This window comes from Pseudomonas sp. NBRC 111138 (genome assembly GCF_001320835.1).
GTDB classification, from domain to species: Bacteria; Pseudomonadota; Gammaproteobacteria; order Pseudomonadales; family Pseudomonadaceae; genus Aquipseudomonas; species Aquipseudomonas paracarnis.
In genome coordinates, this window is record NZ_BCBO01000013.1 from 109,402 (window position 1) to 166,027 (window position 56,626).

At 60.8% G+C, this 56,626-nt stretch carries 56 protein-coding genes (2 of these 56 running past the window's edge); 35 read left to right on the forward strand and 21 right to left on the reverse strand.

What is annotated here, in order from left to right:
- From kdsB to APH41_RS02475, 6 genes are all read right to left on the reverse strand, one after another.
- On the reverse strand, nt 1-375 hold the 5' portion of the coding sequence (gene kdsB, locus APH41_RS02450) for a 3-deoxy-manno-octulosonate cytidylyltransferase (RefSeq protein WP_054898278.1). The gene continues 390 nt to the left of window position 1, outside the view; only the first 375 of its 765 coding nucleotides appear in the window; it begins with the start codon at nt 373-375; its stop codon lies beyond the left edge, outside the window.
- Nucleotides 372-557, reverse strand: a complete 186-nt coding sequence (locus APH41_RS02455; RefSeq protein WP_003174668.1) for a Trm112 family protein — start codon at nt 555-557, stop codon at nt 372-374. The genes kdsB and APH41_RS02455 overlap by 4 nt, the downstream gene beginning before the upstream one ends.
- Before the next feature lie 24 nt (nt 558-581).
- Complete coding sequence (lpxK, locus tag APH41_RS02460; RefSeq protein WP_054917238.1) at nt 582-1,592, reverse strand: tetraacyldisaccharide 4'-kinase; 1,011 nt, start codon at nt 1,590-1,592, stop codon at nt 582-584.
- Entirely contained in the window at nt 1,592-2,020 is a 429-nt protein-coding gene (locus APH41_RS02465; RefSeq protein ID WP_014718877.1) for a biopolymer transporter ExbD, read from the reverse strand. The genes lpxK and APH41_RS02465 overlap by 1 nt, the downstream gene beginning before the upstream one ends.
- The gene (locus tag APH41_RS02470) at nt 2,017-2,652 is read right to left on the reverse strand and encodes a MotA/TolQ/ExbB proton channel family protein (protein WP_034128146.1); all 636 of its coding nucleotides are present in this window, start codon (nt 2,650-2,652) and stop codon (nt 2,017-2,019) included. The genes APH41_RS02465 and APH41_RS02470 overlap by 4 nt, the downstream gene beginning before the upstream one ends.
- A gap of 108 nt (nt 2,653-2,760) precedes the next feature.
- Entirely contained in the window at nt 2,761-4,986 is a 2,226-nt protein-coding gene (locus APH41_RS02475) for a DNA internalization-related competence protein ComEC/Rec2 (RefSeq protein WP_256220089.1), read from the reverse strand.
- Nucleotides 4,987-5,121: 135 nt separating this feature from the next.
- On the opposite strand from APH41_RS02475, the gene APH41_RS02480 reads away from it, so the two are divergent.
- Nucleotides 5,122-5,637, forward strand: coding sequence for a DUF2062 domain-containing protein (locus APH41_RS02480; protein WP_003192045.1), 516 nt, complete (start codon nt 5,122-5,124; stop codon nt 5,635-5,637).
- Between the two features lie 3 nt (nt 5,638-5,640).
- Here APH41_RS02480 and APH41_RS02485 read toward each other — a convergent pair whose 3' ends face one another.
- Together APH41_RS02485 and APH41_RS02490 are read right to left on the reverse strand one after the other, a co-directional pair.
- A complete protein-coding gene (locus APH41_RS02485; protein WP_054898282.1) occupies nt 5,641-6,999 on the reverse strand; it encodes a sensor histidine kinase in 1,359 nt (452 codons plus the stop codon).
- Nucleotides 6,986-7,714 carry a response regulator transcription factor gene (locus APH41_RS02490; protein WP_054917242.1) on the reverse strand — a complete coding sequence of 243 codons (729 nt, stop codon included), beginning with the start codon at nt 7,712-7,714 and terminating at the stop codon, nt 6,986-6,988. Before APH41_RS02490 ends, APH41_RS02485 begins: the two co-directional genes overlap by 14 nt.
- Before the next feature lie 205 nt (nt 7,715-7,919).
- Between APH41_RS02490 and APH41_RS02495 the strand changes: the two genes are divergently transcribed.
- The 4 genes from APH41_RS02495 to APH41_RS02510 all read left to right on the forward strand — a co-directional run bounded on the left by APH41_RS02495 (nt 7,920) and on the right by APH41_RS02510 (nt 12,631).
- Nucleotides 7,920-10,673, forward strand: a complete 2,754-nt coding sequence (locus APH41_RS02495) for a response regulator (protein WP_054917244.1) — start codon at nt 7,920-7,922, stop codon at nt 10,671-10,673.
- A 55-nt stretch (nt 10,674-10,728) separates the two neighbouring features.
- Nucleotides 10,729-11,718 (forward strand): 2-hydroxyacid dehydrogenase, encoded by a 990-nt coding sequence (locus APH41_RS02500; RefSeq protein ID WP_054917246.1) that lies wholly within the window; start codon nt 10,729-10,731, stop codon nt 11,716-11,718.
- A gap of 71 nt (nt 11,719-11,789) precedes the next feature.
- Nucleotides 11,790-12,230, forward strand: coding sequence for a hypothetical protein (locus APH41_RS02505; protein ID WP_003192054.1), 441 nt, complete (start codon nt 11,790-11,792; stop codon nt 12,228-12,230).
- Nucleotides 12,227-12,631, forward strand: a complete 405-nt coding sequence (locus APH41_RS02510) for an META domain-containing protein (protein ID WP_034127863.1) — start codon at nt 12,227-12,229, stop codon at nt 12,629-12,631. Before APH41_RS02505 ends, APH41_RS02510 begins: the two co-directional genes overlap by 4 nt.
- A gap of 132 nt (nt 12,632-12,763) precedes the next feature.
- On the opposite strand, the gene APH41_RS02515 is transcribed toward APH41_RS02510, so the two are convergent.
- Nucleotides 12,764-13,225 carry a TlpA disulfide reductase family protein gene (locus tag APH41_RS02515; protein WP_003192057.1) on the reverse strand — a complete coding sequence of 154 codons (462 nt, stop codon included), beginning with the start codon at nt 13,223-13,225 and terminating at the stop codon, nt 12,764-12,766.
- A gap of 115 nt (nt 13,226-13,340) precedes the next feature.
- Here APH41_RS02515 and arsC point away from each other — a divergent pair, with 115 nt between their 5' ends.
- The 3 genes from arsC to APH41_RS02530 are packed head-to-tail and all read left to right on the forward strand — an operon-like array spanning nt 13,341 to nt 14,693.
- Complete coding sequence (arsC, locus tag APH41_RS02520) at nt 13,341-13,694, forward strand: arsenate reductase (glutaredoxin) (RefSeq protein WP_034127864.1); 354 nt, start codon at nt 13,341-13,343, stop codon at nt 13,692-13,694.
- Nucleotides 13,691-14,305, forward strand: a complete 615-nt coding sequence (gene wrbA, locus APH41_RS02525) for an NAD(P)H:quinone oxidoreductase (RefSeq protein ID WP_054917248.1) — start codon at nt 13,691-13,693, stop codon at nt 14,303-14,305. The genes arsC and wrbA overlap by 4 nt, the downstream gene beginning before the upstream one ends.
- Nucleotides 14,289-14,693 carry a DUF2069 domain-containing protein gene (locus APH41_RS02530; RefSeq protein WP_054898288.1) on the forward strand — a complete coding sequence of 135 codons (405 nt, stop codon included), beginning with the start codon at nt 14,289-14,291 and terminating at the stop codon, nt 14,691-14,693. The genes wrbA and APH41_RS02530 overlap by 17 nt, the downstream gene beginning before the upstream one ends.
- Nucleotides 14,694-14,823: 130 nt before the next feature.
- Here APH41_RS02530 and APH41_RS02535 read toward each other — a convergent pair whose 3' ends face one another.
- Complete coding sequence (locus tag APH41_RS02535; RefSeq protein ID WP_034127867.1) at nt 14,824-15,495, reverse strand: DNA-3-methyladenine glycosylase I; 672 nt, start codon at nt 15,493-15,495, stop codon at nt 14,824-14,826.
- A gap of 67 nt (nt 15,496-15,562) precedes the next feature.
- Entirely contained in the window at nt 15,563-16,387 is an 825-nt protein-coding gene (gene ttcA, locus APH41_RS02540) for a tRNA 2-thiocytidine(32) synthetase TtcA (RefSeq protein ID WP_054917314.1), read from the reverse strand.
- Nucleotides 16,388-16,749: 362 nt separating this feature from the next.
- Here ttcA and APH41_RS02545 point away from each other — a divergent pair, with 362 nt between their 5' ends.
- Complete coding sequence (locus APH41_RS02545; RefSeq protein WP_014718889.1) at nt 16,750-17,352, forward strand: Yip1 family protein; 603 nt, start codon at nt 16,750-16,752, stop codon at nt 17,350-17,352.
- Between the two features lie 128 nt (nt 17,353-17,480).
- A complete protein-coding gene (locus APH41_RS02550) occupies nt 17,481-17,975 on the forward strand; it encodes a SprT family zinc-dependent metalloprotease (protein WP_003192067.1) in 495 nt (164 codons plus the stop codon).
- Nucleotides 17,976-18,068: 93 nt separating this feature from the next.
- On the opposite strand, the gene APH41_RS02555 is transcribed toward APH41_RS02550, so the two are convergent.
- Complete coding sequence (locus APH41_RS02555) at nt 18,069-19,244, reverse strand: CaiB/BaiF CoA-transferase family protein (RefSeq protein ID WP_054917249.1); 1,176 nt, start codon at nt 19,242-19,244, stop codon at nt 18,069-18,071.
- Nucleotides 19,245-19,401: 157 nt separating this feature from the next.
- Here APH41_RS02555 and tusD point away from each other — a divergent pair, with 157 nt between their 5' ends.
- From tusD to APH41_RS02585, 6 genes are all read left to right on the forward strand, one after another.
- Nucleotides 19,402-19,794, forward strand: coding sequence for a sulfurtransferase complex subunit TusD (gene tusD, locus APH41_RS02560; RefSeq protein WP_054898291.1), 393 nt, complete (start codon nt 19,402-19,404; stop codon nt 19,792-19,794).
- 1 nt (nt 19,795) lies between these two features.
- Entirely contained in the window at nt 19,796-20,146 is a 351-nt protein-coding gene (gene tusC, locus APH41_RS02565; RefSeq protein WP_054917251.1) for a sulfurtransferase complex subunit TusC, read from the forward strand.
- Nucleotides 20,146-20,424 carry a sulfurtransferase complex subunit TusB gene (tusB, locus tag APH41_RS02570; protein ID WP_054898293.1) on the forward strand — a complete coding sequence of 93 codons (279 nt, stop codon included), beginning with the start codon at nt 20,146-20,148 and terminating at the stop codon, nt 20,422-20,424. Before tusC ends, tusB begins: the two co-directional genes overlap by 1 nt.
- On the forward strand, nt 20,421-20,756 hold the full coding sequence (locus APH41_RS02575) for a TusE/DsrC/DsvC family sulfur relay protein (RefSeq protein WP_034127872.1): 336 nt from the start codon (nt 20,421-20,423) through the stop codon (nt 20,754-20,756). The genes tusB and APH41_RS02575 overlap by 4 nt, the downstream gene beginning before the upstream one ends.
- Complete coding sequence (locus tag APH41_RS02580; RefSeq protein WP_054917253.1) at nt 20,753-21,754, forward strand: glycosyl transferase family protein; 1,002 nt, start codon at nt 20,753-20,755, stop codon at nt 21,752-21,754. Before APH41_RS02575 ends, APH41_RS02580 begins: the two co-directional genes overlap by 4 nt.
- 88 nt (nt 21,755-21,842) lie before the next feature.
- Nucleotides 21,843-22,838: a glutathione S-transferase family protein gene (locus APH41_RS02585; RefSeq protein WP_054917255.1), complete on the forward strand. Its 996-nt coding sequence runs from the start codon at nt 21,843-21,845 to the stop codon at nt 22,836-22,838.
- 110 nt (nt 22,839-22,948) lie between these two features.
- Here APH41_RS02585 and cysG read toward each other — a convergent pair whose 3' ends face one another.
- From cysG to ftsK, 6 genes are read right to left on the reverse strand one after another with little or no spacing between them, the layout of a single operon-like run.
- Entirely contained in the window at nt 22,949-24,343 is a 1,395-nt protein-coding gene (gene cysG / locus APH41_RS02590; RefSeq protein ID WP_054917257.1) for a siroheme synthase CysG, read from the reverse strand.
- Nucleotides 24,344-25,624 carry a serine--tRNA ligase gene (serS, locus tag APH41_RS02595; RefSeq protein WP_034127876.1) on the reverse strand — a complete coding sequence of 427 codons (1,281 nt, stop codon included), beginning with the start codon at nt 25,622-25,624 and terminating at the stop codon, nt 24,344-24,346.
- 15 nt (nt 25,625-25,639) lie between these two features.
- Complete coding sequence (gene crcB / locus APH41_RS02600) at nt 25,640-26,014, reverse strand: fluoride efflux transporter CrcB (RefSeq protein ID WP_054898297.1); 375 nt, start codon at nt 26,012-26,014, stop codon at nt 25,640-25,642.
- Entirely contained in the window at nt 26,011-27,336 is a 1,326-nt protein-coding gene (locus APH41_RS02605; protein ID WP_034127878.1) for a replication-associated recombination protein A, read from the reverse strand. The genes crcB and APH41_RS02605 overlap by 4 nt, the downstream gene beginning before the upstream one ends.
- Nucleotides 27,337-27,363: 27 nt before the next feature.
- The gene (lolA, locus tag APH41_RS02610; protein ID WP_003174700.1) at nt 27,364-27,987 is read right to left on the reverse strand and encodes an outer membrane lipoprotein chaperone LolA; all 624 of its coding nucleotides are present in this window, start codon (nt 27,985-27,987) and stop codon (nt 27,364-27,366) included.
- Nucleotides 27,988-28,041: 54 nt separating this feature from the next.
- On the reverse strand, nt 28,042-30,450 hold the full coding sequence (gene ftsK, locus APH41_RS02615; RefSeq protein ID WP_032896677.1) for a DNA translocase FtsK: 2,409 nt from the start codon (nt 30,448-30,450) through the stop codon (nt 28,042-28,044).
- A gap of 476 nt (nt 30,451-30,926) precedes the next feature.
- Between ftsK and aat the strand changes: the two genes are divergently transcribed.
- The 3 genes from aat to infA all read left to right on the forward strand — a co-directional run bounded on the left by aat (nt 30,927) and on the right by infA (nt 32,690).
- On the forward strand, nt 30,927-31,607 hold the full coding sequence (gene aat, locus APH41_RS02620) for a leucyl/phenylalanyl-tRNA--protein transferase (protein WP_054917260.1): 681 nt from the start codon (nt 30,927-30,929) through the stop codon (nt 31,605-31,607).
- 56 nt (nt 31,608-31,663) lie between these two features.
- A complete protein-coding gene (locus APH41_RS02625) occupies nt 31,664-32,371 on the forward strand; it encodes an arginyltransferase (protein WP_003192088.1) in 708 nt (235 codons plus the stop codon).
- Nucleotides 32,372-32,471: 100 nt separating this feature from the next.
- On the forward strand, nt 32,472-32,690 hold the full coding sequence (gene infA / locus APH41_RS02630; RefSeq protein ID WP_002553999.1) for a translation initiation factor IF-1: 219 nt from the start codon (nt 32,472-32,474) through the stop codon (nt 32,688-32,690).
- A 244-nt stretch (nt 32,691-32,934) separates the two neighbouring features.
- On the opposite strand, the gene clpA is transcribed toward infA, so the two are convergent.
- On the reverse strand, nt 32,935-35,205 hold the full coding sequence (gene clpA / locus APH41_RS02635) for an ATP-dependent Clp protease ATP-binding subunit ClpA (RefSeq protein ID WP_003192090.1): 2,271 nt from the start codon (nt 35,203-35,205) through the stop codon (nt 32,935-32,937).
- A gap of 29 nt (nt 35,206-35,234) precedes the next feature.
- Nucleotides 35,235-35,603 (reverse strand): ATP-dependent Clp protease adapter ClpS, encoded by a 369-nt coding sequence (clpS, locus tag APH41_RS02640; protein WP_005789091.1) that lies wholly within the window; start codon nt 35,601-35,603, stop codon nt 35,235-35,237.
- A 225-nt stretch (nt 35,604-35,828) separates the two neighbouring features.
- Between clpS and cspD the strand changes: the two genes are divergently transcribed.
- Nucleotides 35,829-36,113 (forward strand): cold shock domain-containing protein CspD, encoded by a 285-nt coding sequence (cspD, locus tag APH41_RS02645; RefSeq protein WP_054899045.1) that lies wholly within the window; start codon nt 35,829-35,831, stop codon nt 36,111-36,113.
- Between the two features lie 63 nt (nt 36,114-36,176).
- Here the strand turns inward: cspD and icd are convergent, their stop codons facing one another.
- Nucleotides 36,177-37,433: an NADP-dependent isocitrate dehydrogenase gene (gene icd, locus APH41_RS02650; RefSeq protein ID WP_005789095.1), complete on the reverse strand. Its 1,257-nt coding sequence runs from the start codon at nt 37,431-37,433 to the stop codon at nt 36,177-36,179.
- A gap of 483 nt (nt 37,434-37,916) precedes the next feature.
- Between icd and APH41_RS02655 the strand changes: the two genes are divergently transcribed.
- The 15 genes from APH41_RS02655 to nuoG form a co-directional block, all read left to right on the forward strand.
- A complete protein-coding gene (locus tag APH41_RS02655) occupies nt 37,917-40,142 on the forward strand; it encodes an NADP-dependent isocitrate dehydrogenase (RefSeq protein ID WP_054917262.1) in 2,226 nt (741 codons plus the stop codon).
- Nucleotides 40,143-40,346: 204 nt separating this feature from the next.
- Nucleotides 40,347-40,793: an NUDIX hydrolase gene (locus tag APH41_RS02660; protein ID WP_054917264.1), complete on the forward strand. Its 447-nt coding sequence runs from the start codon at nt 40,347-40,349 to the stop codon at nt 40,791-40,793.
- A 59-nt stretch (nt 40,794-40,852) separates the two neighbouring features.
- Nucleotides 40,853-41,977 (forward strand): tRNA 2-thiouridine(34) synthase MnmA, encoded by a 1,125-nt coding sequence (gene mnmA / locus APH41_RS02665; protein WP_054917266.1) that lies wholly within the window; start codon nt 40,853-40,855, stop codon nt 41,975-41,977.
- A complete protein-coding gene (gene hflD / locus APH41_RS02670) occupies nt 41,974-42,597 on the forward strand; it encodes a high frequency lysogenization protein HflD (RefSeq protein ID WP_003192101.1) in 624 nt (207 codons plus the stop codon). Before mnmA ends, hflD begins: the two co-directional genes overlap by 4 nt.
- A 125-nt stretch (nt 42,598-42,722) precedes the next feature.
- Nucleotides 42,723-44,093, forward strand: coding sequence for an adenylosuccinate lyase (purB, locus tag APH41_RS02675; protein WP_014718906.1), 1,371 nt, complete (start codon nt 42,723-42,725; stop codon nt 44,091-44,093).
- An 84-nt stretch (nt 44,094-44,177) separates the two neighbouring features.
- On the forward strand, nt 44,178-45,344 hold the full coding sequence (locus APH41_RS02680; protein WP_014718907.1) for a cupin domain-containing protein: 1,167 nt from the start codon (nt 44,178-44,180) through the stop codon (nt 45,342-45,344).
- Entirely contained in the window at nt 45,337-45,759 is a 423-nt protein-coding gene (locus APH41_RS02685; protein WP_003192105.1) for a GNAT family N-acetyltransferase, read from the forward strand. The genes APH41_RS02680 and APH41_RS02685 overlap by 8 nt, the downstream gene beginning before the upstream one ends.
- A gap of 227 nt (nt 45,760-45,986) precedes the next feature.
- On the forward strand, nt 45,987-46,724 hold the full coding sequence (locus APH41_RS02690) for a secretin N-terminal domain-containing protein (RefSeq protein WP_014718909.1): 738 nt from the start codon (nt 45,987-45,989) through the stop codon (nt 46,722-46,724).
- A gap of 493 nt (nt 46,725-47,217) precedes the next feature.
- Complete coding sequence (gene aceA / locus APH41_RS02695) at nt 47,218-48,543, forward strand: isocitrate lyase (RefSeq protein ID WP_003174717.1); 1,326 nt, start codon at nt 47,218-47,220, stop codon at nt 48,541-48,543.
- A gap of 643 nt (nt 48,544-49,186) precedes the next feature.
- Entirely contained in the window at nt 49,187-49,600 is a 414-nt protein-coding gene (locus APH41_RS02700) for an NADH-quinone oxidoreductase subunit A (RefSeq protein WP_003192109.1), read from the forward strand.
- Between the two features lie 10 nt (nt 49,601-49,610).
- Nucleotides 49,611-50,285 carry an NADH-quinone oxidoreductase subunit B family protein gene (locus APH41_RS02705; RefSeq protein WP_003174719.1) on the forward strand — a complete coding sequence of 225 codons (675 nt, stop codon included), beginning with the start codon at nt 49,611-49,613 and terminating at the stop codon, nt 50,283-50,285.
- Between the two features lie 72 nt (nt 50,286-50,357).
- On the forward strand, nt 50,358-52,142 hold the full coding sequence (gene nuoC / locus APH41_RS02710; RefSeq protein WP_003192111.1) for an NADH-quinone oxidoreductase subunit C/D: 1,785 nt from the start codon (nt 50,358-50,360) through the stop codon (nt 52,140-52,142).
- Nucleotides 52,143-52,144: 2 nt separating this feature from the next.
- Nucleotides 52,145-52,642, forward strand: coding sequence for an NADH-quinone oxidoreductase subunit NuoE (gene nuoE, locus APH41_RS02715; protein ID WP_003174721.1), 498 nt, complete (start codon nt 52,145-52,147; stop codon nt 52,640-52,642).
- Nucleotides 52,639-53,994 (forward strand): NADH-quinone oxidoreductase subunit NuoF, encoded by a 1,356-nt coding sequence (gene nuoF / locus APH41_RS02720; protein ID WP_032896666.1) that lies wholly within the window; start codon nt 52,639-52,641, stop codon nt 53,992-53,994. The genes nuoE and nuoF overlap by 4 nt, the downstream gene beginning before the upstream one ends.
- A gap of 135 nt (nt 53,995-54,129) precedes the next feature.
- Nucleotides 54,130-56,626, forward strand: partial view of an NADH-quinone oxidoreductase subunit NuoG gene (gene nuoG / locus APH41_RS02725; protein WP_054917271.1) — the 5' portion only. Its footprint extends 218 nt past the window's final position; only the first 2,497 of its 2,715 coding nucleotides appear in the window; its start codon is at nt 54,130-54,132; its stop codon lies off the right edge, out of view.

The window sequence follows — 56,626 nt, forward strand, 5'->3', positions numbered from 1 at the left end:
ACGCGCCTCGCCATGGGCCGCGAGGTTGGCAGCGACCTGATCGATGACACCCGGCGGTATCAATGGCTCGTCACCCTGCACGTTCACTACGATCGCGTCGGGTGCCAGACCCAGCTGAGTGGCGACTTCGGCCAGGCGATCAGTGCCGGAGTTATGGTCTTCGCGGGTCAGGACCGCTTCGGCTCCAAAACCTTTGCACGCCTCGATGATACGCGGGTCATCGGTGGCCACCACCACGCGCTCGGCGCTGCTCTTGCACGCTTGTTCCCATACCAGCTGGATCATCGGCTTGGTGCCAATCATTTGCAGCGGTTTGCCCGGCAGGCGTGTCGAGGCATAGCGCGAGGGGATGACGACGGTAAAGGCGGTGGTCATTTATCCAGGCGCTCATCGGTGGTCAGGGTGCGGGCTTCGCTTTCGAGCATGACCGGGATGCCGTCACGGATAGGGTAAGCCAGGCCGGCACCTTTGCTGATCAGCTCGGTTTTATCGGCGCTGAGCTTGAGCGGGCCTTTGCAGATCGGGCAAGCAAGGATATCGAGCAGTTTGGTGTCCATGAATGTTTCCTGGAAAAAAGCGTTTTAAGGCAAAAGACGGTTGGGCAACAGACGCATCAGCTGCGTGTCGAACCAGGCGACGAACGCCGGCGACGGTACCGCATCCACCGCAAGGTACCACCAGTCGGGCTGGGCAAAGGCGCGGCACTTCACCGCGTCCTTTTCGGTCATGACCAGCGGCAATGACGGGGTAAAATTCAAGACCTCGGCGCTGTAGGGCGCGTGATCGGCAAAAGCATGGGGTATCGCCTGCCAGTGTAGCGTTTCAAGGGTATTGAAGAAACGTTGCGGATTGCCTATTCCGGCCACCGCATGCACCTGCTGGCCCTGCGGAAAATAGGTGACCGGCTGGCGTTCGCCGCTGTGCAGGTTGACCAGCGCTGTGGGCTGCAGGCGGAAGGCAAAGCCATCTTCACGGTCTGAAAGGGCACCGTTATAAAGCACCCCGTCCACACTCTGCAGGCGCTCCACCGGTTCGCGCAACGGCCCGGCAGGCAGGCACCGGCGGTTACCGAGGCCACGGGCCGCATCGATCAGCACCAGTTCAAGATCGCGGGCCAGACGATAATGCTGCAGGCCGTCATCGGAGAGGATCAGGTCCAGGGGCTCGCAGGCCAGCAGGGCCTTTACCGCACGACTGCGATCAGGATCGATCATCAGCGGTACACCGCTGCGCTGCACGATCAGCAAGGGTTCATCACCGGCCACCTCGGCACTGTGGCCGGCCTCGACCCGCCACGGCAACTGCGGCGGCTTGGCACCGTAGCCTCGACTGACCACTCCTACGCGCAAGCCGCTGCGTCGGCAGTGCTCGATCAACCACAGGATCAAAGGCGTCTTGCCGGTGCCTCCCACTGTAATATTGCCCACCACGATCACTGGCACAGACGACTGATAAATATCGCCCTCGCCCGCCACGAAGCGCGCACGCTTACGTTGAACCACGCAGCGATACAGCGATTCCAACGGTCGCAGCAACATTAGTGCTGGATGACCTTCGTACCATGCCTTGAGTAAATGGTCGGAGATGGCCATCAGGGCGGGCTCGCCGCCTCGACGGTGGTCATGCGCAAATGGCTGAAACCGAGCTTGCCGGCAGCGTCCATGGCGGTGATCACGGCCTGGTGCGGGGTTTTGCCATCGGCGCTGATGGACAGCGGCAACTGGGTGTCGCCACCAGACTCCTTCTGCAACGCCTCCATCAGGCTGGCAAGGTCATTTTTCTCCAGCAACTGGTTATTCACCGAAAACACCCCTTCGGCGCTGATAGCGATGTCCAGTTGCTTGACTTGCTGGTCTTCGGCAGGCGAGCCACTCACCGCTTCAGGCAGGTCGACACGCAACTGGGTTTCGCGGGTGAAGGTAGTGGTCACGACAAAAAACAGCAGCAGGATGAACACCACATCGATCAACGACGCGAGGTTGATATCAACATTTTCCCGTTGCTTGCGGCGAAATTTCACGCTTTGCCCTCGACCAGGTCTACATCACGGTCGCCCTGCACCACCTCCACCAGCTTGATGGCTTCCTGCTCCATGCCGACCACCAGTTCATCAATGCGACGCAGCAGGAAACGGTGGAAGAAGACCGAAGGGATACCCACCATCAGGCCGGCTGCAGTGGTGATCAACGCCTTGGAGATCCCCCCGGCCAGGACCGCTGCGTTGGTGGTCATGCCCGAGCCTGTGAACGAGCTGAAGATATCGATCATGCCGAGTACTGTGCCGAGCAAACCGAGCAACGGCGCCATGGCGGCGATGGTGCCAAGGGCGTTGATGTAGCGTTCCAGTTCATGGATGACCCGGGCGGCCGCCTCTTCAATGCACTCCTTCATGATCTCGCGACCATGCTTGGAATTGGCCAGACCGGCGGCGAGGATTTCACCCAGCGGCGAATTGGCGCGCAGCTCCTTGAGTTTTTGCTTGTCGAGCTGCTTGTTCTTGATCCAGCCCCAGACCTGCCCCAGCAGATGCTCGGGGGTGACGCGACTGGCGCGCAGGGTCCACAGGCGTTCGGCAACGATGCCGAGTGCAGCGATGGAACTCAGAATGATCGGCAACATCATCCAGCCGCCGGATTTGACCAATTCCCACACAGTGAATGCCCCCTCGAAAAAGTGCGCCACTTTATCATATAGGTTCGACAGCGGGGTTCGTCGGCTACACACCCGCCTGTTGCGGCTCGGGTCTTTGGTAACACGCGATTACGGTAACGGTTCGCGCCAAAAACGGCGTTGACTGCGCGCAACCATCGGTGGCAGAAACGCCCCCAGGCGCAAGCGTACGGCACCCTGCTCGGCGCTGTCGTAAACCCGGCTGCCCAGCACGTGGTAGCGCTCCAGGACCTGCGGATGGGGATGACCGAACGTATTGCTGCGCCCGCGGGAAATCAACACCGATGTGGGCGCCAACCGTTGCAGGAACGGCCAGGATGAAGAACTGCGGCTGCCATGGTGCGGGGCTTGCAGCCAGTCGGTCTGGACCGCCAGCGAAGAGGCCAGAAAAGCCTGTTCGGCGGCGCGATCAATGTCACCGGTGAGCAGCAGGCGTTCTCCATTGGCCTCAACCTGCAACACACAAGACCTCGGATTGCCATCAAGCCCATCAGCCCACTGCCACAATTGAAATGACACACCCTCCCATTCCCATCGTTCGCCGCTGGTACAGGGTTGGGTGGCAAGAAAGTCTGGCAAACCTTCGGTTTCACCGCCCACTACACGCTTGACGGGCACCCCCCGAGCCACCGCCGCCGCACCCCCCGCGTGATCGGCATCGGCATGGCTGAGCAGCATCATGTCCAACTGGGCTACCCCGAGCTTTTTCAACGACGGCAACACGACGCGCGCGCCCAGGTCGACAGGCCCCGAGCGCGGCCCGGCATCGTAGAGCAACGTATGATGACGGGTGCGCAGGATCAGTGCCTGCCCCTGGCCGACGTCCAGTTGCACTACATCTACCTGCCCGTGGGGCACCCACTCCCTGGGCGCAAATACAGCCATCAACAGCATGGGCCAGCCCAGCACCCGGAACGGCAACCCCTTGGGCAGCAACAAAATCACCGCGCCAGCCAGGCTAACCAACCAATACCCCAAAGGTACCTCGGCGGGTACCCAGGCCGGCAATTGCGCGGCCAGCAACCCCAGGCCTTTAAACAATCCGTCCAGCGCACCGCCGGCCAGCCACAGCAACCCCTCCCCAGCCAGCGGCACCCACAGCAGCGCCGTGCCCAGCAGCGCCAAAGGCAGCACTACCAGGCTGATCCAAGGCACGGCAAGGAGATTGGCCACAGGTGCGCTGAGGCTGATGGGCAAACCCAGCACCAACAACACTGGAAACAAACCAATGGCAATCAGCCACTGGGGCCGGGTCCACACCTGCCAGGCGCTCCAGGGCCCCAGGCGCCCGCCGAACGCCAACAGCAACACCGCGACCGCCGCAAACGACAACCAGAACCCTACCTGCAGGCTGGCCAAGGGCTCCAGTACCAGCACGCCGTTCAGTGCCAGCAGCAACGGCCACCACACGCCCAAATGGCGGAAACGCAGACGCCACAGCAGCACCAGGCCAACCATCATGCAGGCCCGTTGCACCGGCACGCCGAACCCGGCCAGCAGCCCATAACCCAACGCCGCGCCAAATGCCAGACCGCACGCCCACGGCAGCCACGGCCAGGTTCGGGGCCAGCAACCATAACGCGCCAGCATCGCGACCAAGCCGTAGATCAACCCCGCCAGCAAGCCGATGTGCTGCCCGGAAATCACCAGCAGATGCACCGTGCCCGTGTCCTGCAACACCTGCCAATCCTCAGGCGCCAGGCCGGAACCGTCGCCCAATACCAGCGCCGCCAAGCCCGCCTCGCGGCCTTGGGCATCCACCGCCATCAGGCGCTGGCGCACAGCATCGCGCCAGGCATTGCGGGCCGGTGCGAGACGCTCACCGTCTTTTACCGTTGCAGTAGCACCGATACGCTGGGCCAGCAGCCAGGCTTCATGGTCGACCCCATGGAAATTGAGCAGGCCCGCAGGCCGCTTGAGTGTCAACGCCAGACGCCAGCGTTCACCGCTGTTCACCACTGGCCCGCCGTGCCAGGACACGCGGATACGTTTGGGCAGCCGAATCTTGCGCGACCGGCCGTCGGCCAGTTCAAAGCGCACGCCCGTACCCGTCTGCTGAGGCAAGCCCACCACACGCCCCTCCACCCAGCGAGTCTGCCCGTCCAGGGCCGGCTGCAGCCGATCATCCAGCGCCCGCTGCGCGCTGAGACAGGCCCAACTCAAGCCCACCAGAAAGAACGCCACGGGACAGGACCGAAAAGGCAACAGCATCAAGGCCAGCACCAGCATGGCCAACAACCCGGCGCCAGGCGGCAACACCGGTAACCAACGCAACGCCAGCAACCCCAGCGCCAACGCCAACATCCCTGTCTTCATGGATCATCCTTTCCCAGTGATCCACTCAGTCTTAGCCGGCTGAACGACAGCGCCTATGATGTTTTGTCACAAAGTCTGAATTTTCTGTTTATAGAATCCGGGCATACTTGCCCCTCGAATTGACCTGGACCCCTTATGCCCCGGCGCTTATTCAAACGGTACATGCCCGATCCCAGCAGTATCAGGGAACACAAGTCATTACAGTTTCTTGGCACGCTGCTGCATGACCCCAACCTCTGGCACCTGAACCGGCACTCAGTGGCTCGCGCCATGGCGGTGGGTTTATTTGCGGCGTTTATCCCGATTCCATTGCAGATGTTGCTTGCCGCGGTCCTGGCGATTTCGGTGCGCGGCAATATGCCTATCGCCATCAGCCTGGTGTGGTTGACCAACCCCATCACCATGCCGGTGGTGTTCATCTGCACCTATATGACCGGCGCCTGGCTGATGAACGTGCCGCCACGCAGCTTGCCCGATAACCTTACGTGGGAATGGATCAGCGGCCAGTTGAGCACTCTTTGGCAGCCATTCCTGCTGGGTTCGGTGGTATTGGGGGTGGTATTGGGCGCCTTGGCTTATTGCCTGACCATGGCGTACTGGCGCTGGTGGGTGGCGCACCAGTGGAAAAAACGCAAACTGCGCCGGCGCTGAGCGCTAACGGGCCAGCAAACGCAAATGCACCCGCAGACCCCGCCCGGTATTTTCCGCCCATAAGCGGCCGCCCTGGCGCTGCACGGCGTTGCGGGCAATGCTCAGGCCCAGGCCGAAACCGCCATCGCCGGGCCGCGAGCCGTCCAGGCGGGTAAAGGGCGCGAAGATGCGCTCCAGATCATCCTCAGCAATCCCGGCCCCCTGATCCTGCAGCCAGATATGCCAATAGCCCCCCTCCCGACATCCGTCGAGTTGCACGCAGCCGTCGTGGGGCGAGTGGCGTATGGCGTTGCGCAGGATATTTTCCAAGGCCTGGGCCAGTGCATTGAGGTTGCCACGCACCCAACTGTCCGCGGGTAACAGGCACGGCAAGCGCGATGCGGACCAACCGCTTTCAAAACAAGCATTCTCGCGCAATATGTCCCACAAGGCCTGGAGCTGAATATCTTCCTGGGGCAACGGTGTAGTTTCGCTGTCGAGCCAGGCCAGTTGCAGGCTGTCTTCCACCAGGCGCTGCATGGCGTCGATTTCCCGACCCAGGCGCTCGCGCAGCTTGGCCAGGTCTTGCTCGCTGTCGCAGGCTACCCGCAGGCGGCTCAAGGGTGTGCGCAGTTCATGGGACATATCGCGCAGCAACTGCTGCTGCAAACGCACCGTGCCCTGCAAGCGTTCGGACATATGGTCAAAGGCGCGGCCCAGCTCGCCCAGTTCGTCCTGGCGGCTGGTGGCATCCAGGGACATCCGCGTATTGAGTTGGTCCGCACGCCAGGCATTGGCCTGCTCGCGCAATTGATTGAGGGGCATGATCAACAGCCGGTAAAGGCCGATGCATAGCAAGAGGGTAAACAGACCTGGGATCACACCATTGGTGACCACCCGCCAGAACAGTTGATAGCGCCCAGGCATAAAGCGCTGCGGCAGCTCGATCACCAGCGACCCCGCGCCAGGGTCGACCGGAAACGGTACTTTCATCCAGGGCAAACCAATGACATGCCGGCTGACCGGCCAGTCCAATCCACGCAAAAACGTCAGGCGCTGGCTTTCCTTGTCACTCAAGGGCGTGCTGCCCAGGGACTGCAGGTCGTTACCGATCACCCCTACCCAAGTGCTTTCGCGCTCGGCCATCCGCTGCAGCCAGGCATCTACGCCCGCGCTGCCTTGCGTGCTCCACGCCAGTTCGGCACCCGCGGCATAGCCATTGAGAATCTCCCGCGACTTGTCGGACAGATACGCGCTCTGCTGTTCCATATAGCGGCCCCACGACCAACTGAGCCAAATCATCAGCAAACAGAAGGCGATCAACAGGCAGGCCAGCTTCCAGAACAACGAGTGCTTGCCGGGCAGTCGCTCAAAGCCCTTCATCGTGACCGCTCAGCACGTAGCCCTTGCCCCATACGGTGCGTACTTCACGCTCGATGTAACCGATGGCCTTGAGCTTGCGGCGGATCTGGCTGACATGCATGTCGAGGCTGCGGTCATGGGGCGCATAACCGCGCTGCAACACCTGCTGATACAGGAAGGCTTTGCTGAGGACTTCTTCGGCGTTGCGGTGCAGGGTTTCCAGCAGGCGGTATTCGCTGCGCGTGAGCGCGGCCCACTGGTCCTGGCAGGACACATCGCAGCGTTCATCATCAAAGTGCAGCACCCGGGCATCTTCAAGTGCCGGGGGCCGCGTCGGCTCGGGCCGGCGATCCAGGGCAACGCGGCGCAGGATCGCTTCAATACGCACGCACAGTTCAACCATGCTGAACGGCTTGGGCAAATAGTCGTCCGCACCCAGGCGAAAACCGCTGATACGGTCGGCTTCAGCGCCCAGGGCTGACATCAGGATCACGGGCATGGCGTGGCTCTGGCGCAAATGAGTGAGGATCGACAAACCGTCCAGCCCCGGCAGCAGAATATCCATCAGCACCAGGTCGAACGCCTGGGCGCGGGCCAGTTGCAGGCCCTGCTGGCCGTTCTGGCACCAGGTCACCTGGAAACCACTGCGGCCCAGTTGATCGTGCACGTAGGCGCCCAACACAGGGTCATCTTCGATGGTCAGGATACTGGGTAGGCCAACTGCTGCGGGAGTCATTAGCGTCTGCAAGTCATTCTCAATCACTGATTATTCAAGATTAAACGTTCACAGGCAATCGCCACCCGGCGCCGAATGGCCCGAAGATTGCCGCATGTCATTAATTTGCAAGATTCCAGGCCGCGCAAATGGCTACACTGCGCAGGTGGCGCTGGCCGGATGCCGGCGTGGATGATTGATAACAACGTGGTAGCAGGAGAGTGGCGTGCTTAGAAAAATGGGGATAAAAGGCCGCGTACTGTTGCTGACCTTATTACCGACCAGCCTGATGGCGCTGTTGTTGGGCGGCTATTTCACCTGGATGCAACTCTCGGAATTGCAGACCCAGCTACTGCAACGCGGCGAAATGATCGCCGAGCAATTGGCACCGCTGGTGGCCCCAGCCATGGGCCACAAGGACACCAACCTGCTGGAGCGTATCGCCACCCAGTCCCTGGAACAACCGGATGTGCGCGCCGTGTCGTTCCTGGCGCCAGACCGCGCGTCCCTGGCCCACGCCGGCCCGACCATGCTCAACCAGCCACCCACCGGCAACAGCTCGCAACTGTTACAGCGTTCCGGCAACGACGCCACCCGCTATCTACTGCCGGTGTTTGGCCGCCATCGCAACCTGGCGGGCGAGTTGATTCCCGATGAGGCCGACCGGCTGCTGGGTTGGGTGGAAGTCGAGCTGTCCCACAATGGCATGCTGTTGCGCGGCTATCGCAGCCTGTTCGCCAGCCTGCTGCTGATCGCCATCGGCCTGATGTGCACCGCCGCCCTCGCCCTGCGTATCAGCCGTACCATCAATTCGCCGATTGGCCAGATCAAGCAAGCGGTGGCGCAGCTCAAGGACGGCAACTTGGAAACACGCTTGCCACCCCTGGGCAGCCAGGAATTGGACCAGCTCGCGTCTGGCATCAACCGCATGGCCGAAACCCTGCAAAATGCCCAGGAAGAGCTGCAACACAGCATCGACCAGGCCACCGAAGACGTGCGCCAGAACCTGGAAACCATTGAGATCCAGAACATCGAGCTGGACCTGGCACGCAAGGAAGCCCTGGAAGCCAGCCGTATCAAGTCGGAGTTCCTGGCCAACATGAGCCATGAGATCCGCACACCGCTCAACGGCATCCTCGGTTTTACTCACTTGCTGCAAAAAAGCGAATTGTCGCCGCGCCAGCTCGATTACCTGGGCACTATCGAAAAATCTGCGGATAACCTGCTGGGCATCATCAACGAAATCCTCGATTTCTCGAAGATTGAAGCTGGCAAACTGGTGCTCGACAGCGTGCCTTTCAACCTGCGCGACTTGCTGCAAGACACCTTGACCATCCTCGCCCCCGCCGCGCATGCCAAGCAGCTCGAACTGGTAAGCCTGGTGTACCGCGACACGCCCCTGGCGTTGGTGGGCGACCCGCTACGGCTCAAGCAGATCCTGACCAACCTGATCAGCAATGCGATCAAGTTCACCCGCGAAGGCACCATTGTGGCCCGGGCAATGATCGAGGACGAGCAGGAAGACAGCGTGCAATTGCGCATCAGTGTGCAAGACACCGGCATTGGCCTGTCGAACCAGGATGTGCGCGCCCTGTTCCAGGCATTCAGCCAGGCCGACAACTCGCTGTCGCGCCAGCCCGGCGGCACCGGTTTGGGCCTGGTGATTTCCAAGCGGTTGATCGAGCAGATGGGCGGCGAAATCGGCGTCGACAGCACGCCGGGTGAAGGTTCGGAATTCTGGATCAGCCTGAACCTGCCCAAGACCCGTGACGACGTCGAAGACCTGCCCGCCGCGCCGCTATTGGGGCGTCGTGTGGCCGTGCTGGAAAACCACGAACTGGCGCGCCAGGCCCTGCAACATCAGTTGGAAGACTGCGGCCTGGAAGTCACGCCGTTCAATACCCTGGAAAGCCTGACCAACGGCATCACCAGTGCCCACCAGACCGAACAGGCCATCAGCCTGGCGGTGCTCGGCGTCACGGCCAACGACATTCCGCCCGAGCGCCTCAACCAACACCTGTGGGACCTTGAACACCTGGGCTGCAAGGTGCTGGTGCTGTGCCCGACCACAGAGCAGATGCTGTTCAACCAATCGGTGCCCAACCCCAACAGCCAACTGCAGGCCAAGCCCGCCTGTACGCGCAAGTTGCGCCGCTCCCTGGCCGACCTGATCAGCCCGCGCCCTTCGCGCAGCGAACCCGGTGAGCCGTTGTCCAGCCGTGCGCCACGGGTGCTGTGCGTGGACGACAACCCGGCCAACCTGTTGCTGGTGCAAACCCTGTTGGAAGACATGGGCGCCAAGGTGCAGGCGGTGGAAAGCGGTTACGCGGCGGTCGACGCCGTGAAGCAGGAAACGTTCGATTTGGTGCTGATGGACGTGCAAATGCCCGGCATGGATGGCCGCCAGAGCACCGAGGCGATCCGCCAGTGGGAAAGCGAACGCCACGGCACACCGCTGCCGGTGGTAGCCCTCACGGCTCACGCCATGGCCAACGAAAAACGCGCCCTGCTGCAAAGCGGTATGGACGACTACCTGACCAAACCCATCAGCGAGCGGCAATTGGCCCAGGTGGTATTGAAATGGACCGGCCTGGCGCTGCGTAACCAAGGCCCGGAGCGCACCCATGAAGGTGCGGCCCAGGGCGTGCAGCTCTTGGTACTCGACCACGAAGAAGGCCTGCGCCTGGCCGCCAACAAGGCCGACCTGGCCGCTGATATGCTCGCCATGCTACTGGCCTCCCTGGAGGCTGATCGCCTGGCAATTACCCACGCCCGCGAAGCCAATGACAACCACGCCTTGATCGAGCGCGTGCACCGTTTGCACGGCGCCACCCGCTACTGTGGTGTTCCGCAATTACGAGCAGCCTGCCAACGCGCCGAAACCCTGCTCAAGCAGGATGACGCCAAGGCCACGGCCGCGCTGGACGAACTGGACATGGCGATTGCACGGCTGGCCAGTGAAGCCAGAGTGAGTGCCTGACCCTGTTTTCATGGGCAACGAATCAACAATGTGTAAATTGCAGGGAGCCCTCTCAATGCGCGTCATTCTCTTCAGCAGCCAAACCTACGACCGCGAGAGTTTCCTCGGCGAACCGCTGCCGGCTGGCCTGGAACTGCAATTCCAACCCGCCCGCCTCAACCTCGAGACCGTGGCCCTGGCCGAACACCACGAGGTGGTCTGCGCCTTTATCAACGACGACCTCAGCGCCCCCGTGCTGGAGCAACTGGCCAAGGGCGGCACACGCCTGATTGCCCTGCGCTCGGCGGGCTACAACCATGTCGACTTACCCGCCGCCCAGCGCCTGGGCCTGACCATCGTGCGCGTACCCGCCTATTCGCCCCACGCGGTGGCCGAGCACGCCGTCGCCCTGATCCTGGCCCTCAACCGTCGCCTGCACCGTGCCTACAACCGTACCCGCGACGGTGATTTCAGCCTGCACGGGCTGACCGGCTTTGATCTGGTCGGCAAAACGGTCGGCGTGGTCGGCACCGGTCAGATCGGCGCGACCTTCGCCAAGATCATGACCGGCTTCGGCTGCCAGTTGCTGGCCTACGATCCCTTCCCCAACCCACAGGTGCAGGACCTCGGGGCCCGCTACGTGAGCCTGCCTGAACTGTTGGCCGAGGCACAAATCATCAGCCTGCACTGCCCGCTGACCGCCGACAGCAAACACCTGATCAATGCCCGCTCGCTCGCGCAGATGCAAACCGGTGCGATGCTGATCAACACCGGGCGTGGTGGCCTGGTCGATACGCCGGCACTGATCGAAGCGCTCAAGCTGGGACAGTTGGGCTATCTGGGGTTGGACGTCTACGAAGAAGAAGCCCAATTGTTTTTCGAGGACCGCTCGGACCTGCCCCTGCAGGATGACGTGCTCGCCCGCCTGCTGACCTTCCCCAACGTGATCATCACCGCGCACCAGGCCTTCCTCACCCGTGAGGCCCTGGCGGCGATTGCCGGCACCACGCTGGCCAACATTGCCGCGTGGGCCGATGGCCGCGCCCAGAACCTGGTCGAGGGATGATCAGCGGTCACATACCAGGCTCATGATAGGCCGGCACCCGTGATAGGATGCCGCGCCTATTTGGAGGATCCATGGCCGAACACGATTTCCGCTTCAGCTTGCTGAGCCCGCAACACACCCTGATCGAATGCCGTGCCCTGGTGCCGGGCCGTTACCAGGTCACCGGCAACGGTGGTTCGATCAAACATGGCGACGTCCTGATCGTCAGCCTGCGCGGCAGTAAAACCCTGTCGATGCGACTCACCGTCGAAGGTGACGCACGCTACTCCATCCGCCCGGCGGGCCAGTGGGTCGCCATGGCCCAAGGGCCGAAGTTCGGCGAACTCGAGATCCACACCTGGAAGGTCAATTGCGACAGCTGCGACGCCGTGCTGGAGTTTGAATTCGCGGTAGAAACCAAGCTGACCAAGGCACCGCTGCAACCGGCCGCCAACGCGCGTATCAAAGAACTGGGCTGGGCCAGCGAAGGCGACAAGCACCGTTGCCCGAAATGCCAGCAGGCCGCGCAATGAAAGGTCGGCTGCTGCTCGCCGCCATCGGCATGGGCCTGGCAGGCTGCGCTGCCGATGGCGCCAAGCTCGAGCGCGACCACAGCTACGTCGTGGAATGGATCGGTGAGCGGCCGCTGATGGACTATGCGCACCTTACCGTCACCCTGGGCGCCGATGGCCGCGCCTATGGCAATGGTGGCTGTAACCACTGGTTTGCGCCGTACACGGTCGAAGGCGACAAGCTCAGCTTCGGCCCGGTCGGCAGCACCCGAAAAATGTGCGCCGAGGCCCTGATGGAGCAAGAGCATCGCTTCTTCCAGGCCCTGCAAGGCGTGCAGCGCTGGGACATCTCGCCGCTCGAGCAGACGCGGTTCTGGCCGGCCGAAGGCAAGCCGATCCGTTTGTGGCTCGAAGAAGGCTGACCTAGGCGCACTCTCCTGTACTAACGCGGTGTCCTCTGGCTCTGTGGGAGTTGGATTGCCTGCGATGCGGACGACGCGGTGTATCAGGTACACCGCAGCGATGCCATCGCAGGCAAGCCAGCTCCCATAGTTCTAGCCTTTCAGGGCCTTGAGCTTGGCCAACACCCCTTCCGCTGTCTGCTCACCCATCAACTGCTCACGCACCTTGCCCTTGTCGTCGATGATGTAGGTCACCGGCAAGGCCTCGCTGCGCGGAATCTCGAAGATCCCGTCCGGGTTCTGGGCCAGCACCGTGAACTTGATCCCCAGCTTGTCGCTGGCGGCCTTCAGTTCCTCACCCTGCACATTGTCGAAGTTGACGCCGAACACCCCGACATTCTGGCCTTTCAACTGTTCTGCCAGGGCATTGAGCTCGGGGATTTCCGTGCGGCACGGGCCACACCATTCGGCCCAGTAGTTGACCACCAGCCACTGTTTGTCCAGGCGTTCGGCCGCCACTTTCTGGCCGTATTGGTCAACGCCGTAATCGTTACCGCAGCCGCTGAGCAGCAGGGTTGTGATGATCGCCAATGCACCGATCAGTCGCCTTGTCATGGGGTATTCCTTCGCAAAAATGAACGTTGGCTGCGGCCTATCGCCTCTTACGGTTTAAGGACAGGCGCCAGCGCAGGTAGAATACCCGCCACCTTAAGCAAGATGCGACCCGCACATGACCGATCTGACGCTTTATCACAACCCGCGCTGCTCGAAATCCCGCGGTGCGCTGGAACTACTGGAAGCCCGCGGCCTCACCCCGACCGTCGTGCGCTACCTGGAAACCCCGCTGGATGCCGCGCAAATCGAGGCCCTGCTGAAAAAACTGGGGATCAGCGCACGCCAACTGCTGCGCACCGGCGAAGACGAATACAAAACCCTGAACCTGGCCGACGCCAGCCTCAGCGACACCCAACTGATCGCCGCCATCGCAGCCCATCCCAAGCTGATGGAACGCCCGATCCTGGAAACCGCCGACAAAGCCATCATTGGCCGCCCGCCCGAGAACGTGCTGGAGATCCTGCCGTGACCACGCCCTATGTGCTGGTGTTGTATTACAGCCGCAACGGCTCGGTGAGCGAGATGGCCCGACAGATTGCCCGCGGTATCGAGCAAGGCGGCATGGAAGCGCGGTTGCGCACCGTGCCGGCGATTTCCACCGAGTGCGAAGCGGTGGCGCCGAGCATTCCCGACGAGGGCGCGCTGTATGCCAGCCTGGACGACCTGAAGCAATGCTCGGGCCTGGCCCTGGGAAGCCCCACCCGGTTCGGCAACATGGCCGCGCCGCTCAAGTACTTCCTCGATGGCACCAGCAACCTGTGGCTCACCGGCGCTCTGGTCGGCAAGCCGGCCGGCGTGTTCACCTCCACCGCCAGCCTGCATGGCGGCCAGGAAACCACGCTGATGTCGATGCTGCTGCCGCTGCTGCACCACGGCATGCTGATCACCGGCCTGCCCTACAGCGAGCAGGCGCTGCTCGACACCCAGGGCGGCGGCACGCCGTATGGCGCCAGCCACCATTCCGGGCCAGACGGCAAGCGTATGCTCGATCAACATGAAATCACCTTGTGCCGGGCCTTGGGCCTGCGCCTGGCCAAGACCGCCACGCTGTTGGAGAACGGCCGTGGCCAGGAAGCCTAAGGTCCTGCCGCCACGGGAGTGGCTGGAGCCACGGGTCAAGGTGGCACGCGCGCTAAGCCTGCTGGCGTTCTTGGGCCTGGTGGGCTTGTTGTGCGTGTACTACCTGTTGGTCGCCGACCTGCATGGGGCGCGCCCGTGGGTCATCCTGCTGATCGAGCTGGTGCCGCTGCTGATACTTGCGCCAGGCATGCTGATGGGCAGCGCACGCGGGCATTCGTGGATGTGCTTTGCGGTGAACCTGTATTTCATCAAGGGCGCACTGGCGGCGTATGACCCGAACCGCCAGTGGTTTGGTGCGCTGGAGATGCTGGCGAGCCTGGCGGTGTTTTGCACGGCGTTGCTGTATGTGCGTTGGCGGCATCAATTGAACCGGCGGCTGGCCGATTGACTGATCGCTGATCGTTCCCACGCTCCGCGTGGGAATGCATCCTGTGACGCTCCGCGTCACCCTTGCACTAGGCCCTGGACGCAGAGCGTCCTGGGCAGCATTCCCACGCGGAGCGTGGGAACGATCAGTATCAATGGTTGACGGTATAGGCCAACATCATCGACAGCTGACACATCGGCCGCCCACTCTCGGCATGCCACTGGTTGAAGGCACCCTGTACTGTCGCCAAATCGCGCAGGCTGGTCGGCGCCTTGTCGACGATCTTCTGCGCATTCAACGCTGCCACCACGTCATCGCTCGGTACAAAGGTGTCCTTGCCGACCATGCGCAGGAAGCGAGGCGCCGACAGGCCGCCCAACTGGTGGCCGTGCTTGCTCAGGTACTTCCAGAGCCCGACGATATCGGTCACCGGCCAATCAGCGATAAACGCGCCGAAGCTGCCTTTCTCCTGCTCGATATCCAGGATCATCTGCGCGTTGCGCGGCACACTCTTGAGCTTGCCCAGGTGGCGGATGATGCGGGTGTCCTGCATCAGCCGTTCCAGGTGTTCGGCCCCCATCAGCACGACTTTTTCCGGGTCGAAACCGAAGAACACCTGCTCGAACGCCGGCCATTTGGCATCGACCACGCTGTGCTTCAAACCGGCGCGGAACACCCGCAGCGCCAAGGTCGACAGGTAACGGTCATCCGTTATCTTGCGCAATTGCGCCGGGGTCTTGGGCACCGGCAGATGGGCTTCCAACTTGGCCGCCGAACCGAAGCGGTTCAGACAATATTCGTGCAGCCACTTGTAATCGCGCATGCCCTCTCCTGTCAGTCGAATTGAAAACGGCGCCCGCAAGCGCCGTGTACTAGAGCCTCGGGAAGACTCAGAGGTTCACTACATTGACGAAACGCGATGCGGCGGTCTCATCGATTTTCAAGCTGGTGAAGTCGAACAGGTTGCGGTCGGCCAATTGCGACGGGATCACGTTTTGCAGGCTGCGGAAGATACTTTCGGTACGCCCAGGGGTCTTGCGCTCCCAGTCCACCAGCATCTCCTTGACCACCTGGCGCTGCAGGTTTTCCTGGGAGCCGCACAGGTTGCACGGGATGATCGGGAATTGCTTGAAATCGGAGTAAGCCTGGATGTCCTTCTCGTTGCAATACGCCAGCGGGCGGATCACTACGTTGCGCCCATCATCGGCGCGCAGCTTGGGCGGCATGGCCTTGAGCGAGCCGTTGAAGAACATATTGAGGAAGAAGGTTTCGACAATGTCATCGCGGTGATGACCCAGGGCCATCTTGGTCGCGCCGATCTCATCGGCAAAGGTATAGAGCGTGCCACGGCGCAGGCGCGAGCACAGCGAGCAGGTGGTCTTGCCTTCCGGGATCAATTCCTTGACCACCGAGTAGGTGTCTTTCTCGACGATGTGATACTCGACGCCCAGTTCTTTCAGATAGGCCGGCAGCACATGCTCAGGGAAACCGGGTTGCTTCTGGTCCATGTTGACCGCCACGATCTCGAACTTGATTGGCGCGACCTTCTGCAGGTGCAGCAACACGTCGAGCATGGTGTAGCTGTCTTTGCCGCCGGAGAGGCAGACCATGACCTTGTCGCCTTCCTCGATCATGTTGAAATCGGCGACCGCTTCACCGGCCAGGCGACGCAGGCGTTTTTGCAGTTTGTTCTGGTTGACTGTAAGAGTGCCCATGGCGCTTGGATCCGCAAAGGTGTGTGACGAAAAGCGCAGCATTTTACCGGTAAGACTGGCGCAGATCCAATGTGGAAGCTGGCTTGCCTGCGATAGCGGTGTGCCAGTCAACATCTCTGTTCCTGACAGGCCGCCATCGCAGGCAAGCCAGCTCCCACACTGGATCCCATGACCTCAGACAGACCACACCGCGATTAGCCCCCCTGTTTACAGCGCAATTTGCTCTAAAGGCCCTACGGTTATTCCGGTCATCCCTTTCTATACTGCGACTTGAGGTCGCACATCTATCCAGACCTTTCAGGCCATATGGCCCGTGGGCGCTCCGATGGGGGGCGATGGTAATAACGACAGGAGTGACTGGCATGATCCATCACGTCGTGGGGCTGTTTACCCATCCCGACCAGGAATGGCGGGAAATCCGTGGCGATAAAGAAGAAAGCATCAGCCACATGTACCTCACTCATACCCTGATTCTCGCGGCGATCCCCGCCATTTCCGCCTTTATTGGCACCACTCAGGTCGGCTGGGTCATCGGCAACCGCGCCCCGGTGATGCTGACCCAGGAAAGCGCGCTGTGGATGACCCTCATGTCCTACGCGGCCATGCTGTGCGGCGTGGCGGTGATGGGCGCGTTCATTCACTGGATGGCCCGCACCTACGACGCCAGCCCAAGCATGGCCCGCTGCGTGGCATTTGCCACTTACACCGCCACACCCTTGTTTATCGGCGGGCTGGCGGCGCTCTACCCGCATATGTGGCTGGGCATGGTCGTGGGCACGGCGGCGATCTGCTACACGGTGTACCTGCTGTATGTGGGGCTGCCGACCTTCATGAGTATCGACCCGGATGAAGGCTTCCTGTTTTCCAGCTCGGTATTGGCCGTCGGCCTGGTGGTGCTGGTAGCGATCATGGCCTTTACCGTGATCGTCTGGGGCCTGGGCGTCGGGCCGATCTACACCAGTTGAACGAAAAACCCCGCAGGCAAGGCCACCGCAAGGTGGCTTTGTGCGTTATGCATGACCATTCGGCGCCTGACAGATTCGGAAACACCCAGCTTTGCGGCATACTGGGCGTCTCTGGAGATATGTACAGCATGCCCGAGCAACTCAATACCCGCGTCGAAGATTGTTTCCTGCAAGCCGAATCCTTTTTCAAACGAAGCTTCAAACGCCCCCAGGTCAGCCTCAAGCTGCGGGGCCAGAAAGCCGGTGTCGCGCATTTGCACGAGAACCTGCTGCGCTTCAATCCTCAGTTGTACCGTGAAAACAGCCAACACTTTCTCAAGCAAACCGTGGCCCACGAAGTGGCGCACCTGATTGCCCACCAGTTGTTTGGCGAGCGTATCCAGCCCCATGGCGAGGAATGGCAGTTGATCATGCGCGGGGTTTACGAACTGCCGCCCGACCGTTGCCATACCTACGAGGTCAAGCGCCGACAGGTGACTCGCTATATTTACCGCTGCCCGTGTGCGGACAGTGATTTTCCGTTCTCCCCGCAGCGCCATGGGCTGGTGAACCAGGGGCGGCGGTATTTGTGTCGGCGGTGTCGGCAGACGTTGGTGTTCACCGGGGAAACTCGGGTGGAATGAGGGCCTCTTCGCAGGCAAGCCAGCTCCCACATTTGGATCTGTGAACACAATCAAAATGTGGGAACTGGCTTGCCTGCGAAAGCGTCGGCTCAGTCAACCTGCAACCTTGGCCTGCCGCAATTGCTCTATCCGCTCAATACCGAACCCCAACTCCGCCAGCACCTCATCACTGTGCGCCCCCACCGCCACTCCAATATGCCTGGGCGCCGGCAACCCCTCGGAGAATTTCAGCGGGCAGGCCAATTGCGCTTGTGTCGAGCCATCACCCCGGGGCACTTGGCTGACCAGCTCCCGCGCCTTCAACTGGGGATGCTCCAGCGCTTCGCTCAAACTCAACACTGGCTCGACACAGGCATCCACCCCGGCAAACAACTCACACAACTGGTCAAAACTGCGCTTCTCGAACTCCACCTGCAACGCCTGCTTGAGCACGCCCTGCCGTTCGGGCGTCACACTGTATGCCGCCAGCTCCGGGCGTCCCAAGGCCGCGCACAGCTGCTGCATAAACCCCGGTTCCAAACTGCCCACCGACATCCAGCGCCCATCGCGCGTGCGGTAATAGTCATAGAAACTCCCGCCATTGAGCACATGGTTCTCCCACCCAGGCTCGACCCCGCAAGCCAGATAACCGGCCCCAGCCATGGCGTTCAGGCTGAACGAGCAATCGGTCATGCTCACATCCAGGTATTGCCCCACCCCGCTCTGCTGCCTGGCAATCACCGCCGCCAGCAAGCCCACCACGGCATGCAGTGAACCGCCCGCCACATCCGCCAGCTGTACGCCCAGGGGCAACGGGCCGGTGTCCTGGCGCCCGGTATGGCTGGCGACGCCGGCCAACGCCAGGTAGTTGATATCGTGCCCGGCGCGGTCCTTATAGGGGCCGGTCTGGCCGTAGCCGGTGATCGACACATAGATCAGCCGCGGGTTGATCGCCTTCAGCGCCTCATAGCCCAGGCCCAGGCGCGCCATGACACCGGGGCGGAACTGCTCGAGCAGGATGTCATGGCCCTTGACCAACTCACGCACAATCTCCAGCGCCTCGGCCTGCTTGAGGTCCAGGGCCAGGCTACGCTTGTTGCGATTGAGGTAGGCGTGGCTGGCCGAGGTGCCACGATCATGGGGCGGCAACACACGCAACAGGTCCATCCGCGTGGGCGATTCGATACGCAGCACCTCGGCGCCCATGTCCGCCAGCATCAGGGAGGCAAACGGGCCGGGCAGCAAGGTGGAAAAATCCAGCACTTTAAGGGACGCCAAGGGACCTGACATGGGGACTCCAGTTGGGTTGCGAATACCCACAGACTAGGCAGCCTGGCGCCTGCCGGCAATCGTCAGAACGATCAACCACAGTGACCGTTTTGATCACGGCGGGCTTTTTCGCGGCGGCGGCTTTATCATTGGCCGACGTTTGTTGGCAGAGTCTTCCATGAAGTTCGCGATTGCACTGTATAGCGCCGCCCACGCGCCCTCCTCGCGCCGCGCCCTGTTGTTCGCACAGGCGGCGTTGGCCGGCGGGCATGAGATTGTGCGGATGTTTTTTTATCAGGATGGCGTGTACAGCGCGTCCAGTAACGTCGTTGCGCCCCAGGACGAGCCAGACATTGCGCGCCAATGGCGCGAGTTCGTCAGCCAGCACCAGCTCGACGGTGTGGTGTGCATCGCCGCCGCCTTGCGCCGTGGTGTGCTGAATGCCGAAGAGGCTACGCGCTATCAACGCAGCGCCGTGAATCTGGAGGCACCCTGGGCGTTATCGGGCCTTGGGCAGTTGCATGACGCGATCCAGGACGCCGACCGCCTGATCTGTTTTGGAGGGCCGTGACATGCCCAGATCCTTGTTGGTGATCAGCCGCCAGGCCCCGTGGTCCGGGCCGAGTGCGCGGGAAGCACTGGATATCGTGCTGGCCGGTGGCGCGTTCGATCTGCCCATTGGCCTGTTGTTGCTGGATGACGGTGTGTTCCAACTGGCGCCGAACCAAGCGGCCAAGGCCGTGCAACAGAAAGACCTGAGTGCCAACCTGCAGGCCCTGGGCCTGTTCGGCATTGATGACGTGTTCGCGTGCAGCCATAGTCTTTCCGCACGCGGGTTGCCGCCACCCGCCAACGCACAGGTGCTCGACAGCCAAGCCATTTCCCAACTGATTGACCGTTACGACCAGGTGATTACCCTCTGATGTCGACTCTACATGTGGTGTCTCATTCCCCGTTTACCGACAGCCGCCTCGATAGCTGCCTGCGCATCTGTGGCGCCGAGGACGCAATCCTGCTGTGCGGCGACGGAGCCTACGGCCTGCACACGCCCGCCCTGCAAACCAAAGGCGTAAAGGTGTTTGTGCTGGCCGAAGACATGCAGGCGCGCAACCTGCCGCTGCCCGACTGGGCTGACAGCGTCGATTACCCAGGCTTCGTGCAACTGTCGATCGACTACGACAAGGTCAACACCTGGCTATGAACACCTTGACCGTCGGCGCACACACCCTGGAACTGGATAAGGACGGCTATCTCGTCGACCTCAACGACTGGTCCGATGAAGTGGCGAATGCCCTGGCCGCTGCCGAAGCCTTGGAGCTGACCCCGGCACACTGGGAAATCCTCACCCTGCTGCGCCAGTTCTACACCGAGTTCCAGCTGTCCCCCGCCACGCGCCCGCTGATCAAGTACACCGCCTTGAAGCTGGGCCCGGAAAAGGGCAACAGCCTGCACCTCAACAAACTGTTCAACGGCACTCCCGCCAAACTCGCCGCCAAGCTGGCGGGCCTGCCCAGGCCGACGAATTGCTTATGACCGACTTTGCCCCCCTGACTCTCGTAACGCCCCAAGAGCATCCCTTTGCGCAGTTCGTGCGCATCCTCGGCAAAGGCAAGCGTGGCGCGCGCAACCTCACCCGCGAGGAAGCGCGGGAAGCCATGGGCATGCTGCTCGACGAAAAAGTCGAGGACACCCAGCTCGGCGCCTTCCTGATGCTGCTGCGCCACAAGGAAGAAAGCCCGGAAGAACTCGCCGGTTTCACCGAAGCCGTACGTGAGCGCCTGCACGCGCCAGCGCTGAACGTCGATATCGACTGGCCCACCTACGCCGGTAAAAAGCGCCACCTGCCGTGGTTCCTGCTGGCAGCCAAATGCCTGGCACAGAACGGCGTGCGCATCCTGATGCACGGCGGCGGCGCCCACACTGCGGGGCGGTTGTACACCGAGCAATTGCTGGACAGCTTGCAGATCCCGCTGTGCCGCGATTGGCAACAGGTCGAAAACGCCTTTGCCCACGGCAACCTGGCGTTTATCCCGCTGGGTGATTGGGCGCCACAGCTGCAACGCATGATTGACCTGCGCAACACTCTGGGCCTGCGTTCGCCTATCCACTCTCTGGCGCGCCTGCTCAACCCGCTGAATGCGCGCTGTGGCCTGCAAAGCATTTTCCACCCCGGTTACCAGGGCGTGCATCGTGATGCCAGTGGCTTGCTGGGTGACAACGTGATTGTGGTCAAGGGCGACGGCGGCGAGATCGAGATCAACCCCGACACCCTCAGTCACCTGTATGGCACCACCGACGGCCAGAGCTGGGACGAAGAGTGGCCCGCCCTTTCCGTCCAGCGCCACGTCAAGCCAGCAACGCTTGAGCCCGAGCACCTAAAAGCACTGTGGCGCGGCGACGTTGAGGACAGCTACCCGCAACTGGCGTTGATCGCCACCATGGCGTTGGCCCTGCGCGGCCTTGGTCACCCGCGGCAGCAGGCGTTCGAGTTGGCCCAGCAGTACTGGGACGCACGGGATAAATCGATTTAATCGATCATTCACGCCGGTTCTTTGCGCTTTTAGTTCGAACTCATCCCTTTAGACTGGGCTCCAACGCTTATTAGCCAAGGAGCCAGTCATGGGTTTATTGATCGAAGGACAGTGGAAAGACCAGTGGTACGAAAGTAGCGCCGATGGCGCTTTCCAACGGGAACAGGCACAACGCCGCAACTGGGTGACCGCCGATGGCGGGCCAGGCCCGAGTGGTGAAGGCGGCTTCAAGGCCGAGGCCGGTCGCTATCACCTCTATGTATCCCTCGCCTGCCCGTGGGCGCACCGCACCTTGATCCTGCGCAAGCTCAAGGGCCTGGAAAGCCTGATCGACGTCTCGGTGGTCAGTTGGCTGATGCTGGAAAACGGCTGGACCTTCGACAAGGCCCATGGCTCCAGCGGCGACAAACTGGACGGTTTCAACTTCATGCACCAACGCTACACCGCCGATACCGCCGACTATACCGGGCGCGTGACCGTGCCGGTGCTGTGGGACAAAAAGCTCAAGCGCATCGTCAGCAATGAATCGGCGGAGATCATCCGCATGTTCAACAGTGCGTTCAATGCGCTGACCGGCAATACCCTGGATTTCTACCCCCAAGCCCTGCATTCGACCATCGACAGCCTCAACGAACGCATCTACCCCGCCGTGAACAACGGCGTGTACCGCGCAGGTTTCGCCACCTCACAACAAGCGTATGAAAGTGCGTTTGATGATGTGTTTGCCAAGCTGGATCATTTGGAACAGCACCTGGGCAGCCATCGCTATCTGGCCGGCGAGTACCTGACCGAAGCCGATGTGCGGCTGTTCACTACGCTGATTCGTTTTGATGCGGTGTACTACAGCCACTTCAAATGCAACCTGCGGCGAATTGCCGACTATGCAAATTTGTCGAACTGGCTGCGGGAGATGTATCAGTGGCCAGGCGTGGCCGAGACGGTGGATTTCGAGCATATCAAGGGGCATTACTATGCCAGCCATCGCACGATCAACCCGACGGGGATTGTGCCGAAGGGGCCGTTGCAGGGGTTTGACAGCAGCCATGATCGGGCGCGGCTGCCGGGTAAAGGTGTCTTTGGCTGATAACTCCTGTGGCGAGGGAGCTTGCTCCCGCTGGGCTGCGTAGCGGCCCCAAAATTTTGGGAGCGCTTCGCACTCCAACGGGAGCAAGCTCCCTCGCCACAAGAGCCGGTTCAGACTTGAGACTGAGCGCCCTCGAACCACTTGAGCTTCTCACGCAACACCACCACCTCACCCACGATCACCAATGTCGGCGCATGCACTTCATGCTCCGCCACCATGCGCGGCAGGTCGGCCAGGGTGCCGGTGAACACGCGCTGGTTGGACGTGGTGCCCTGCTGGATCAGCGCCGCTGGGGTGTCCGACGCGCGTCCGTGCTTGATCAACTGCTCGCAAATGATCGGCAAGCCAATCAAGCCCATGTAGAACACCAGGGTCTGTGAGGGGCCGACCAGGTCTTGCCAAGGCAAGTCCGAGGTACCGTTCTTCAAGTGCCCGGTAATAAAACGTACAGATTGGGCATAGTCGCGATGAGTCAGCGGAATCCCGGCATAGGCCGCGCAACCACTGGCTGCCGTAATACCCGGCACCACCTGGAACGAAATGCCGTGGGCCGCCAACTCTTCGATCTCTTCGCCACCACGACCAAAGATGAACGGGTCCCCCCCCTTGAGGCGCAGCACGCGCTTGCCTTGCTTGGCCAGGTCTACCAGTTGCTGGTTGATCTGGTCCTGGGGCACCGCGTGATCGGCGCGACGCTTGCCGACGTACACGCGCTCGGCATCACGACGGCACAGTTCCAAAATCGCCGGCGCAACCAAACGGTCGTACAGCACCACGTCGGCTTGCTGCATCAGGCGCAATGCGCGGAAGGTCAGCAAATCCGGGTCGCCTGGGCCCGCACCCACCAGGTACACCTCTCCGGGCGCGTAAGGCGGCGCGCCATTGACCTTTTCGATCAACAGGCGCTCGGCCTCCTCGCCCTGCCCGGCCAACTGGCGGTCGGCAATCGGGCCCTGGAACACTTCTTCCCAGAACGCCCGGCGTTGCTGCACATCCGGGTACAAACCTTTGACCTGACCCCGAAAACGCGCGGCCAGCCCAGCCAATTGACCGTAGGTCGAGGGAATCCAGGTTTCCAGCTTGGCGCGAATCAGCCGTGCCAGTACCGGCGCGTCACCGCCGCTGGAGACGGCAATCACCAAGGGTGAACGGTCGACAATTGCCGGGAAGATCACGCTGCACAACGCTGGCGCGTCCACCACATTGACCGGCACGCAGCGACGCTTGGCATCACTGGATACTTGCGCATTCAGTGGCTCATCGTCGGTGGCTGCGATAATCAGGGTGCAACCGTCCAGGTCGGCCTCCTGATAACCGCGCAACATCAGTTCCCCGCCACTGCCCAGCACCAGCTCACACAGCTGGCTTTCGATCTGGGGAGCAACCACCCGCAACACCGCGCCGGCGTTGGCCAGCAGCCGGGATTTGCGCAAGGCAATCTCCCCACCACCGACGACCAACACACGACTGCCGCGCAGGTTATGAAACAGCGGCAGAAATTCCATTTAGCGGATGACCTCAACGCCCGCCATGTACGGCTTGAGCACCTCAGGTACACGGATCGAACCGTCCGCCTGCTGGTAGTTTTCCAGCACGGCCACCAGGGTACGGCCTACGGCCAGGCCCGAACCGTTGAGGGTGTGCACCAGCTCCGGCTTGCCGGTTTCCGGGTTGCGGAAACGCGCCTGCATGCGACGGGCCTGGAAGTCACCGCAGTTGGAGCACGACGAAATCTCGCGGTATTTGTCCTGGCTCGGCACCCACACTTCCAGGTCGTAGGTTTTCACGGCGCTGAAGCCCATGTCGCCCGTGCACAGGGCCAGTACGCGGTAAGGCAGCTCCAGCAACTGCAGCACGCGCTCGGCGTTGGCAGTCAGGCCTTCCAGGGCCTCCATGGAGGTCGACGGCTCTACTACCTGAACCATTTCAACCTTGTCGAACTGATGCTGGCGGATCATGCCACGGGTGTCGCGACCCGACGCGCCGGCTTCGCTACGGAAGCACGGGCTGTGAGCAACCAGCTTCAACGGCAGTTGCTTGGCGTCGAGGATTTCGCCGGCGACGATATTGGTCAGCGACACTTCGGCGGTCGGGATCAGGTACAGGTCGGCTTCGCCGTCGCGGCTGATCTTGAACAGGTCTTCTTCGAATTTCGGCAGTTGGCTGGTACCCATCAACGCCGGCGCCTGAACCAGGTACGGGGTGTAGGCCTCTTCATAACCGTGTTCGCCGGTGTGCAGGTTGATCATGAACTGCGCCAGTGCACGGTGCATGCGCGCAATCGGGCCGCGCAACAAGGCAAAGCGTGCGCCGGACATTTTTGCCGCGGTTTCAAAATCCAGGCCACCGGTCAATTCGCCCAAGGCGACGTGGTCCTTGATCTCGAAATCGAAGGCTTTCGGCGTGCCCCAGCGGCGCACTTCGACGTTGCCTTCTTCATCTTCGCCGACCGGCACAGATTCGTGGGGCAGGTTCGGAATGCCCAGCAGGATCGAATCCAATTGGGTCTGAATGCCTTCCAGCTCGATTTTGCCATCGGACAGCTCAGTGCCCATGCGCTCGACATCCGCCATCAACGGCGCGATGTCTTCACCGCGCTGCTTGGCCTGGCCGATGGACTTGGAGCGCGCATTACGTTCAGCCTGCAGTGCTTCGGTGCGGGTCTGGACGGTCTTGCGCTGTTCTTCCAGCGCTTCGATGCGCGCAACATCCAAGGCAAAGCCACGGGATGCCAGGCGGTCCGCTACGTCCTGAAGGTTGCTACGTAACAGTTTGGAATCGAGCATGTCGGTCTCTCGTTATCAAAGTTTGGTCAAGGACAGGCCAGCCCAGGTGGCGAGCAGCCCGCCGAATACGCTGATGGCCGCATAGCCAATCGCCAGCGGCACTTGCCCGCTTTCCAGCAGGCGCACGGTATCCAGTGAAAAGGATGAAAAAGTCGTCAGGCCGCCAAGAAAGCCAACCATCAGGCCGGCACGTACCTCGACAGGCACTTCCGGGCGTAACAAAAACAGGCCGTATAACACGCCGATCAACAGGCAGCCCACGATATTAACGGCGAGCGTCGCCGTATAGAAGTGTTTCGGCCAATTGGCGTTGATCCAATTGCCGGTGGCGAAGCGCAGCAGTGTACCGGCGATACCTCCCGCCGAGACGGCGATCACCAAAGGAATCATGTTTTTCTCCGCTGCCTGGGGCTCAGACGGTCGAGGGTGGCCAGGTGGTTGAGCTTCTCACCGATCTTCAGCTCCAGGCCACGGGGCACTGGCTGGTAGAACGGCTGCGGCTCCAGCTCATCGGGGAAGTAGTCTTCGCCGGCCGCGTAGGCGTCCGGCTCATCGTGGGCATAACGGTATTCGTCGCCATACCCCAGCTGCTTCATCAGCTTGGTCGGCGCGTTGCGCAGGTGCAGCGGCACTTCGAGGGAACCATGCTCGGCGGCCGCACGCAGGGCCGACTTGAAGCCCATGTACACTGCGTTGCTTTTGGGCGCGCAGGCCAGGTAAGTGATGGCCTGGGCGACCGCCAACTCGCCTTCCGGACTGCCGAGGCGCTCCTGCACCTCCCAGGCGGCCAGGCACAGGCTCAGGGCCCGCGGGTCGGCATTGCCGATGTCTTCGCTGGCCATGCGCACCACCCGACGCGCCAGGTACAGCGGGTCGCAACCGCCATCGATCATGCGCGCAAACCAATACAGCGCGCCATCAGGGTTGGAACCGCGTACGGATTTGTGCAGCGCGGAAATCTGGTCGTAGAAGGCTTCGCCGCCCTTGTCGAAACGCCGGCGTGTGTCACCGAGCAAGCTTTGCAACAGGTCGACGCCAATCTCGCCGCCGTCTTCGGCCAGGTCGGAAGCATTCTCCAGCAAGTTGAGAAAGCGGCGCCCGTCGCCATCGGCGGCGGTCAGCAAAATCTTGAAACCTTCATCGCTGAGGCTCAGCTGGCGCTTGCCCAGCCCCTTGTCTTCGCTCAAGGCTCGGTGCAGCAGCTTTCGCATCGCCGCTTCATCCAGGCTCTTGAGCACATAGACCCGCGCCCGTGACAACAAGGCGTTGTTCAATTCAAAGGAAGGGTTTTCGGTGGTGGCGCCGATAAAGATCAGCGTACCGTCCTCGACATAAGGCAGGAACGCATCCTGCTGCGACTTGTTGAAGCGATGCACTTCGTCGACGAACAGGATAGTGCGTTTACCGTATTGCCCGGCCTGCTGCTTGGCGACTTCCACCGCCTGGCGGATCTCCTTGACCCCGGCGAGCACCGCCGAGACCGTTTCAAAGTGCGCATCCGAGACCTTCGCCAGCAACCGCGCCAGGGTGGTCTTGCCCACGCCCGGCGGCCCCCAGAAAATCATCGAATGCAGCGCACCCTGCTCCAGGGCTTCGCGCAAGGGCTTGCCCCGAGCGAGCAGGTGTTCCTGACCGACGTACTCATCCAGGTTGGTCGAACGCAAGCGCGCGGCCAACGGCTGGGCAATCGGGTCACTTCGAAACAGATCCATGGGCAGCGTTTGAAACCTCTGGGCAGTTTATTCCTGGATCACGTCGGCACCCTTGGGGATGTCGAACTTGAACTTGGACGCGGGCACCGGCTGGTTGGCCTTGACCCCGGAGAACAGGATATCGGTGCGCTGGCCGACGCTGTCGACCAGGCGCATGTTGTTGATCACGCCGTTGCCGAACGACAGGGACAGCGTGTCAAACAACGTGTCCTTGGATTTTGGCTTGAGGGTGAACTCGATGACGTTGCTGGTCTGCTTGGAGGTGATGTCGAAGCTGTCGTTGATTTTCGACACATCACCCGACAGCAGCAGTGCCGGGGTCTGGTTCAGGCGCGGATCGAGCTTCTTGATGGTCGCCTGTTCCAAGTCCGGGTCCCACAGCGTGACTTTCTGGCCGTCGGAAACGATGGTCTGCTCCGCCTTGCCTTCGGTATGCCAGTAGAACAGCCCTGGGCGCTGCACGGCCATTTCACCGGCTGTTTCCTGCAACTGGGTGCCGCCGGCATCCAGGGTCAGCTGGGAGAAGCGCGCGGTGAGGGTCTGGGATTTGTCCAACAGGTTCTTCAGGCTGGCGACGGAAGCCGGGTCAGCGTGAGCCGAAACAGCGGTCAGGGCCAAGGCTGGCAACAACAGCATGCGGATAAAGCGCATGGGAGTCCTCATTGAGTAGTCAGGGCACGCCGCGTGTTGCCACGCGGCGCGGAATCAGTCGCGCATCTGCCCGGGGGCGATGACTTCACGCGAGCCATTGGTGTTCATTGCGGTCACGACGCCGGCCATTTCCATGGCTTCGATCATGCGGGCGGCACGGTTGTAGCCGATTTTCAGCTTGCGCTGCACCGCGGAGATCGACGCACGGCGGCTTTCCAGTACGAAGGCCACGGCTTCGTCATACAAAGCGTCGGTCTCGGCATCGTCATCACCGCCACCGCCGCCATTTTCAAAGCCGCTGCCGGCTTCTTCGACGCCGTTGAGGATGTCGTCGTTGTACTCGGGCGCGCCGCGCAGTTTCCAGGCTTCCACCACACGGTGGACTTCGTCATCGGAAACAAAGGCGCCGTGAACGCGAATCGGCAGGCTGGTGCCCGGCGGCATGTAGAGCATGTCACCGTGGCCCAGCAGTTGCTCGGCGCCACCCTGGTCAATGATGGTGCGCGAGTCGATCTTGCTGGAGACCTGGAACGCCATGCGGGTCGGAATGTTGGCCTTGATCAGGCCGGTGATCACGTCCACCGACGGCCGCTGTGTCGCGAGGATCAAGTGGATACCCGCCGCCCGTGCCTTCTGGGCGATACGGGCGATCAGCTCTTCAACCTTCTTGCCGACGATCATCATCATGTCGGCAAATTCATCGACCACCACCACGATGGTCGGCAGCTTGGTCAGCAGTGGTGCTTCATCGTGAATACTTTCGCGCTTGTACAGCGGGTCGGTCAGCGGTGTGCCGGCGTCCTGGGCTTCCTTGACCTTGGCATTGAAGCCCGACAGGTTACGCACGCCCATCTTCGCCATGAGCTTGTAGCGGCGCTCCATCTCGGCAACGCTCCAGCGCAGGGCGTTGGCGGCGTCCTTCATGTCGGTGACCACCGGGCACAGCAGGTGCGGGATGCCTTCGTAGATCGACAGTTCCAGCATCTTCGGGTCGATCATGATCAGCTTGGCGTCATCCGGCCCGGACTTGAACAGGATCGACAGGATCATGGCGTTCACACCCACCGACTTACCGGAACCAGTGGTACCGGCTACCAGCAAGTGCGGCATTTTCGCCAGGTCGGTAATCACCGGCTTGCCGCCGATGTCATGGCCGAGCGCCAGGGTGACCGGCGATTTGAAGTTGTCGTATTCCGGCGTCGACAGCACTTCGGAGAAGCGCACGATCTGGCGGTCTTCGTTGGGAATCTCGATACCCACGGTGGTCTTGCCCGGGATCACTTCCACCACGCGCACGCTGGTCACGGCCAGGGAACGTGCCAAGTCTTTGGCCAGGTTGGAAATGCGGCTGACTTTTACCCCGGCGGCCGGTTGGATTTCGTAACGGGTGATCACCGGGCCCGGATGGATCGAGTCCACCGACACTTCGACGCCGAATTCCTTGAGCTTGATTTCCAGCAGGTGGCCGACGGCCGCCAGGGATTCGGGGGAATAGTTGAGTTGTTTCTTTTCGGCCGGGTCCAGAATCGAGATCGGCGGCAAGGTGCCTTCGACGGCGCTGTCGATGAACAGCGGTGCCTGCTTCTCTTTTTGCACGCGATGGCTGGGCTCCGGCGCCTTGGGCGGTGCCGGGGCGATCACGGGCGGCACCTGCTTTTCACGGTCCGACATGTGCTTGCTCAGGGCCTGCTCGCGCTCGATCAAGCGCTCCTTGACCTTGGCTTGCTCGCGCCGATCCGGCGTGCTTGGGGCCACCACCTCGTTGACACGGGTGTCCACCTCACGCAGCTGCGCAACCATTTGCTTGCGCTCGACACGGGCGGCCCACCAGCGGTTGGCGGCGCCCTGGAACAATTCGAACAGGTCGAGGGTGATCTTGCCGGTCACATCCATCACCTTGAACCATGACAGGTCGGTGAATACCGTGAGGCCGAACAGGAACAGCGCGATGAACATCAGGGTGCTGCCCTGGATATTCAGGGTCCTGCGCGCCAGGTCGCCAAGGCTTTCACCCAGGGCCCCGCCCGCGCCCGCCGGCAGACCGGTCGGGGCATGGAAGTGGATATGCGCCAGCGCAGCGCCCGACAGCACCAGGAACACCAGGCCGATCAGGCGCCAGGAGAACAGCCAGCCGCTCCACTGCCACGGCTCGTGACGCTGGCGGAAGATCTGCCAGGTCTTGATCGCCAGCAACAGCGGGAAAATGTAGGCAAAGTAACCCAGGATCATGAAGAGGATATCGGCGCTGTAGGAACCTACAGGGCCGCCGAAATTCTGCACGTCATCGATCTTGCTGTTATGGCTCCAGCCCGGATCGTCCTTGCCATAGGTCAGCAAGGCCATCATCAGGAACAGGCACAGCGCACCGATGGCAATCAGTGCGCCTTCCTTGAGTCGGTAATGCAGGTGCTGGCGCCAGGCCGGTACGACTGCTGCTTTAGGTGCTGCGGCGGATTTCTTCAAAACGGGTCTATTCCTGCGCCTTTAGCGCGTCCATCTGTTGAATGACTACACACGACTGCTCTATCCGGAGCAGTTGAAAAATGAACGAATGTTGCTGAATCTACTTTTAACACCCGGTGACGGATAGGTGAAATGGCGATAACGCCACAATGGCCGCATTGTACGGGTTTGCGTGCGCGATGCCACACACTTGCCCTTCACCTGACTGCACGGACAATTTGAGCATGCATTGCCTTTGCTGACAAAGGCTTATGAGCTGTATTTAGCAATCCAGGCAAGCTTGGCAAATGGCCGGCATGCGCCAGACCCGATTACGACCACACCCTGTGTACAGAGTTGCAGAAACACCCGTTCATGCTAATCCTCGTCAATCGCCTATTCGGGCTGGCCCCATGGCGCAGGGTCGTCAATAATCAACGCTTGCGGTGCAGGTGCATGACCTGCCACTCCCCTCCCCTTCCCTAAGCCTGGATGCCATGCTGACCTGGTTACAACGCGACACCCTGACGTTCCCTCCCTTGGCCAAGGCCATGCGCGAACCCAACGGCCTGCTCGCCGCCGGTGGCGACCTGTCGGCCGAACGACTGATCCAGGCCTACCGCCATGGCTGCTTCCCCTGGTTCTCCGAAGGCCAGCCTATCCTCTGGTGGTCGCCAGACCCGCGTACGGTGATTTTCCCCGACGAGCTGCATGTTTCCCGCAGCCTGGGCAAATTATTGCGCCAGCAGCGCTATACCGTGACCTTCGACCAGGATTTCGCCGCCGTCATCCATGCCTGCGCCGCGCCCCGTGCCTACGCCGATGGCACCTGGATCACCGAAGGTATCCAGAAGGCTTATCTGGAGCTGCACCAACGCGGCTATGCGCATTCCGTCGAGGTCTGGGACCAGGGCGAACTGGTAGGTGGCCTTTATGGCCTGGCGATGGGCCAGTTGTTTTTTGGCGAGTCTATGTTCAGCCGCGCCGACAACGCCTCCAAATTCGGCTTCGCCACGCTGACCCGGCAACTGCAAGCCTGGGGATTTGTACTGATCGATTGCCAGATGCCCAACGATCACCTGCACAGCCTGGGCGCCCGCGGCATACCCCGCAGCGTCTTCGCTGACGTCCTGCATAAACATCTGGACCAACCCAACGCTGGGCCGTGGGTTTCCTAGGCGACTTTCGCGCACGTGGCTTACACTTATTTCAAAGCTTATCCCGAGGGTTGATCATGACCGAGCTGGCGCGCTTGAAGTTCTATGCCACTCAAGCCCACTCATGCAGCTATCTGCCCGACGAGCAGGCCACCACGCTGTTCCTCGATCCCAGCCAGCCCATGGACGTGCATGTGTATGCCGACCTGTCCGAGATGGGCTTCCGGCGCAGCGGCGATCACCTGTATCGCCCCCATTGCCAGAACTGCAACGCGTGCGTGCCTGCGCGTATCCCGGTTGCGCAGTTTTCGCCCGACCGTAATCAGAAACGCATTCTCAAGCGCAACGCTGACCTGACAGTACACGCCACCAAACCCCAATACAGCGAAGAATATTTCGATCTCTACCAACGCTATATCGAGCAGCGTCATGCCGACGGCGATATGTATCCGCCCAGCCGCGACCAGTTTTCCACATTCCTGGTGCGTGACTTGCCTTTTTCGCGCTTCTACGAGTTCCGCCTCGACGGCCGCCTGCTGGCCGTAGCGGTGACCGACCTACTGCCCAACGGCCTCTCAGCGGTGTACACCTTCTATGAACCGACCGAAGAACGCCGCAGCCTCGGGCGCTTCGCCATCCTCTGGCAAATAGGCGAAGCGCTGCGCCTGGAGCTGGAAGCGGTGTACCTCGGATACTGGATCAAGAACTGCAAAAAGATGAACTACAAGACCCAATATAGGCCCATTGAGCTGCTGATTAATCAAAGATGGGTCACGCTTAACTAGAACCCCTTGGCTTGAACACCCTTTTTCGGGCACAATGCACGCCGCTTTTGCCTGGCGCAGTTGCACCGGGCCATTCACTGGATACCGAGGGCTTTACTGCATGTCGAAAGAAGACAGCTTCGAAATGGAAGGCACTGTCGTCGACACCCTGCCCAACACCATGTTTCGTGTGGAGTTGGAAAATGGGCACGTCGTAACCGCGCATATCTCCGGCAAGATGCGCAAGAACTACATTCGTATTCTTACCGGTGACAAAGTGCGCGTCGAGCTGACGCCCTATGACTTGAGCAAAGGGCGCATCACTTACCGCGCTCGCTAAGCAAGTCAATACAAAACGCCCGGTTATGCCGGGCGTTTTTGTGTGCGCAGGATTTAACAGTCGCCACTTGACCCTGTGGGAGCTGGCTTGCCTGCGATAGCGGTGGGCCAGTTAACGATGTGCGACTGAAGGACCGTCATCGCAGGCAAGCCAGCTCCCACAGTTGACCGTCATTGTCTCGTAATCGTATTTCAGGCAGCAAAAAGGCGCCTTTCGGCGCCTTTTGCAATGTTGCAGCTAACGATCAGGCCATTTCAGCCGTGGTCTCGAACTCGAAGGTCAGCTCGCCGTCCTTCAGGTCGATGTGTACCACCCCACCATGGTCGGAGAGTTCGCCGAACAGGATCTCTTCGGCCAGTGGCCGCTTGATCTTGTCCTGGATCAGACGCGCCATTGGGCGTGCGCCCATTGCCGCATCGTAGCCGCCCTCTGCGATCCAACTGCGGGCCGCTTCCGTCACATCCAGCTGCACGCGCTTGTCTTCCAACTGCGCTTGAAGCTCGGTGAGGAACTTGTCCACCACGCTTTTGATGACCTCATGGCTGAGGCGACCAAACTGAATAATGGTGTCCAGGCGGTTGCGGAACTCCGGCGTGAAGCTCTTCTTGATGACTTCCATGGCATCGGAGGAGTGATCCTGATGCGTAAAGCCGATCGAAGCCCGCGCCGCGGTTTCGGCACCGGCGTTGGTGGTCATGATCACGATCACGTTGCGGAAGTCTGCCTTGCGCCCGTTGTTATCGGTCAGGGTCCCGTGGTCCATGACCTGCAATAGCAGGTTGAAGACTTCCGGGTGAGCCTTTTCGATTTCATCGAGCAGCAATACGCAATGTGGCTGCTTGGTGATCGCCTCGGTCAACAGGCCGCCCTGGTCGAAGCCGACATAGCCCGGAGGCGCACCGATCAAGCGCGACACAGTGTGGCGCTCCATGTACTCGGACATGTCGAAACGGACCAGTTCGATGCCCATGGCCTTGGCCAGCTGGCGAGCCGCCTCGGTCTTGCCGACGCCGGTCGGGCCTGCGAACAGGAACGAACCGACTGGCTTGTCCGGCGACTTGAGGCCAGCACGCGACAACTTGATCGCCGTGGACAGCGAGTCGATGGCCGCATCCTGGCCAAACACAGTGAGCTTGAGGTCGCGCTCCAGGTTACGCAGCAACTCCTTGTCGGAGCTGGTGACGTGTTTTGGCGGAATCCGCGCTATCTTGGCCACGATGTCCTCGACTTGAGGCACGTCGATGCGCTTCACGCGCTTCTCGACCGGCTGCAGGCGCTGGTAGGCACCCGCTTCGTCGATCACATCGATGGCCTTGTCAGGCATATGCCGGTCATTGATGTAGCGCGACGCCAGCTCAGCCGCCGCACGCAAGGCCTCATCGGTGTATTCGATGCCATGGTGCGCTTCAAAACGCCCCTTGAGCCCGCGCAGGATACCGATGGTGTCTTCAACCGACGGCTCGGACACGTCGACTTTCTGGAAGCGACGCGCCAGGGCACGGTCTTTTTCGAAGATGCCGCGGAATTCCTGGAACGTGGTCGAACCAATACAACGGATATCACCCGAGGACAGCAGTGGCTTGAGCAGGTTGGAAGCGTCCATCACCCCACCGGAGGCTGCACCGGCGCCAATGATGGTATGGATCTCGTCGATGAACAGGATGGCCTGTGGACGCTTTTTCAACTCACCGAGCAACGCCTTGAAGCGTTTCTCGAAATCGCCACGGTACTTGGTCCCGGCGAGCAACGCGCCCAGGTCAAGGGAATAGACGACACTGCTGGCCAGCAGGTCTGGCACCTGGTTGTCGACAATGCGCTTGGCCAGGCCTTCGGCAATCGCGGTCTTACCCACGCCCGCCTCGCCCACCAGCAACGGGTTGTTCTTGCGACGACGCGCAAGGATCTGCGCTACACGCTCAACCTCATGCTCACGCCCCACCAGCGGATCGATCCGCCCCTGGCGCGCCATTTCATTGAGGTTGCTGGCATAGGCATCCAGCGGATTGCTCGAAGAAGAAGACTCACCGCCCTCCTCGTCCTGCATATCCTGCTCACCCTCGGAATGATCGCCGTGCCCAGGCACTTTAGAGATACCGTGGGCGATGTAATTGACTACATCAATACGGGCAACGCTCTGCTGCTTGAGCAGGAACACGGCCTGGCTTTCCTGTTCGCTGAAAATTGCCACAAGCACGTTCGCGCCCGTGACTTCACGCTTACCGGAGCTCTGTACGTGGAACACAGCACGCTGCAATACCCGCTGGAACCCCAGGGTTGGCTGGGTTTCGCGGTCCTCGTCATGCACGGGGATCAGTGGCGTGGTGGAGTCGATAAACTCCTGCAGGTCATGCTTGAGCTTGTCGAGGTTGGCGCCGCACGCACGTAGAACGGTGGCGGCAGCTTCGTTATCCAAAAGTGCCAACAGCAGGTGTTCGACGGTCATGAATTCATGACGCTTCGAACGAGCCTCCTTGAAGGCAAGATTGAGGGTGACTTCGAGCTCGCGGTTTAACATAGCTTCACCTCATACCCAAGTGGTCGGCGTTAACCGTCCTTCTCGATTTCACAGAGTAGCGGATGCTGGCTTTCCCTGGCGTACTGGTTGACCTGCATGGCCTTTGTCTCGGCGATGTCGCGGGTAAACACTCCACATACTGCCCGTCCTTCTGTGTGAACGGCCAGCATTACCTTGGTCGCCAACTCGCGGTTCAGGTTAAAAAACACCTCGAGCACTTCGACGACGAAATCCATCGGTGTGTAGTCATCATTGAACAAAACCACCTTGTACATCGGCGGCGCCTGTAAAGCAGGCTTGGCCTCCTGGACAGCAATGCCTGCAGAACCGTCGTCGTCATGTTCCTGATCCGGGCGATCCTGATTGAATGTTAGTCGAATCTGGCTGTTTGCATGCATGGGAAAGAAAGGTTCGTCAGTGGTTCAATTACAGTGGTGGGGGCGGCCTGTCAGAATTTCAACTCTGACCCTTGGGTCACCTTGACTATCGGCGAAACGGTGTTACAACAAATAGAGCCCACAGTGGGTAAAAAAGGTCCGCGCAGTCAACCTTATTTATTCGGGTTAGGACGGATAGACAGGATGATACTCCAGTGATGGAGTCTGGTGCAGAGGGATAAGGGAATGGCTAGTGGTAAGGTCAAGTGGTTCAACAATGCCAAGGGTTACGGCTTCATTAATGAAGACGGCAAGCAAGAAGACCTTTTTGCGCATTTCTCAGCGATCCAGGCGGATGGGTACAAAACGCTGAAGGCGGGTCAACCGGTATCCTTTGACATTACCCAGGGCCCAAAGGGCTTGCACGCGGTGAATATCAAAGGCATCACCACCACGCCTGCTGTAGAAAACGGCGCGGCGCACGGTCACAAATCAAGACAAGAAAAGCAAGCAGGCCTGACCAGCTTCTGAACAAAGCACTGAAAGCAAACCGGCCGCCCCGAATCATCAGGGCGGCCGGTTTTATCTACCTGTTTACATATGCTTGATCAACGCGTCACCAAAGCCCGACGACGACACCAACGTAGCGCCATCCATCAGACGCTCGAAGTCATAGGTCACGGTCTTGGCCGAAATCGCGCCATTGGTGCCCTTGATGATCAGATCCGCCGCCTCGACCCAACCCATATGCCGCAGCATCATTTCTGCCGACAGGATCAATGAACCAGGGTTGACCTGATCCTTGCCCGCATATTTAGGCGCAGTGCCGTGGGTGGCTTCAAACATTGCCACGGTGTCCGACAGGTTGGCTCCCGGCGCAATACCAATACCGCCCACTTCCGCCGCCAGGGCGTCGGACAGGTAATCGCCATTGAGATTGAGGGTCGCGATCACGTCATATTCGGCCGGGCGCAGCAGGATCTGCTGGAGCATGGCGTCGGCAATAGCATCTTTGACCACTACATTCTTGCCGGTCTTGGGGTTCTTGAACTGCATCCACGGCCCGCCATCGAGCAAGGTCGCACCGAACTCTTCAGCCGCCACCTCATAGGCCCACTCCTTGAAGGCACCCTCGGTGAACTTCATGATGTTGCCTTTGTGCACGATGGTCAGCGAGTCGCGGTCGTTATCTACCACATACTGCAAGGCCTTGCGCGCCAGGCGCTTGGTACCCTCTTTGGAGACCGGCTTGACGCCAATCCCGCAATCCTGGTCGAAACGGATCTTGGTAACGCCCATTTCTTCCTTGAGGAACTTGATCACCTTGATCGCTTCCGGCGAACCGGCCTTCCACTCGATGCCCGCGTAAATATCCTCGGAGTTCTCACGGAAGATGGTCATGTCCACGTCGCCTGGCTTTTTCACCGGGCTGGGCACGCCTTCGAACCAGCGCACCGGGCGCAGGCACACATACAGGTCGAGCTGCTGGCGCAGCGCCACGTTCAGCGAACGGATACCGCCACCGACCGGCGTTGTCAGCGGGCCCTTGATGGACACCACGTAATCCTTGACCGCATCCAGGGTTTCCTGGGGCAGCCAGGTGTCCTGGTCGTAGACTTGAGTGGCCTTTTCACCAGCGTACACCTCCATCCAGGAGATTTTGCGCTTGCCGCCGTAAGCCTTTTCAACAGCGGCATCGACCACCTTGATCATCACCGGGCTGATGTCGACGCCAATACCGTCTCCTTCGATGTAGGGGATGATCGGTTGGTCAGGAACATTGAGAGAATGGTCTGCATTGACGGTGATTTTGTCGCCGACTGCCGGAACCTGAATCTTCTTGTATCCCATGCTGAACTCCATCTATGGATTGAACATCTGGCTGCGTTCGAGCCTACTCCAGATAAATGGCGACTGAAACCTCACGCCATGCTCATTTGCATCGAAAACAGCACATTTGGTGGCCTACAAGCCTGAAAGCAAAGGGAAAAGCGCCAATCTTGAGCACATCTCACCACCCCACGCACCTGCGACCTTTAGACCAATGGACGAGCCCCCTTTTGTATGAAGGCTCAGCGTAAGCATAGCGACCTATGTATAATGCCGCCGCTGACCAAAGAGTCACGACGGCGGACCGCTCTAGAACGTAGCCTTTCGCCAGAAAGCCGGACTATTACCATAGCCCACCCGCTTGACGCTCGACTGATGCAAACCAACATCACCGCGAAGAAACTTCGACATTTCGCTCATGGATGACTTTGAACGAACGCGCTCTACCCGGCGCATCTCGAGTTTCTGCGCACGCTTTCAGCAAAGAAGAGAGTTAATCCGAATATGCCCACCCGCTCGAAGATCATCTACACCTTCACCGACGAAGCCCCAGCCCTCGCCACCTATTCACTGCTGCCTATCGTAGAGGCCTTCACCGCTTCCGCTGATATTGCCGTGGAAACCCGCGACATTTCCCTCGCCGGGCGCATCCTCGCAAGCTTCCCCGAGCAACTGGGCACCAAGGCCATCCCGGACCACCTCGCCGAACTGGGCGACCTGGCCGTTACGCCTGAAGCCAATATCATCAAGCTTCCCAACATCAGCGCCTCGACCCCGCAGCTGCAAGCCGCGATCAAGGAACTGCAGGCCCAGGGCTACGCCCTGCCGGACTACCCTGAAACCGTAACCACCGACGCGGAAAAAGAAACCCGTGCACGTTACGACAAGGTCAAGGGCAGCGCCGTGAACCCGGTACTGCGCGAAGGCAACTCCGACCGTCGCGCACCGCTGTCGGTCAAGAACTATGCACGCAAGCACCCGCACAAGATGGGCGCCTGGGCTGCCGACTCCAAGTCGCACATTGCCCACATGAACAACGGCGACTTCTACGGCAGCGAAAAAGCCGTGCAGATCGAAACCGCTGACGCGGTCAAAATTGCGCTGGTCGCAAAGGACGGCACCACCACCGTCCTGAAGGAAAAGACCAGCGTTCAGGCCGGCGAAATCATCGACACCGCCGTGCTGAGCAAGAAAGCCCTGCGCAGCTTCATCGCCGCTGAAATCGAAGACGCCAAGAAGCAAGGCGTGCTGTTGTCGGTTCACTTGAAAGCCACCATGATGAAGGTCTCCGACCCGATCATGTTCGGCCAGATCGTTGCCGAGTTCTATAAAGACGCCCTGGCCAAGCACGCGACCGTGCTGGAACAGATCGGCTTCAACCTGAACAACGGCATCGGCGACTTGTACGCTCGCATCAAGGCCCTGCCGGCCGACCAGCAAGCGCAGATCGAAGCCGACATCCAGGCGGTCTACGCCGTTCGCCCTGCCCTGGCGATGGTCAACTCCGACAAAGGCATCACCAACCTGCACGTGCCAAGCGACGTCATCGTCGACGCCTCGATGCCAGCGATGATCCGTGACTCCGGCAAGATGTGGGGCACCGACGGCCAGTTGCACGACACCAAGGCTGTGATCCCGGATCGCTGCTACGCCACCATCTACCAGGCGGTCATCGAAGACTGCAAGGCCAATGGCGCCTTCGACCCAACCACCATGGGCAGCGTGCCAAACGTTGGCCTGATGGCTAAGAAAGCCGAAGAGTACGGCTCCCACGACAAGACCTTCCAGATCAAGGCTGACGGCGTTGTCCGCGTCACCGACAGCCAGGGCAACCTGCTGATGGAACAGAACGTCGAAGCTGGCGACATCTTCCGCATGTGCCAGACCAAAGACGCTCCGATCCAGGACTGGGTCAAGCTCGCCGTCAACCGTGCCCGCGCCAGCAACACCCCGGCCATCTTCTGGCTGGACCCCCAGCGCGCCCACGATGGCGTAGTGGTCGAGAAAGTTCAGGCTTACCTGAAAGACCACAACACCGAAGGCCTGGACATCCGCATCATGGCCCCGGTCGATGCGATGAAGTTCACCCTGGAGCGCACCCGCAAGGGCCTGGACACCATCTCGGTGACCGGCAACGTACTGCGCGACTACCTGACCGACCTGTTCCCGATCATGGAACTGGGCACCAGCGCCAAGATGCTGTCGATCGTGCCGCTGATGAATGGCGGTGGCCTGTTCGAAACCGGCGCTGGCGGTTCGGCTCCCAAGCACGTGCAGCAACTGCTGGAAGAAAACTTCCTGCGCTGGGATTCCCTGGGCGAGTTCCTGGCCCTGGCCGCGTCCCTTGAGCATTTGGGTGTGACGTACAACAACCCGAAAGCCCTGGTACTGTCCAAGACCCTGGACCAGGCTACCGGCCAGTTCCTGGACAACAACAAGTCGCCATCGCGCAAAGTCGGCAACATCGACAACCGCGGCAGCCACTTCTACCTGGCGCTGTACTGGGCACAAGCCCTGGCCGCCCAGACAGAAGACACTGCACTGCAAGCGCAGTTTGGCGAACTGGCCAAAACCCTGGCCGAGAACGAAGCAACCATCGTTGCCGAACTCAACGCCGTACAGGGCAAGCCAGTGGACATCGGCGGCTACTACGCGCCGAACCCAGAGCTGACCAGCAAGGCCATGCGCCCGAGCAGCACGCTCAATGCGGCGATTGCCAAGTTGAAGTAAGGTTGTAAGGATGCAAAGAAGCCCCGGCCAAGTGCCGGGGTTTCTGCTTGTAGGGACTTCATTGAAGAAACCCAATCCAATGTGGGAGCTGGCTTGCCTGCGATTGCAGTCTGTCAGTTCATACAGGCGTAGCTGACCCACCGCCATCGCAGGCAAGCCAGCTCCCACATTGAGCATGCCACCTTCCAGATACCGAGGTTTGCAATGACCTGGCTCCCCCACATCACCGTCGCCACCATCGTCGAAGACAACGGCAAGTTCCTGATGGTCGAAGAGCTCAAGGGTGGCCGCGCCGTGCTCAATCAGCCGGCAGGCCACCTCGACCCGGATGAAACCCTGACCGAAGCCGCCGTGCGCGAAACCCTGGAAGAAACCGGCTGGGACGTGGAAGCCACCGGCATCGTCGGCATCTACCTGTATACCGCCCCGAGCAATGGCGTGACCTACCAACGGGTCTGTTTTATCGCCAAGGCACTGAAACACCACCCGGACTATCAACTCGACGAAGGCATCCTGCGCGCCCGCTGGCTGACCCGTGACGAGCTGATGGCCCTGCGCGAGGACTGGCGCAGCGAGCTGATTATCCGCTGCATCGATGATTATCTGGCCGGCCAACGCCACAGTCTCGAATTGATCCGCCCTTCTCTTTAGCCTTGCGGGCCCAGGCCTGCTAGAATCGCGTCCTTTTTCAAGACACCCGTTGAAACCCTATGCGTGATCCAGCCCCTTCTGACACACAAAAGAAGCGCGTCATCGTCGGCATGTCCGGCGGCGTGGACTCTTCCGTTTCCGCCGTTCTGCTCATGGAGCAGGGTTATGAGGTGGAAGGCCTGTTCATGAAGAACTGGGAAGAAGACGATGGAACCGAATACTGCACCGCCATGGACGACCTCGCGGACGCCCAGGCCGTGTGCGACAAGATCGGCATCAAGCTGCACACCGCCAACTTCGCCGCCGAGTACTGGGACAACGTGTTCGAGCACTTCCTGGCCGAATACAAGGCCGGCCGCACGCCGAACCCGGACATCCTGTGTAACCGCGAAATCAAGTTCAAGGCCTTCCTCGACTACGCCATGATGCTCGGCGCCGACCTGATAGCTACCGGCCACTACGTGCGCCGTCGCGATATCGATGGCCGCACCGAATTGCTCAAGGGTCTGGACCCGAACAAGGACCAGAGCTACTTCCTGCACGCCGTGGGCGGTGAACAGATCGCCAAGACTCTGTTCCCGGTCGGCGAGCTGGAAAAACCCGAAGTGCGCAAGATTGCCGAGAAGCACGGCCTGGCCACCGCCAAGAAGAAAGACTCCACCGGTATCTGCTTTATCGGCGAGCGACGCTTCAGCGATTTCCTCAAGCAATACCTGCCGGCGCAACCGGGCGAGATCAAGACCACCGAGGGTGAAGTGATCGGCCGCCACCACGGCCTGATGTACCACACCATCGGCCAGCGCCAGGGCCTGGGCATCGGCGGCTTGAAAGACGCAGGTGTTGAGCCGTGGTACGTGCTGGTCAAAGACTTGGAAAACAACGTGCTGGTGGTCGGCCAGGGCAACGAGCACCCGCTGCTGTTCTCCGGCGCCCTGCTCGCTTCCGAGATTTATTGGGTCAACCCTATCGACCTGAGCACCCCGCGCCGCCTGACCGCCAAAGTGCGTTATCGCCAGAGCGACCAGCCCTGCACCCTGGAAAAGACCGCCACCGGCTACCGTGCCACCTTCGATGACCCGCAACGCGCGGTCACCCCTGGCCAGTCCGTGGTGTTTTATGACGGCGAGATCTGCCTGGGCGGCGGCGTGATTGAAGTCGCGCAAGCCTGGAGCAACCCGGCATGAGCCCGACCCAGGAGCAGTTGACAGCCCTTGGCGGTGTCTTTCTCGCTGCGGTACTGGTGGACAAGATCGCCAAGACCGGCCAGGTCACTGAAGCCGGCCTGACCTGCATGCTCGGCAGCCTGCTGATCCGCGACCCCAAGGACACCCTTGAGGTTTACGGCGGCGACGACCTGGCCCTGCGTGAAGGCTATCGCGCCCTGATCGGCGCCCTGGAGCGCGACCCCAGTACTTTGCAGCGCGAGCCGCTACGTTATGCCCTGTCGATGCTCGGCCTTGAGCGCCAGTTGGCCAAGCGCGACGACCTGCTGGACACCATCGGCAAGCGCCTGCCGCAGATCCAGTCCCAGGTAGAACACTTCGGCCCGGCCCACGAAAACGTGATCGCCGCCTGTGGTGCGCTGTACCAGGACACCTTGAGCACCCTGCGCCAGCGCATCCAGGTGCATGGCGACATGCGTAACCTGCAGCAACCCAACAACGCGTCGAAAATCCGCGCCCTGCTCCTGGCCGGTATTCGTTCGGCACGCTTGTGGCGCCAACTGGGCGGTCATCGCTGGCAGTTGGTGATCAGCCGACGCAAATTGCTCAAAGAGCTTTACCCGTTGATGCGCAACGAATAAGTCGCACCAGCAGGCTGTTTTCAAGCCATTACGCGTAATACGCCGGTCAGTTGGCGACGGACCGGCGGATTTTTTCATGTATGATACGCGCCCCATTTCGTTGCCCGACTGTCCGAGAACACCCCATGCAGCTCTCTTCGCTCACTGCGGTTTCCCCTGTTGACGGCCGCTACGCCGGCAAAACCCAGGCCCTGCGCCCTATTTTCAGCGAGTACGGCCTGATCCGTGCCCGTGTCCTGGTTGAAGTGCGCTGGCTCCAGCGCCTGGCCGCTCACCCCGCCATCAGCGAAGTGCCGGCGTTTTCCGCCGAGGCCAACGCTGTATTGAACACCCTGGCGGAAAACTTCTCCCTGGAGCACGCCGAGCGTGTGAAAGAGATCGAGCGCACCACCAACCACGACGTCAAAGCCATCGAATACCTGCTCAAAGAGCAAGCGGCCCAACTGCCGGAACTGGCCCAGGTCAGCGAGTTCATCCACTTTGCCTGCACCAGCGAGGACATCAACAACCTGTCCCACGCCCTGATGCTGCGCGAAGGCCGTGATGACGTGATGCTGCCGCTGATGCGCCAGACCGCCGAAGCCATCCGCGAGCTGGCGATCCGTTTCGCTGCCGTGCCAATGCTGTCGCGCACCCACGGCCAGCCGGCCTCGCCGACCACCCTGGGCAAAGAACTGGCCAACGTGGTGTACCGCCTGGAGCGCCAGATCGCCCAAGTCGCCGCCGTGCCATTGCTGGGCAAGATCAACGGCGCTGTAGGCAACTACAACGCCCACCTGTCGGCCTACCCTGAGATCGACTGGGAAGCCAACGCCCGCGCCTTCATCGAAGACGAATTGGGCCTGGGCTTCAACCCCTACACCACGCAGATCGAACCCCACGACTACATCGCCGAGCTGTTCGACGCGATTGCACGCTTCAACACCATCCTGATCGATTTCGATCGCGATATCTGGGGCTACATCTCCCTGGGCTACTTCAAGCAGCGCACTATTGCAGGCGAAATCGGTTCGTCGACCATGCCGCACAAGGTCAACCCGATCGACTTCGAAAACTCCGAAGGCAACCTGGGTATCGCCAACGCCCTGTTCCAGCACCTGGCCAGCAAGTTGCCGATCTCCCGCTGGCAGCGCGACCTGACCGACTCCACCGTACTGCGCAACCTCGGCGTCGGCTTTGCCCACAGCGTGATCGCATACGAAGCCAGCCTCAAAGGCATCAGCAAGCTGGAGCTCAACGAGCAGAAAATTGCCGCTGACCTGGACGCGTGCTGGGAAGTATTGGCCGAGCCGATCCAGACCGTAATGCGCCGCTACAACATCGAAAACCCCTACGAGAAGCTGAAAGAATTGACGCGCGGCAAGGGCATCAGCCCCGAGGCGCTGCAAACTTTCATCGACGGCCTGGACATGCCAGCCGCAGCCAAGGCCGAGCTGAAACTGCTCACCCCGGCCAACTACATCGGCAACGCTGTAGAACAAGCCAAGCGCATCTGATCCAAGCAAGCTCCTTTGAGACGCCCGGCCGCGCCGGGCGTTTTTATTCCTGTCTTAAAAGTGCTTTTTTTCAATAGGTTACACATGAATCCTGATATCCCTCTTCAACTTCTGGGCGGCATCACGGCACGGGAATTCCTGCGCGACTACTGGCAGAAAAAACCGCTGCTGATCCGCCAGGCCATCCCTGACTTCGAAAGCCCGATCGACGCCGACGAACTGGCAGGCCTGGCCCTGGAAGAAGAAGTCGAGTCGCGCCTGGTGATCGAACACGGCGAGCGCCCGTGGGAACTGCGTCGCGGCCCGTTCGCCGAAGACGCTTTCAGCACCCTGCCCGAGCGCGAGTGGACCCTGCTGGTGCAGGCAGTCGACCAGTTCGTGCCGGAGGTGGCTGAGCTGCTGGAGCACTTCCGCTTCCTGCCGAGCTGGCGTATCGATGATGTGATGATCAGCTTCGCCGCGCCGGGTGGCAGCGTCGGTCCGCATTTCGATAACTACGATGTGTTCCTGCTGCAAGCCCAGGGCAAGCGCAACTGGAAGATCGGCCAGATGTGCAATTCCGAAAGCCCGTTGCTGCAACACGCCGACCTGCGCATCCTCGCCGAATTCGAAGAAAGCGCCGAATGGGTGCTCGAACCGGGCGACATGCTCTACCTGCCGCCGCGCCTGGCCCATTTCGGTATTGCCGAAGACGACTGCATGACCTATTCCGTAGGTTTCCGTGCACCGAGCGCCGCTGAAGTGCTGACCCACTTCACCGACTTCCTCAGCCAGTACCTGACCGACGAAGAGCGCTACACCGACGCCGACGCCCAGCCGGTCAGCGACCCACACCAGATCCAGGGCGACGCACTGGACCGCCTCAAGGGCCTGCTCGCCGAGCACATGAGCGATGAGCGCATGCTGCTGACCTGGTTCGGCCAGTTCATGACCGAGCCACGCTACCCGGAACTGGTGGCCGGTGAAGAGTTGGGCGAAGAAGACTTCATCAACAGCCTGCAAGACGGCGCGATCCTGGTGCGCAACCCGAGCGCACGCCTGGCCTGGTCCGAAGTGGATGACGACGTACTGCTGTTCGCCAGCGGCCAGAGCCGTTACCTGCCGGGCAAACTGCGTGAACTGTTGAAGCTGGTGTGCTCGGCCGATGCACTGCACAGCGAAAACCTGGGCGAGTGGCTGGCCGACGAAGACGGTCGCGACCTACTGTGCGAACTGGTCAAGCAAGGCAGCCTGGGGTTCGCGGATGAATAAAATTCACGTAAGTGTCGCGGACTGGCGAAAGGATATCGACGAGATTCGGCGCATTCGTGAAGCGGTATTCATCGCTGAACAATCGGTCCCGCCTGAATTGGAGTGGGACGCGGACGATGCCGGCGCCATGCATTTTCTTGCATACGAAGGCGACTTCCCGATTGGCACCGCTCGATTGCTGCCCAGCGGCGAGATCGGTCGGGTATCGGTGCTCAAGGACTGGCGCGGACTGAAAGTCGGCGACAAGCTGATGGAGGCAGTAATTGGCGAGGCCGTGAAACGCGGCCAGACCAGGCAATTCCTGAGTGCGCAGGTGTATGCGGCACCGTTCTATGAGCGACTGGGTTTCAAGATCGTCAGCGATGAGTTTCTTGAGGTCGGGATTCCGCATGTGGATATGGTGCGCGAGGGCTGATTCAAGCCCGCATCGCCTTTATCGCAGGCAAGCCAGCTCCCACAGCTGACCGAGCACATCCCTGGAATACGCTCAAGTGTGGGAGCTGGCTTGCCTGCGATAGCTATTTCAGCAACACCACAAAATGCCCTGCCTGCCAGGGCATTTTGCCGTCTACGATTCAACTTGCGACCCACCAGGCCGACAAACTGGCACTATCAAGCAAATGACTCGCAGAGATAACGGACATGTCCCTACGCACCCTGCTCACCGCCCTCGTGATGACCGTCAGCGCTTGCGCCATGGCCGCCACTGAAGTCGTCAACCTGAACAACCGCACCAGCGCCGACCTGCTGCCCGTGGCGCAGAACTTCATTGGCAAGGACGGCACCGTCAGCGCCTACGGCAACCAGCTTATCGTTAACGCTGAGCCCGCCAGGATCGAGGGCTTGCGCGCACTGCTCGGCCAATTGGATACACCGGCCAAACGCCTGCTGATCACCGTCGATACCAACGAGAACAACCAACAGAACAGCGGTGACAGCCAGACCCGCATCATCAGCTACGGCACTGCCAGCCGCGACGGTGGCGTGCAGCAGATCCAGGCCAGCGAAGGCGTGCCCGCGCTGATCCAGGTCGGCCAGAGTGTACCGCTGACCACCACGCAACAGGATAGCTATGGCCGCCTGCAAAACCAGACCCAGTATCGCAACGTCACCCAGGGTTTTTACGTGACCGCCAGCGTCACCGGCGAGACCGTCCACTTGGCCATCAGTACCAACCGTGACCGCATGAGCCAGGAACGTCCCGATGTAGTGAACGTGCAAAGCACCGACACAACCGTCAGCGGCCGCCTGGGCGAATGGATCCCCCTGGCCGGCATCAATCGTGAAACCCAGGCGGACAAATCCTCTACAACCCGCAGCTACTCTACTCAGGGCCGCGATGACCTGACTTTGCGGGTCAAGGTCGACACCCTGAACTGAGGCACCAAAAACTGACTGGCAAGTCGCATTAGACTAAAGATGTAGTGCCTTAAAAAAAGCACTACAAAACATTTGACGAGCCAAAAAAGCATGGGCATGATGGCCTCGCTCCCGCTAATCAGGGGCCCTGGCAAGGGCCTTCGGATCGCCGCTCTAAGCTACCCACCTGAGCCGATTCGTGTCTGTACCGCCCACAAGGTGTGTTTGACGTTGGTTGCGACTGGAACGAAGTTGTCCCGAGGGACGGAAGCCAACCAGGTAACCCGGCTACACACTGATGGATCGTACAAAGGCCCACGACGCCCGAAGACCGTTCGCAGTTTGCCCTTACCTGCTCAACTCCCCCTTGAGCCCCATCGTTCATACCGTCGCCTACCTCCGTCAGATTTGACTTGAACACCAAAGCTTCTGGTCAGCGAGCAACCCTACCCAGGCAACGAATGCCGGGCTGGCAAACGGATACTTCAAACAAGACGCGACGAGGTTTTTCCCCATGGCACTGACACGCGAACAGCAAATTGCAGCCCTTGAAAAAGACTGGGCTGAAAACCCACGCTGGAAAGGCGTGACCCGCGCTTATTCCGCTGCTGACGTCGTCCGCCTGCGTGGCTCGGTCCAACCTGAGCACACCTTTGCAAAACTCGGCGCCGAGAAGCTGTGGAACCTGGTCACTCAGGGTGCCAAGCCTTCTTTCCGTCCCGACAAAGATTTCGTCAACTGCATGGGCGCCCTCACTGGCGGCCAGGCAGTCCAGCAGGTAAAAGCCGGTATCCAGGCGATCTACCTGTCCGGTTGGCAAGTGGCAGCGGACAACAACTCCGCTGAATCCATGTACCCCGACCAATCGCTGTATCCGGTGGACTCGGTGCCAACCGTGGTCAAGCGCATCAACAACTCGTTCCGTCGTGCCGACCAGATCCAGTGGAAAGCCGGCAAGAACCCAGGCGATGAAGGCTACATCGACTACTTCGCGCCAATCGTGGCTGATGCCGAGGCCGGTTTCGGCGGCGTACTCAACGCCTACGAGCTGATGAAGAGCATGATCGAAGCAGGCGCTGCCGGCGTGCACTTCGAAGACCAGCTTGCGTCAGTGAAGAAATGCGGCCACATGGGCGGCAAGGTACTGGTACCGACCCAGGAAGCCGTGCAGAAGCTGACCGCTGCCCGCCTGGCCGCTGACGTTGCCGGCACACCGACCATCATCCTGGCCCGTACCGACGCCAACGCGGCAGACTTGCTGACCTCGGACTGCGACCCGTACGACCAACCATTCGTTACCGGCGAGCGTACCCAGGAAGGCTTCTATAAAGTGCGCGCCGGCCTCGACCAGGCAATCGCCCGCGGCCTGGCCTACGCGCCGTACGCCGACCTGATCTGGTGCGAAACCGCCAAGCCGGACCTGGACGAAGCCCGTCGCTTCGCCGAAGCGATCAAGAAGGAATACCCGGACCAACTGCTGTCCTACAACTGCTCGCCTTCCTTCAACTGGAAGAAGAACCTGGACGACGCGACCATCGCCAAGTTCCAGCGCGAACTGTCGGCAATGGGCTACAAGCACCAGTTCATCACCCTGGCCGGCATTCACAACATGTGGCACAGCATGTTCAACCTGGCGCACGACTACGCCCGCAACGACATGACAGCCTACGTGAAGCTGCAGGAGCAGGAATTCGCTGACGCCGCCAAAGGCTACACCTTCGTGGCGCACCAGCAGGAAGTGGGCACCGGTTACTTCGACGACATGACCACCGTGATCCAGGGCGGCACCTCGTCCGTGACCGCGCTGACCGGTTCGACCGAAGAAGAGCAGTTCCACTAAGTACCGCGTACACGGCCACTGCGGCCCCACGGAAGACCTAACCGCAGTGCCGCGCAACAATCACGCCCCGACTGGTTCGGGGCGTTTTTTTTGCCTAGGAATCACCGAAAATCAATGGTGGGAGCTGGCTTGCCTGCGATGGCGGTGGGTCAGAGGCAGGTGTTTCAGCTGATCCGCCGCCATCGCAGGCAAGCCAGCTCCCACATTGACCGCGCCCTATCCATAGTTTTTTGCTAAAAACATTGATCCAGAGCGGTATCCGCGCACATCCGATCGGTTAAAAGAACCGTTGCGACAACTAAGCGACACTCAAGCAAGTAACGGTAACTTCCCGCGCCACATGAGAAACACTCGCTTACACCCCTCGCAAACAATATTCATTATCATTTGGCACCCGAAAATTTCGTTACAGCTTAAACAAAACATAATTGATGAAAAGCCCGCTAATGCCCACACCACAAGGGCTACAGCCCCAAGAAGGTGCACTATGTGCTTATTCCACCGAATAATTTCGCCCTGGGAATTTTACTTGCCCGGTGTTTAGCCATAAAATCACCGCGATTGATTGCAGTGCGACATATCGTCACTGCATCGTTACTTTTTCGAGCTCAGAGACCTTTGCTCTCTGTTAAGGATTTCCAGCATGACCGACGCGACAGGACTCATGGCCCACAACTGGGGCTTTGCCATTTTCCTTCTCGGTGTTGTAGGCCTTTGCGCCTTCATGCTCGGCGTGTCCAGCCTCCTTGGGTCAAAAGCCTGGGGCCGCAGCAAAAACGAACCGTTCGAATCCGGCATGCTGCCTACAGGTGGCGCCCGCTTGCGGCTCTCAGCCAAATTCTATCTGGTCGCGATGTTGTTCGTGATCTTCGATATCGAAGCCCTCTTTCTCTTTGCATGGTCTGTGTCCGTCCGCGAAAGCGGCTGGACCGGATTCGTCGAAGCTCTCGTTTTCATAGCAATTCTGTTGGCAGGTCTTGTCTACCTGTTCCGAGTGGGCGCCCTTGACTGGGCTCCGGAAGCTCGTCGCAAGCGGCAAGCGAAGCTGAAACAATGAGGCTTTGGCAATGCAATACAATCTCACCAGGATCGACCCGGATGCTCCTAACGAGCAGTACCCCATCGGCGAACGAGAAACCGTTTCCGACCCGTTAGAAGACCAAGTCCACAAAAACATCTACATGGGCAAGCTGGAAGACGTGCTGAGTGGCGCGGTCAACTGGGGGCGTAAAAACTCCCTGTGGCCGTACAACTTCGGCCTTTCGTGCTGCTACGTGGAAATGACCACCGCCTTCACGGCGCCCCACGACATCGCGCGCTTTGGCGCCGAAGTTATCCGGGCCTCGCCGCGCCAGGCGGATTTCATGGTTATCGCCGGTACCTGCTTTATCAAGATGGCGCCGATCATCCAGCGTCTCTATGAGCAAATGCTCGAGCCGAAATGGGTTATCTCCATGGGTTCGTGCGCCAACTCCGGTGGCATGTACGACATCTACTCGGTCGTTCAAGGGGTGGACAAGTTCCTGCCCGTGGACGTCTACGTGCCTGGCTGCCCGCCCCGTCCCGAAGCGTTCCTGCAAGGCTTGATGTTGTTGCAGGAATCGATTGGCAAGGAGCGTCGCCCACTGTCCTGGGTGGTCGGTGATCAAGGCGTTTATCGCGCCGAGATGCCGTCTCAAAAGGAACAGCGCCGCGAACAGCGAATCGCAGTCACCAACCTGCGCAGCCCCGACGAAGTCTGATCCAGCACCGCTTCTTTTATAGAACGAAAACCTGGCTTCATTCTTTACGTTGACCGAAAGCGATAAAAAACCATGACTACAGGCAGTGCTCTGTACATCCCGCCTTACAAGGCAGACGACCAGGATGTGGTTGTCGAACTCAATAACCGTTTTGGCCCTGACGCCTTCACCGCCCAGGCCACACGCACCGGTATGCCGGTGCTGTGGGTGGCGCGTGCCAGGCTCGTCGAAGTCCTGACCTTCCTGCGCAACCTGCCCAAGCCGTACGTCATGCTCTATGACCTGCATGGCGTGGACGAGCGTCTGCGCACCAAGCGCCAGGGCCTGCCGAGCGGTGCCGATTTCACCGTGTTCTACCACCTGATGTCGCTGGAACGTAACAGCGATGTGATGATCAAGGTCGCGCTGAGCGAGAGCGACCTGAGCATCCCGACCGTCACCGGTATCTGGCCGAACGCCAGCTGGTACGAGCGTGAAGTCTGGGACATGTTCGGTATCGACTTCCCGGGCCACCCGCACCTGACGCGCATCATGATGCCGCCGACCTGGGAAGGTCACCCGCTGCGCAAGGACTTCCCTGCCCGCGCCACCGAATTCGACCCGTTCAGCCTCAACCTGGCCAAGCAGCAGCTAGAAGAAGAGGCGGCGCGCTTCCGCCCCGAAGACTGGGGCATGAAGCGTTCCGGCACCAACGAGGACTACATGTTCCTCAACCTGGGCCCGAACCACCCTTCGGCTCACGGTGCCTTCCGTATCATCCTGCAACTGGACGGCGAAGAGATCGTCGACTGCGTCCCGGACATCGGCTACCACCACCGTGGCGCCGAGAAGATGGCCGAGCGCCAGTCCTGGCACAGCTTCATCCCGTACACCGACCGTATCGACTACCTCGGCGGCGTGATGAACAACCTGCCGTACGTGCTCTCGGTCGAGAAGCTGGCCGGTATCAAGGTACCGGACCGCGTCGACACCATCCGCATTATGATGGCCGAGTTCTTCCGCATCACCAGCCACCTGCTGTTCCTGGGTACCTATATCCAGGACGTCGGCGCCATGACGCCGGTGTTCTTCACCTTCACCGACCGTCAGCGTGCCTACAAGGTCATCGAAGCCATCACCGGTTTCCGTCTGCACCCGGCCTGGTACCGCATCGGCGGCGTGGCCCACGACCTGCCGAACGGCTGGGAGCGCCTGGTCAAGGAATTCATCGACTGGATGCCCAAGCGCCTGGACGAGTACCAAAAAGCCGCTCTGGACAACAGCATCCTCAAGGGCCGCACCATCGGCGTCGCGCAGTACAACACCAAAGAGGCCCTGGAATGGGGCGTCACCGGTGCTGGCCTGCGTTCCACCGGTTGCGACTTCGACCTGCGTAAAGCGCGCCCGTACTCCGGCTACGAGAACTTCGAGTTCGAAGTACCGCTGGCGGCCAATGGCGATGCCTACGACCGTTGCATCGTGCGCGTCGAAGAAATGCGCCAGAGCCTGAAGATCATCGAGCAGTGCATGCGCAACATGCCGGCCGGCCCGTACAAGGCGGATCACCCGCTGACCACGCCGCCGCCCAAAGAGCGCACGCTGCAGCACATCGAAACCCTGATCACGCACTTCCTGCAGGTTTCGTGGGGCCCGGTGATGCCGGCCAACGAATCCTTCCAGATGATCGAAGCGACCAAGGGTATCAACAGTTATTACCTGACGAGCGATGGCGGCACCATGAGCTACCGCACCCGGATTCGTACCCCAAGTTTTGCCCACTTGCAGCAGATCCCTTCGGTGATCAAAGGCGAGATGGTCGCGGACTTGATTGCGTACCTGGGTAGTATCGATTTCGTTATGGCCGACGTGGACCGCTAAGCATGAACAGCACGCTTATCCAGACAGACCGTTTCACCTTGAGTGAAACCGAGCGCTCGGCCATCGAGCACGAGCTGCATCACTACGAAGACCCGCGCGCGGCGTCTATCGAAGCCCTGAAGATCGTCCAGAAGGAACGTGGCTGGGTGCCAGACGGCGCCCTCTACGCCATCGGCGAGATCCTCGGCATCCCCGCCAGTGACGTTGAAGGCGTGGCGACGTTCTACAGCCAGATCTTCCGCCAGCCGGTTGGCCGCCACATCATTCGCGTGTGCGACAGCATGGTCTGCTACATCGGTGGCCATGAGTCGGTGGTCAGCGAGATCCAGAACAAGCTGGGCATCGGCCTCGGCCAGACCACCCCGGACGGCCGCTTCACGCTGCTGCCGGTGTGCTGCCTGGGCAACTGCGACAAGGCGCCGGCGTTGATGATCGACGACGACACATTCGGTGACGTGCAGCCCGCTGGCGTCACCCAATTGCTCGAGGGCTACCCATGACCCTGACTTCCTTCGGCCCGGCCAACCTGATCAAGCGTTCGGCCGAGACTCACCCGCTGACTTGGCGCCTGCGTGACGACGGCGAGCCGGTATGGCTTGACGAATACCAGGCCAAGAACGGTTACGCCGCAGCGCGCAAAGCCTTCGCCGACATGGCCCAGGACGATATCGTCCAGACCGTGAAAGACGCCGGCCTCAAGGGTCGCGGCGGTGCAGGCTTCCCCACCGGCGTGAAGTGGGGCCTGATGCCCAAAGACGAATCCATCAATATCCGCTACCTGCTGTGCAACGCGGATGAAATGGAGCCGAACACCTGGAAAGACCGCATGCTGATGGAGCAACTGCCCCATCTGCTGATCGAAGGCATGCTGATCAGCGCCCGTGCGTTGAAAACCTACCGTGGCTACATCTTCCTGCGTGGCGAGTACACCACCGCCGCCAAGCACCTCAACCGTGCCGTGGAAGAAGCCAAGGCCGCAGGCCTGCTGGGCAAGAACATCCTCGGTTCCGGTTTCGACTTCGAACTGTTCGTGCACACCGGGGCCGGGCGTTATATCTGCGGCGAAGAAACCGCACTGATCAACTCCCTCGAAGGCCGCCGCGCCAACCCACGCTCCAAGCCGCCCTTCCCCGCCGCCGTGGGCGTGTGGGGCAAGCCGACCTGCGTGAACAACGTCGAGACCCTGTGCAACGTGCCGGCGATCATCGCCGACGGCGTGGACTGGTACAAATCCCTGGCCCGCGAAGGCAGCGAAGACATGGGCACCAAGCTCATGGGTTTCTCCGGCAAGGTCAAGAACCCTGGCCTGTGGGAACTGCCGTTTGGCGTGACCGCGCGCGAGCTGTTCGAGGACTACGCCGGCGGCATGCGCGACGGCTACACCTTGAAAGCCTGGCAGCCAGGTGGCGCCGGCACCGGTTTCCTGCTCCCTGAGCATCTGGATGCACAAATGTATGCCGGCGGCATCGGCAAGGTGGGCACCCGCATGGGTACCGGCCTGGCGATGGCGGTGGACAACACGGTGAACATGGTCTCGTTGCTGCGCAACATGGAGCAGTTCTTCGCCCGCGAGTCCTGCGGTTTCTGCACCCCCTGCCGCGACGGTTTGCCGTGGAGCGTCAAGCTGCTGATGGCCCTGGAAAATGGCGAAGGCCGCGAGGGTGATATCGAAACCCTGCTGGGCCTGGTCGGTTTCCTCGGCCCAGGCAAGACTTTCTGTGCTCACGCACCGGGCGCCGTGGAGCCATTGGGCAGCGCAATCAAATACTTCCGCTCGGAGTTCGAAGCCGGCATCGCGCCCACCAGCGCCGCCGTCCCGCCTCTGGCAAAGCCGATCGTAGTCGGCGCGTAACGCTTAAACAGGCGAAGGGTCCGTGCCCTTCGCCTGCTCATGTGCTGACGCCTTCAAGGCTGTGTAGATGCACATGAATAACAAGATTCCATTAGCCACGCCCGCTGACAACGGGCCAACGAAGAACTTTGAACCATGGCCACTATCCACGTAGACGGCAAAGCGCTCGAAGTCGATGGGGCGGACAACCTGTTACAGGCATGTCTGTCACTCGGCCTCGACATCCCGTATTTCTGCTGGCACCCCGCTCTCGGTAGCGTCGGTGCCTGTCGCCAGTGTGCGGTCAAGCAATACACAGACGAAAACGACACCCGTGGTCGTATCGTCATGTCCTGCATGACCCCAGCCACCGACAACACCTGGATCTCCATCGACGATGAAGAATCCAAGGCGTTCCGCGCCAGCGTTGTCGAATGGCTGATGACCAACCACCCCCACGACTGCCCGGTCTGTGAGGAAGGCGGTCACTGCCACCTGCAAGACATGACGGTGATGACTGGCCACAACGAGCGCCGTTATCGCTTCACCAAGCGTACCCACCAGAACCAGGACCTCGGCCCGTTCATTTCCCACGAAATGAACCGCTGCATCGCCTGCTACCGCTGCGTGCGCTTCTACAAGGACTACGCCGGCGGCACCGACCTGGGCGTATTCGGCGCCCACGACAACGTGTACTTCGGTCGCGTTGAAGACGGCGTGCTCGAAAGCGAATTCTCCGGCAACCTCACCGAGGTCTGCCCCACCGGTGTGTTCACCGACAAGACCCACTCCGAGCGCTACAACCGCAAGTGGGACATGCAGTTCGCACCGAGCATCTGCCATGGCTGCTCCAGCGGTTGCAACATCTCGCCGGGCGAGCGCTACGGTGAATTGCGCCGTATCGAAAACCGCTTCAACGGTTCGGTCAACCAGTACTTCCTGTGCGACCGTGGCCGCTTCGGCTATGGCTACGTAAACCGCGAAGACCGTCCGCGCCAGCCGCTGCTGGCCGATGGCGCCAAGCTGAGCCTGGACGCCGCGCTGGATAAAGCCGCCGACCTGTTGCGCGGGCGCACTATCGTCGGTATCGGTTCGCCACGTGCCAGCCTCGAAAGCAACTTCGCCTTGCGTGAACTGGTGGGTGCCGAGCACTTCTACTGCGGTATCGAAGCGGGCGAGCTGGAGCGCATCCGCCTGGTCCTGCAAGTGCTGAACGACAGCCCGCTGCCAGTGCCGAACATGCGCGACATCGAAGACCACGATGCGATCTTCGTACTCGGTGAAGACCTGACCCAGACCGCTGCACGCATCGCGCTGTCGCTGCGTCAGTCGGTCAAAGGCAAGGCCGAAGAAATGGCCGACGCCATGCGCGTACAGCCTTGGCTTGACGCCGCCGTGAAGAACATCGGCCAGCACGCGCTGAACCCGCTGTTTATCGCTTCCCTGGCTGAAACCAAGCTCGACGACATCGCTGAAGAATGCGTACACGCCGCGCCGGACGACCTGGCGCGCCTCGGTTTCGCCGTGGCCCACGCCCTCGACGCCAGCGCACCCGCCGTTGAAGGCCTGGACGCTGAAGCTGTCGAGTTGGCTCAGCGCATTGCCGACGCCCTGCTGGCGGCCAAGCGCCCGCTGATCATTGCCGGTACCTCGTTGGGTTCCAAGGCGCTGATCGAAGCCGCCGCCAACATCGCCAAGGCCCTTAAGCTGCGCGACAAAAATGGCTCCATCAGCCTGGTGGTGCCGGAAGCCAACAGCCTGGGCCTGGCAATGCTCGGTGGCGAGTCCGTGGACGCGGCGCTGCAAGCGGTGATCGACGGCAACGCCGACGCCATCGTGGTGCTGGAAAACGACCTGTACACCCGCACCGCTGCCGCCAAGGTTGACGCGGCACTGGATGCTGCCAAGGTGCTGATCGTCGCCGACCACCAGAAGACCGCCACCAGCGACCGCGCCGACCTGGTACTGCCAGCCGCCACCTTCGCCGAAGGCGACGGCACACTGGTCAGCCAGGAAGGCCGCGCCCAGCGCTTCTTCCAGGTGTTCGATCCGAAGTACATGGACGCCAGCATCCTGGTGCACGAAGGCTGGCGCTGGCTGCATGCCCTGCGCGCCACCCTGCTGAACCAGCCGATCGACTGGACCCAACTCGACCACGTGACCGCTGCCACCGCCGCCAGCGCGCCGCAGCTTGCTCGTATCGTGGATGCCGCGCCTTCTGCCGCGTTCCGCATCAAGGGCCTGAAACTGGCACGTGAGCCGCTGCGTTACTCCGGTCGTACCGCCATGCGTGCTGACATCAGCGTGCACGAGCCACGTACCCCGCAAGACAACGACACCGCGTTTGCCTTCTCCATGGAAGGTTATTCGGGTTCGGCCGAACCGCGTCAGCAGGTGCCATTTGCCTGGTCGCCGGGCTGGAACTCGCCGCAGGCCTGGAACAAGTTCCAGGACGAAGTCGGTGGTCACATCCGCGCTGGCGACCCGGGCACTCGCCTGATCGAAACCAGCGGTGACTCGCTGAACTGGTTCGCTGCGGTACCGCGTCCGTTCAACCCGGCGCCGGGCACTTGGCAAGTCGTGCCGTTCTTCCACCTGTTCGGCAGCGAAGAAACTTCTTCCAAGGCCGCGCCGGTTCAAGAGCGCATTCCTG

Excerpts from the sequence above, each read along its gene's own strand:
- APH41_RS02555 (WP_054917249.1), bottom strand. The coding sequence starts at position 19,244 with ATGTCAGGTCCCTTGGCGTCCCTTAAAGTGCTGGATTTTTCCACCTTG.
- APH41_RS02550 (WP_003192067.1), top strand. The coding sequence starts at position 17,481 with ATGCCCGAGCAACTCAATACCCGCGTCGAAGATTGTTTCCTGCAAGCC.
- APH41_RS02500 (WP_054917246.1), top strand. The coding sequence starts at position 10,729 with ATGCGCGTCATTCTCTTCAGCAGCCAAACCTACGACCGCGAGAGTTTC.
- infA (WP_002553999.1), top strand. The coding sequence starts at position 32,472 with ATGTCGAAAGAAGACAGCTTCGAAATGGAAGGCACTGTCGTCGACACC.
- APH41_RS02625 (WP_003192088.1), top strand. The coding sequence starts at position 31,664 with ATGACCGAGCTGGCGCGCTTGAAGTTCTATGCCACTCAAGCCCACTCA.
- APH41_RS02575 (WP_034127872.1), top strand. The coding sequence starts at position 20,421 with ATGAACACCTTGACCGTCGGCGCACACACCCTGGAACTGGATAAGGAC.
- cysG (WP_054917257.1), bottom strand. The coding sequence starts at position 24,343 with ATGGAATTTCTGCCGCTGTTTCATAACCTGCGCGGCAGTCGTGTGTTG.
- APH41_RS02490 (WP_054917242.1), bottom strand. The coding sequence starts at position 7,714 with ATGACTCCCGCAGCAGTTGGCCTACCCAGTATCCTGACCATCGAAGAT.
- serS (WP_034127876.1), bottom strand. The coding sequence starts at position 25,624 with ATGCTCGATTCCAAACTGTTACGTAGCAACCTTCAGGACGTAGCGGAC.
- lolA (WP_003174700.1), bottom strand. The coding sequence starts at position 27,987 with ATGCGCTTTATCCGCATGCTGTTGTTGCCAGCCTTGGCCCTGACCGCT.
- tusD (WP_054898291.1), top strand. The coding sequence starts at position 19,402 with ATGAAGTTCGCGATTGCACTGTATAGCGCCGCCCACGCGCCCTCCTCG.
- APH41_RS02515 (WP_003192057.1), bottom strand. The coding sequence starts at position 13,225 with ATGACAAGGCGACTGATCGGTGCATTGGCGATCATCACAACCCTGCTG.
- lpxK (WP_054917238.1), bottom strand. The coding sequence starts at position 1,592 with ATGGCCATCTCCGACCATTTACTCAAGGCATGGTACGAAGGTCATCCA.
- clpA (WP_003192090.1), bottom strand. The coding sequence starts at position 35,205 with ATGTTAAACCGCGAGCTCGAAGTCACCCTCAATCTTGCCTTCAAGGAG.
- APH41_RS02475 (WP_256220089.1), bottom strand. The coding sequence starts at position 4,986 with ATGAAGACAGGGATGTTGGCGTTGGCGCTGGGGTTGCTGGCGTTGCGT.
- nuoE (WP_003174721.1), top strand. The coding sequence starts at position 52,145 with ATGAACAGCACGCTTATCCAGACAGACCGTTTCACCTTGAGTGAAACC.
- mnmA (WP_054917266.1), top strand. The coding sequence starts at position 40,853 with ATGCGTGATCCAGCCCCTTCTGACACACAAAAGAAGCGCGTCATCGTC.
- aceA (WP_003174717.1), top strand. The coding sequence starts at position 47,218 with ATGGCACTGACACGCGAACAGCAAATTGCAGCCCTTGAAAAAGACTGG.
- APH41_RS02455 (WP_003174668.1), bottom strand. The coding sequence starts at position 557 with ATGGACACCAAACTGCTCGATATCCTTGCTTGCCCGATCTGCAAAGGC.
- APH41_RS02690 (WP_014718909.1), top strand. The coding sequence starts at position 45,987 with ATGTCCCTACGCACCCTGCTCACCGCCCTCGTGATGACCGTCAGCGCT.
- APH41_RS02505 (WP_003192054.1), top strand. The coding sequence starts at position 11,790 with ATGGCCGAACACGATTTCCGCTTCAGCTTGCTGAGCCCGCAACACACC.
- aat (WP_054917260.1), top strand. The coding sequence starts at position 30,927 with ATGCTGACCTGGTTACAACGCGACACCCTGACGTTCCCTCCCTTGGCC.
- icd (WP_005789095.1), bottom strand. The coding sequence starts at position 37,433 with ATGGGATACAAGAAGATTCAGGTTCCGGCAGTCGGCGACAAAATCACC.
- APH41_RS02480 (WP_003192045.1), top strand. The coding sequence starts at position 5,122 with ATGCCCCGGCGCTTATTCAAACGGTACATGCCCGATCCCAGCAGTATC.
- APH41_RS02535 (WP_034127867.1), bottom strand. The coding sequence starts at position 15,495 with ATGCGCGATTACAAGTGGCTGCACGAATATTGTCTGAACCGCTTCGGT.
- APH41_RS02510 (WP_034127863.1), top strand. The coding sequence starts at position 12,227 with ATGAAAGGTCGGCTGCTGCTCGCCGCCATCGGCATGGGCCTGGCAGGC.
- nuoF (WP_032896666.1), top strand. The coding sequence starts at position 52,639 with ATGACCCTGACTTCCTTCGGCCCGGCCAACCTGATCAAGCGTTCGGCC.
- APH41_RS02705 (WP_003174719.1), top strand. The coding sequence starts at position 49,611 with ATGCAATACAATCTCACCAGGATCGACCCGGATGCTCCTAACGAGCAG.
- APH41_RS02680 (WP_014718907.1), top strand. The coding sequence starts at position 44,178 with ATGAATCCTGATATCCCTCTTCAACTTCTGGGCGGCATCACGGCACGG.
- hflD (WP_003192101.1), top strand. The coding sequence starts at position 41,974 with ATGAGCCCGACCCAGGAGCAGTTGACAGCCCTTGGCGGTGTCTTTCTC.
- nuoC (WP_003192111.1), top strand. The coding sequence starts at position 50,358 with ATGACTACAGGCAGTGCTCTGTACATCCCGCCTTACAAGGCAGACGAC.
- APH41_RS02685 (WP_003192105.1), top strand. The coding sequence starts at position 45,337 with ATGAATAAAATTCACGTAAGTGTCGCGGACTGGCGAAAGGATATCGAC.
- APH41_RS02700 (WP_003192109.1), top strand. The coding sequence starts at position 49,187 with ATGACCGACGCGACAGGACTCATGGCCCACAACTGGGGCTTTGCCATT.
- APH41_RS02655 (WP_054917262.1), top strand. The coding sequence starts at position 37,917 with ATGCCCACCCGCTCGAAGATCATCTACACCTTCACCGACGAAGCCCCA.
- clpS (WP_005789091.1), bottom strand. The coding sequence starts at position 35,603 with ATGCATGCAAACAGCCAGATTCGACTAACATTCAATCAGGATCGCCCG.
- APH41_RS02660 (WP_054917264.1), top strand. The coding sequence starts at position 40,347 with ATGACCTGGCTCCCCCACATCACCGTCGCCACCATCGTCGAAGACAAC.
- tusC (WP_054917251.1), top strand. The coding sequence starts at position 19,796 with ATGCCCAGATCCTTGTTGGTGATCAGCCGCCAGGCCCCGTGGTCCGGG.
- tusB (WP_054898293.1), top strand. The coding sequence starts at position 20,146 with ATGTCGACTCTACATGTGGTGTCTCATTCCCCGTTTACCGACAGCCGC.
- arsC (WP_034127864.1), top strand. The coding sequence starts at position 13,341 with ATGACCGATCTGACGCTTTATCACAACCCGCGCTGCTCGAAATCCCGC.
- APH41_RS02485 (WP_054898282.1), bottom strand. The coding sequence starts at position 6,999 with ATGAAGGGCTTTGAGCGACTGCCCGGCAAGCACTCGTTGTTCTGGAAG.
- cspD (WP_054899045.1), top strand. The coding sequence starts at position 35,829 with ATGGCTAGTGGTAAGGTCAAGTGGTTCAACAATGCCAAGGGTTACGGC.
- APH41_RS02585 (WP_054917255.1), top strand. The coding sequence starts at position 21,843 with ATGGGTTTATTGATCGAAGGACAGTGGAAAGACCAGTGGTACGAAAGT.
- APH41_RS02605 (WP_034127878.1), bottom strand. The coding sequence starts at position 27,336 with ATGGATCTGTTTCGAAGTGACCCGATTGCCCAGCCGTTGGCCGCGCGC.
- purB (WP_014718906.1), top strand. The coding sequence starts at position 42,723 with ATGCAGCTCTCTTCGCTCACTGCGGTTTCCCCTGTTGACGGCCGCTAC.
- APH41_RS02580 (WP_054917253.1), top strand. The coding sequence starts at position 20,753 with ATGACCGACTTTGCCCCCCTGACTCTCGTAACGCCCCAAGAGCATCCC.
- APH41_RS02545 (WP_014718889.1), top strand. The coding sequence starts at position 16,750 with ATGATCCATCACGTCGTGGGGCTGTTTACCCATCCCGACCAGGAATGG.
- crcB (WP_054898297.1), bottom strand. The coding sequence starts at position 26,014 with ATGATTCCTTTGGTGATCGCCGTCTCGGCGGGAGGTATCGCCGGTACA.
- ttcA (WP_054917314.1), bottom strand. The coding sequence starts at position 16,387 with ATGGGCACTCTTACAGTCAACCAGAACAAACTGCAAAAACGCCTGCGT.